Annotated in this window: 53 protein-coding genes and 1 pseudogene (1 of these 54 cut by a window edge); 30 read left to right on the plus strand and 24 right to left on the minus strand. The window is 73.1% G+C overall.

Annotated elements, in window-relative coordinates; all coding sequences use genetic code 11:
• Positions 1-204: 204 nt before the first annotated feature.
• The 14 genes from ABT360_RS18945 to ABT360_RS19010 all read right to left on the minus strand — a co-directional run bounded on the left by ABT360_RS18945 (position 205) and on the right by ABT360_RS19010 (position 13,826).
• Positions 205-990 (minus strand): sirohydrochlorin chelatase, encoded by a 786-nt coding sequence (locus ABT360_RS18945; RefSeq protein ID WP_351817316.1) that lies wholly within the window; start codon positions 988-990, stop codon positions 205-207.
• Positions 991-997: 7 nt separating this feature from the next.
• A complete protein-coding gene (locus ABT360_RS18950) occupies positions 998-1,888 on the minus strand; it encodes an ABC transporter permease (RefSeq protein WP_351817319.1) in 891 nt (296 codons plus the stop codon).
• A complete protein-coding gene (locus tag ABT360_RS18955; protein ID WP_351817321.1) occupies positions 1,875-2,666 on the minus strand; it encodes an ABC transporter ATP-binding protein in 792 nt (263 codons plus the stop codon). Before ABT360_RS18955 ends, ABT360_RS18950 begins: the two co-directional genes overlap by 14 nt.
• Before the next feature lie 35 nt (positions 2,667-2,701).
• Positions 2,702-3,811: an aliphatic sulfonate ABC transporter substrate-binding protein gene (locus tag ABT360_RS18960; protein ID WP_351817324.1), complete on the minus strand. Its 1,110-nt coding sequence runs from the start codon at positions 3,809-3,811 to the stop codon at positions 2,702-2,704.
• Positions 3,812-4,027: 216 nt separating this feature from the next.
• Positions 4,028-5,365, minus strand: coding sequence for a sulfate adenylyltransferase subunit 1 (locus tag ABT360_RS18965; protein ID WP_351817327.1), 1,338 nt, complete (start codon positions 5,363-5,365; stop codon positions 4,028-4,030).
• 2 nt (positions 5,366-5,367) lie between these two features.
• The gene (gene cysD / locus ABT360_RS18970; protein WP_351817330.1) at positions 5,368-6,303 is read right to left on the minus strand and encodes a sulfate adenylyltransferase subunit CysD; all 936 of its coding nucleotides are present in this window, start codon (positions 6,301-6,303) and stop codon (positions 5,368-5,370) included.
• Between the two features lie 91 nt (positions 6,304-6,394).
• Positions 6,395-6,952 (minus strand): adenylyl-sulfate kinase, encoded by a 558-nt coding sequence (gene cysC, locus ABT360_RS18975; RefSeq protein ID WP_351817333.1) that lies wholly within the window; start codon positions 6,950-6,952, stop codon positions 6,395-6,397.
• Complete coding sequence (locus ABT360_RS18980) at positions 6,952-7,653, minus strand: phosphoadenylyl-sulfate reductase (protein ID WP_351817336.1); 702 nt, start codon at positions 7,651-7,653, stop codon at positions 6,952-6,954. The genes cysC and ABT360_RS18980 overlap by 1 nt, the downstream gene beginning before the upstream one ends.
• Complete coding sequence (locus ABT360_RS18985) at positions 7,650-7,829, minus strand: hypothetical protein (protein ID WP_351817339.1); 180 nt, start codon at positions 7,827-7,829, stop codon at positions 7,650-7,652. Before ABT360_RS18985 ends, ABT360_RS18980 begins: the two co-directional genes overlap by 4 nt.
• Positions 7,830-7,917: 88 nt before the next feature.
• Positions 7,918-9,615: a nitrite/sulfite reductase gene (locus tag ABT360_RS18990; protein ID WP_351817341.1), complete on the minus strand. Its 1,698-nt coding sequence runs from the start codon at positions 9,613-9,615 to the stop codon at positions 7,918-7,920.
• A 125-nt stretch (positions 9,616-9,740) separates the two neighbouring features.
• On the minus strand, positions 9,741-9,917 hold the full coding sequence (locus ABT360_RS18995; RefSeq protein WP_351817344.1) for a putative leader peptide: 177 nt from the start codon (positions 9,915-9,917) through the stop codon (positions 9,741-9,743).
• 85 nt (positions 9,918-10,002) lie between these two features.
• Positions 10,003-10,572, minus strand: coding sequence for a GNAT family N-acetyltransferase (locus tag ABT360_RS19000; protein WP_351817347.1), 570 nt, complete (start codon positions 10,570-10,572; stop codon positions 10,003-10,005).
• A gap of 37 nt (positions 10,573-10,609) precedes the next feature.
• Positions 10,610-11,929 carry a helix-turn-helix domain-containing protein gene (locus ABT360_RS19005; RefSeq protein ID WP_351817350.1) on the minus strand — a complete coding sequence of 440 codons (1,320 nt, stop codon included), beginning with the start codon at positions 11,927-11,929 and terminating at the stop codon, positions 10,610-10,612.
• A gap of 259 nt (positions 11,930-12,188) precedes the next feature.
• On the minus strand, positions 12,189-13,826 hold the full coding sequence (locus ABT360_RS19010) for an acyl-CoA dehydrogenase family protein (protein WP_351817353.1): 1,638 nt from the start codon (positions 13,824-13,826) through the stop codon (positions 12,189-12,191).
• Between the two features lie 17 nt (positions 13,827-13,843).
• Here ABT360_RS19010 and ABT360_RS19015 point away from each other — a divergent pair, with 17 nt between their 5' ends.
• Both ABT360_RS19015 and ABT360_RS19020 read left to right on the plus strand, forming a co-directional pair.
• Entirely contained in the window at positions 13,844-15,076 is a 1,233-nt protein-coding gene (locus ABT360_RS19015) for a YihY/virulence factor BrkB family protein (protein WP_351817357.1), read from the plus strand.
• Positions 15,077-15,086: 10 nt separating this feature from the next.
• Positions 15,087-15,845, plus strand: a complete 759-nt coding sequence (locus ABT360_RS19020) for a DUF6597 domain-containing transcriptional factor (RefSeq protein WP_351817360.1) — start codon at positions 15,087-15,089, stop codon at positions 15,843-15,845.
• Here ABT360_RS19020 and ABT360_RS19025 read toward each other — a convergent pair.
• Complete coding sequence (locus tag ABT360_RS19025) at positions 15,755-16,195, minus strand: VOC family protein (RefSeq protein ID WP_351817363.1); 441 nt, start codon at positions 16,193-16,195, stop codon at positions 15,755-15,757. The two genes, ABT360_RS19020 and ABT360_RS19025, sit on opposite strands and share 91 nt — an antisense overlap.
• A 120-nt stretch (positions 16,196-16,315) precedes the next feature.
• On the opposite strand from ABT360_RS19025, the gene ABT360_RS19030 reads away from it, so the two are divergent.
• From ABT360_RS19030 to ABT360_RS19050, 5 genes are all read left to right on the plus strand, one after another.
• Positions 16,316-17,020 (plus strand): response regulator transcription factor, encoded by a 705-nt coding sequence (locus tag ABT360_RS19030; RefSeq protein ID WP_351817366.1) that lies wholly within the window; start codon positions 16,316-16,318, stop codon positions 17,018-17,020.
• Positions 17,013-18,128, plus strand: a complete 1,116-nt coding sequence (locus ABT360_RS19035; RefSeq protein WP_351817369.1) for a sensor histidine kinase — start codon at positions 17,013-17,015, stop codon at positions 18,126-18,128. Before ABT360_RS19030 ends, ABT360_RS19035 begins: the two co-directional genes overlap by 8 nt.
• A 122-nt stretch (positions 18,129-18,250) precedes the next feature.
• Positions 18,251-18,778 (plus strand): DM13 domain-containing protein, encoded by a 528-nt coding sequence (locus tag ABT360_RS19040; RefSeq protein ID WP_351817471.1) that lies wholly within the window; start codon positions 18,251-18,253, stop codon positions 18,776-18,778.
• Between the two features lie 213 nt (positions 18,779-18,991).
• Positions 18,992-20,095, plus strand: a complete 1,104-nt coding sequence (gene rsgA, locus ABT360_RS19045; RefSeq protein ID WP_351817372.1) for a ribosome small subunit-dependent GTPase A — start codon at positions 18,992-18,994, stop codon at positions 20,093-20,095.
• 264 nt (positions 20,096-20,359) lie between these two features.
• A complete protein-coding gene (locus ABT360_RS19050) occupies positions 20,360-21,742 on the plus strand; it encodes a bifunctional transcriptional activator/DNA repair enzyme AdaA (protein ID WP_444852273.1) in 1,383 nt (460 codons plus the stop codon).
• Here ABT360_RS19050 and ABT360_RS19055 read toward each other — a convergent pair.
• Positions 21,651-22,133, minus strand: a complete 483-nt coding sequence (locus ABT360_RS19055) for a DUF456 domain-containing protein (RefSeq protein WP_351817375.1) — start codon at positions 22,131-22,133, stop codon at positions 21,651-21,653. The two genes, ABT360_RS19050 and ABT360_RS19055, sit on opposite strands and share 92 nt — an antisense overlap.
• Before the next feature lie 36 nt (positions 22,134-22,169).
• On the minus strand, positions 22,170-23,123 hold the full coding sequence (locus ABT360_RS19060; protein WP_351817474.1) for a helix-turn-helix domain-containing protein: 954 nt from the start codon (positions 23,121-23,123) through the stop codon (positions 22,170-22,172).
• Positions 23,124-23,322: 199 nt separating this feature from the next.
• Here ABT360_RS19060 and ABT360_RS19065 point away from each other — a divergent pair, with 199 nt between their 5' ends.
• The 3 genes from ABT360_RS19065 to ABT360_RS19075 all read left to right on the plus strand — a co-directional run bounded on the left by ABT360_RS19065 (position 23,323) and on the right by ABT360_RS19075 (position 27,097).
• Positions 23,323-24,489 (plus strand): protein phosphatase 2C domain-containing protein, encoded by a 1,167-nt coding sequence (locus tag ABT360_RS19065; protein ID WP_351817378.1) that lies wholly within the window; start codon positions 23,323-23,325, stop codon positions 24,487-24,489.
• Positions 24,490-24,516: 27 nt separating this feature from the next.
• A complete protein-coding gene (locus ABT360_RS19070) occupies positions 24,517-26,259 on the plus strand; it encodes a pyruvate dehydrogenase (RefSeq protein ID WP_351817380.1) in 1,743 nt (580 codons plus the stop codon).
• Between the two features lie 367 nt (positions 26,260-26,626).
• The gene (locus ABT360_RS19075; protein WP_444852274.1) at positions 26,627-27,097 is read left to right on the plus strand and encodes an ATP-binding protein; all 471 of its coding nucleotides are present in this window, start codon (positions 26,627-26,629) and stop codon (positions 27,095-27,097) included.
• A gap of 46 nt (positions 27,098-27,143) precedes the next feature.
• Here the strand turns inward: ABT360_RS19075 and ABT360_RS19080 are convergent, their stop codons facing one another.
• The gene (locus ABT360_RS19080; protein ID WP_351817386.1) at positions 27,144-28,244 is read right to left on the minus strand and encodes a DUF2637 domain-containing protein; all 1,101 of its coding nucleotides are present in this window, start codon (positions 28,242-28,244) and stop codon (positions 27,144-27,146) included.
• 208 nt (positions 28,245-28,452) lie between these two features.
• Positions 28,453-29,316, minus strand: a complete 864-nt coding sequence (locus tag ABT360_RS19085; protein WP_351817388.1) for a (2Fe-2S)-binding protein — start codon at positions 29,314-29,316, stop codon at positions 28,453-28,455.
• Between the two features lie 152 nt (positions 29,317-29,468).
• Here ABT360_RS19085 and ABT360_RS19090 point away from each other — a divergent pair, with 152 nt between their 5' ends.
• Both ABT360_RS19090 and ABT360_RS19095 read left to right on the plus strand, forming a co-directional pair.
• Positions 29,469-30,284, plus strand: a complete 816-nt coding sequence (locus ABT360_RS19090) for a GntR family transcriptional regulator (protein ID WP_444852275.1) — start codon at positions 29,469-29,471, stop codon at positions 30,282-30,284.
• A 2-nt stretch (positions 30,285-30,286) separates the two neighbouring features.
• Positions 30,287-31,417, plus strand: a complete 1,131-nt coding sequence (locus ABT360_RS19095; RefSeq protein ID WP_351817480.1) for a WD40 repeat domain-containing protein — start codon at positions 30,287-30,289, stop codon at positions 31,415-31,417.
• A 34-nt stretch (positions 31,418-31,451) separates the two neighbouring features.
• Here ABT360_RS19095 and ABT360_RS19100 read toward each other — a convergent pair whose 3' ends face one another.
• Positions 31,452-32,894, minus strand: coding sequence for a hypothetical protein (locus tag ABT360_RS19100; RefSeq protein ID WP_351817391.1), 1,443 nt, complete (start codon positions 32,892-32,894; stop codon positions 31,452-31,454).
• 101 nt (positions 32,895-32,995) lie between these two features.
• Complete coding sequence (locus ABT360_RS19105; protein ID WP_351817393.1) at positions 32,996-33,757, minus strand: hypothetical protein; 762 nt, start codon at positions 33,755-33,757, stop codon at positions 32,996-32,998.
• Positions 33,758-34,344: 587 nt separating this feature from the next.
• Here ABT360_RS19105 and ABT360_RS19110 point away from each other — a divergent pair.
• The 4 genes and pseudogenes from ABT360_RS19110 (at position 34,345) to ABT360_RS19125 (ending at position 37,058) form a co-directional block, all read left to right on the plus strand.
• Entirely contained in the window at positions 34,345-34,455 is a 111-nt protein-coding gene (locus ABT360_RS19110; RefSeq protein ID WP_351817396.1) for a keywimysin-related RiPP, read from the plus strand.
• A 25-nt stretch (positions 34,456-34,480) separates the two neighbouring features.
• A pseudogene (locus ABT360_RS19115) lies at positions 34,481-36,301 on the plus strand (lasso peptide isopeptide bond-forming cyclase); the annotation flags it as partial.
• 35 nt (positions 36,302-36,336) lie between these two features.
• Entirely contained in the window at positions 36,337-36,591 is a 255-nt protein-coding gene (locus ABT360_RS19120; RefSeq protein ID WP_351817399.1) for a lasso peptide biosynthesis PqqD family chaperone, read from the plus strand.
• The gene (locus ABT360_RS19125; protein ID WP_351817402.1) at positions 36,588-37,058 is read left to right on the plus strand and encodes a lasso peptide biosynthesis B2 protein; all 471 of its coding nucleotides are present in this window, start codon (positions 36,588-36,590) and stop codon (positions 37,056-37,058) included. Before ABT360_RS19120 ends, ABT360_RS19125 begins: the two co-directional genes overlap by 4 nt.
• A 51-nt stretch (positions 37,059-37,109) precedes the next feature.
• On the opposite strand, the gene ABT360_RS19130 is transcribed toward ABT360_RS19125, so the two are convergent.
• A complete protein-coding gene (locus ABT360_RS19130) occupies positions 37,110-38,003 on the minus strand; it encodes a pentapeptide repeat-containing protein (RefSeq protein WP_351817405.1) in 894 nt (297 codons plus the stop codon).
• Between the two features lie 41 nt (positions 38,004-38,044).
• Positions 38,045-39,754 (minus strand): PucR family transcriptional regulator, encoded by a 1,710-nt coding sequence (locus ABT360_RS19135; RefSeq protein ID WP_351817408.1) that lies wholly within the window; start codon positions 39,752-39,754, stop codon positions 38,045-38,047.
• 356 nt (positions 39,755-40,110) lie between these two features.
• On the opposite strand from ABT360_RS19135, the gene ABT360_RS19140 reads away from it, so the two are divergent.
• From ABT360_RS19140 to ABT360_RS19200, 13 genes are all read left to right on the plus strand, one after another.
• Entirely contained in the window at positions 40,111-41,001 is an 891-nt protein-coding gene (locus tag ABT360_RS19140) for an FAD binding domain-containing protein (protein ID WP_351817411.1), read from the plus strand.
• A 2-nt stretch (positions 41,002-41,003) separates the two neighbouring features.
• A complete protein-coding gene (locus ABT360_RS19145; protein ID WP_351817414.1) occupies positions 41,004-41,609 on the plus strand; it encodes a (2Fe-2S)-binding protein in 606 nt (201 codons plus the stop codon).
• 2 nt (positions 41,610-41,611) lie between these two features.
• Entirely contained in the window at positions 41,612-44,020 is a 2,409-nt protein-coding gene (gene pucD, locus ABT360_RS19150) for a xanthine dehydrogenase subunit D (RefSeq protein ID WP_351817417.1), read from the plus strand.
• Between the two features lie 240 nt (positions 44,021-44,260).
• Positions 44,261-45,703 carry an NCS2 family permease gene (locus ABT360_RS19155; RefSeq protein WP_351817420.1) on the plus strand — a complete coding sequence of 481 codons (1,443 nt, stop codon included), beginning with the start codon at positions 44,261-44,263 and terminating at the stop codon, positions 45,701-45,703.
• Positions 45,704-45,744: 41 nt separating this feature from the next.
• The gene (locus tag ABT360_RS19160; RefSeq protein ID WP_351817423.1) at positions 45,745-46,884 is read left to right on the plus strand and encodes an XdhC/CoxI family protein; all 1,140 of its coding nucleotides are present in this window, start codon (positions 45,745-45,747) and stop codon (positions 46,882-46,884) included.
• Positions 46,885-46,971: 87 nt separating this feature from the next.
• Positions 46,972-48,195, plus strand: a complete 1,224-nt coding sequence (locus ABT360_RS19165) for a GNAT family N-acetyltransferase (RefSeq protein ID WP_351817426.1) — start codon at positions 46,972-46,974, stop codon at positions 48,193-48,195.
• A 161-nt stretch (positions 48,196-48,356) separates the two neighbouring features.
• A complete protein-coding gene (locus ABT360_RS19170) occupies positions 48,357-49,454 on the plus strand; it encodes a glutamate--cysteine ligase (protein ID WP_444852276.1) in 1,098 nt (365 codons plus the stop codon).
• A 109-nt stretch (positions 49,455-49,563) separates the two neighbouring features.
• Entirely contained in the window at positions 49,564-50,334 is a 771-nt protein-coding gene (locus tag ABT360_RS19175) for a phosphodiesterase (RefSeq protein ID WP_351817432.1), read from the plus strand.
• A gap of 23 nt (positions 50,335-50,357) precedes the next feature.
• On the plus strand, positions 50,358-50,531 hold the full coding sequence (locus ABT360_RS19180; protein ID WP_351817435.1) for a hypothetical protein: 174 nt from the start codon (positions 50,358-50,360) through the stop codon (positions 50,529-50,531).
• A 108-nt stretch (positions 50,532-50,639) separates the two neighbouring features.
• The gene (locus ABT360_RS19185; RefSeq protein ID WP_351817438.1) at positions 50,640-51,119 is read left to right on the plus strand and encodes a DUF5709 domain-containing protein; all 480 of its coding nucleotides are present in this window, start codon (positions 50,640-50,642) and stop codon (positions 51,117-51,119) included.
• A complete protein-coding gene (locus ABT360_RS19190; RefSeq protein WP_351817441.1) occupies positions 51,119-51,769 on the plus strand; it encodes a 2Fe-2S iron-sulfur cluster-binding protein in 651 nt (216 codons plus the stop codon). The genes ABT360_RS19185 and ABT360_RS19190 overlap by 1 nt, the downstream gene beginning before the upstream one ends.
• Positions 51,766-52,758, plus strand: a complete 993-nt coding sequence (locus ABT360_RS19195) for an FAD binding domain-containing protein (RefSeq protein ID WP_351817444.1) — start codon at positions 51,766-51,768, stop codon at positions 52,756-52,758. Before ABT360_RS19190 ends, ABT360_RS19195 begins: the two co-directional genes overlap by 4 nt.
• 14 nt (positions 52,759-52,772) lie before the next feature.
• The gene (locus ABT360_RS19200; protein WP_351817447.1) at positions 52,773-54,917 is read left to right on the plus strand and encodes a xanthine dehydrogenase family protein molybdopterin-binding subunit; all 2,145 of its coding nucleotides are present in this window, start codon (positions 52,773-52,775) and stop codon (positions 54,915-54,917) included.
• A 99-nt stretch (positions 54,918-55,016) separates the two neighbouring features.
• Here ABT360_RS19200 and ABT360_RS19205 read toward each other — a convergent pair whose 3' ends face one another.
• Complete coding sequence (locus ABT360_RS19205; protein WP_351817450.1) at positions 55,017-56,669, minus strand: IclR family transcriptional regulator domain-containing protein; 1,653 nt, start codon at positions 56,667-56,669, stop codon at positions 55,017-55,019.
• A gap of 111 nt (positions 56,670-56,780) precedes the next feature.
• Here ABT360_RS19205 and ABT360_RS19210 point away from each other — a divergent pair, with 111 nt between their 5' ends.
• Positions 56,781-57,097 carry the start of a 4-hydroxybenzoate 3-monooxygenase gene (locus ABT360_RS19210; protein ID WP_351817453.1) on the plus strand. It continues 874 nt past the right edge of the window, so only the first 317 of its 1,191 coding nucleotides appear in the window; it begins with the start codon at positions 56,781-56,783; the stop codon falls past the right edge of the window.

Here is a 57,097-nt window from a genome sequence, read left to right on the forward strand (position 1 = left end):
AGGCTGGATCAGGGAGTGGCGTCTGGTGCATGGGGTCTCCCCAGGCCCGTCAGGGCCGAGGGGACGCATCGCAAGGCGGAGGTGGGGGTCCCCCCCCGCCGAAGGCAGGGGGAGGAGCCACTGCGGAGTATTGGCGACCGGCGACAACGCCGCGAGGTGCGGTGTCCAGGCGTCACGAGCCCAGCAAGATCCGAACGAGAGGCCCTAGGCGGCGGCCACCTGCTGCTGCCCGGCGCGTGCCTCGTCGTACCGTGCCAGCAGCAGCCGCGCCAGCTCCGGTGACGGGCCCAGCACGTCCGCGAGTACGTCGGCACCGGCGGCGCCCTCGGCGATGCGGTCCGGCAGGCGGCCCGGTGCGATGACGTACGGGGCGACCGCCACCCGGTGTGCCCCGTCCTCCCGGAGGGCGCGCACCGCGTCCTCGGTCCGGGGAAGGGATGCGGAGGCGAACGCAGGTCGCACGGCGCACCAACCGGTGTGCCGCAGCTCCCGCGCCATTTCAGCGATCACTGCGATCGCCTCCGGGTCGGTGGAGCCCGCCGAGGCCAGGACGACCCCGGTCGAGCGCTTGTCGGCGGGCGTGAGCCCCGCCTCGTACAGCCGTCGCTCCAGCGCCGCGATCAGCAGCGGCGAGGGCCCCAGCACGGGTGCCTGCCGGATCCGCAGGGACGAAGGCGCCTCCCGCAGCACGGCCGGGATGTCGGCCTTGGCGTGGAAGGCGCGGGTCAGCAGCAGCGGCAGGGCGACCACGTCGCGTACGCCCTCGGACGCCAGCCGCTCCAGCACCCCCGCCACCGACGGCACGTTGAAGTCCAGGAACGCCGTCTCCACCCGTACGCCGGGGCGCAGGCGGCCCGCGCGCCGCACCAGGGCGTGCACGGTCGCCGCGTGCCGCGGGTCGCGGCTGCCGTGGGCGATGACAAGAAGGACGGGCGCGAAGCGCTTCCTTGCAAGCGTGGTGGTGGGCGACGGGAGGGCGGGACGGTTCATGTCGGGCTCAGCTCTTGACGAGGAGACCGCGGCGGCGCAGCACCGCCCGCTCCAGCGGGCTGAAGATCAGCAGGTCGATGGCGATGCCGACGACCAGGATCAGGATGATCGCCAGGAAGATGCCCGGCATGTCGATGTTGTTGCGGCCGTTCTCCAGCAACTGGCCGAGTCCCAGCCCGAGCTCCGGCGACGACGCGATGATCTCGGCGGCCATCAGCGAGCGCCACGAGAACGCCCACCCCTGCTTCAGGCCGGCGAGGTAGCCGGGCAGCGCGGCCGGCATCACGATGTGCCACGCGCCCCGCAGGCCGGTCGCGCCGAGCGTCCGCCCGGCCCGCAGGAACAGCGGCGGCACCTGGTCCACACCGGCCACCAGGCCGTTGGCGATCGACGGGACGGCGCCCAGCAGGATCACCGCGTACATCATCGAGTCGTTGAGCCCGATCCAGAGCACCGCGGGCGCCACCCAGGCCACCGACGGCAGCGACTGGAGGCCCGAGAGGATCGGCCCGATCGCCGCCCGTACGAACTTCACCCGCGCCACCAGCAGGCCCAGCGGCGTACCGATGGCCAGCGCCATCAGGAAGCCGAGCAGGGCCCGGGACACGCTCGTCCACAGCACGTCGAACAGCGTGCCCTGGAGCCACATGGTGGCCAGGCTGTCCCACACCGCGGACGGCGCCGGCAGCTTGAACTCGTCGGTGACCTTCCCCCACACCAGCAGCTGCCACACCACCAGCACCAGTGCGACGGCCACCACCGGCGGCAGGACCTTCTGGAGCAGGACGTCCCGCACGGGGGTCCGGGCCACCTGCACGGCGTCGAGCGCGTCGAGCCCCGCCTCCAGACCGGCGAGGTCGTCCGCCTTCTGGGCGGTCGTCGTTTCAGTGCTGGCCATGACGGCGGATCTCCCCACGCAGTTCTTCGGTGATCTCGACGGACAGCTCCGCCACCGCGGCGTCCTCGATACGGCGCGGCTGAGGGATGTCGATCTCCCACTGGCGGGCGATCCGCCCCGGCCGGGACGACAGCAGGACCACGCGCTCGGCCAGCCGCACGGCCTCGCGCACGTTGTGCGTGACGAACAGGACCGACAGCCGCGTCTCGCGCCAGATCCGGGTCAGCTCGTCGTGCAGGACGTCCCGCGTGATGGCGTCCAGCGCCGCGAACGGCTCGTCCATCAGCAGCAGGTCGCTGTCCTGGGCGAGCGCGCGGGCCAGCGCCACGCGCTGCCGCATACCGCCGGACAGCTCGTGCACCCGCTTGCCGTACGAGCCCTTCAGCCGCACCAGCTCCAGCAGCCGCTCCGCCTCGTCGCGCCGGTCGTTCTTGGCGACCCCGCGCAGCCGCAGCGCCAGCTCGATGTTCTTGCCGGCCGTCAGCCACGGGAACAGCGCGTGCTCCTGGAACATCAGGGCGGGCCGGCCGCCCGGGGTGTCGATCGACCCCGCGGACGGCCGGTCGAGCCCGGCGACCAGGTTGAGCAGCGTCGACTTGCCGCAGCCCGACGCGCCCAGGAGGGTGACGAACTCGCCCGGCGCGACATCGAGCGTGATGTCGTCCAGGACGAGCTGCCGCCCGGCCGGGGTGGCGAAGGACTTCGAGACGTGCTCGAGACGGGCGGCGTGCGTCGACACCGCCGCACGGTCCTCGGCCTTGGCGATCGTGGTGGCCATGGTCGTCACCTCCTGAGAGCGATGCGGATGGATGGTTACTCGGCGCCGAGACCGGCGTCGGCGACCGAGGGCCTGCCCTCGGCCTTGAGGACCTTGTTGAGCGGCTTCAGGTCGTAGATCCCGTCCAGGTCGGGCTTCTCCAGCAGCCCCGCCTTCACCGCGTGGTCGGCCTGCGCCTTGAGGGTGGCGGCGAGCGGGTCGTCGGTGAACCTGATGGACGGCCACGCCGGGTCGATCACCTTGTCGGCCAGCGGCTTGCCGGTGAGCGCCTTCAGCTTGGCGTTGGCGGACGCCTTCGCCTTGTCCGGGTTGGCGTTGATCCAGGCGTTGGTCCTCACCGAGCCGCGCAGCACCGCCTCCACCACGTCAGGGTGCTCCTCGAGGAACCTCTGCGACACGATGATGTTGGTGATCACGAACTTCTGGTCCGGCCACAGCGACGACTCGTCCAGCAGCACCTTCGCACCCTCGCTGACCAGCTTGGACGCGGTCGGCTCCGGCACCCACGCACCGTCGATGGACCCGGACTTGTAGGCGTCCGGGGCCACCTTGTTGTCCGTACGCACCACGGAGACGTCGCCCTTGCCGCTCTGCGGGTCGACCTTCCAGCCCTGCTCCGAGGCCCAGTTGAGGAACGCGACGTCCTGCGTGTTGCCGTGCTGCGGGGTGGCGATCCGCTTGCCCTTGACGTCCGCCACGGACTTGATCTTGTCCGGGTCGACGACCAGCTTCACCCCGCCCGAGGCGGCCCCGCCGACGATGCGGAGGTTCTTGCCCTTGGACTTGGTGTAGCCGTTGATCGCGGGGGAGGGGCCGATGAAGCCGATGTCGATCGAGTCGGCGTTGAGCGCCTCGATCGCGGACGGGCCGGCGTTGAAGGTGGACACCTGGAGCTGGGTACCGCCCAGTTCCTTCTGGAAGATGCCCTCCTGGTGACCCACCAGCGCCGTGGCGTGGGTCAGGTTCGGGAAGTACCCGAGCCGCACCTGGTCGGCCGAGAGCTTCTCGCCCTTGGCCGCCACCTGGGTCTCCTCGGGCGCCTGCGAGCCGTAGCCGCAGGAGGCGAGAGCGCCGATGAGCAGCGGCAGGGCTGCGGCGGCGGCGAGACCGCGGCGCAGGGCGGTGGTGCGGGACGTGGTGGGCACGGGAGGGTGTTCCTCTCGTCGGCCCGGCTCCCACGTCCCTCGGATCGTCAGGGACGCGGTGGCCGGGAGTCGGCGGATGGGGTTCTTCGGGCGGTACGGCGCGGGAGTGTGCGTGTCATCGGGCACATCGCGCGACACCTCCGGTCCCCGCGCCGAGGGCACCGCTGCCGACCCGGCCGCCCTCCTTCGCGAAGGTCGCGTAGGCGTCGGTCGCCATCAGAAGTCCCAGCCCTCGTCGTCCTGCGCCGCGAGGGCCTTGGCCGACGCGAACGACTCGCCCGCCATGCCCGCCGCCAGCGTGGTGCCGTCGGCCGGGTCGATGAGCAGGAACGATCCGGTGCGCCGGGAGTCCGCGTACGTGTCGAGCGCCAGCGGCTCGGCGGTGCGCACCACCACGCGGCCGATGTCGTTGGCGACGAGCTGCCCGGGCGCCGGGTGCTGGGACAGGTCGTCCAGCGTCAGCCGGGACGGGATGTCCTTGACGATCGCCTTGACCGTACGGGTGGTGTGCTTCAGCAGCACCCGCTGACCCACCGCCAGAGGCTGGTCCGCCACGTGGCACACCGTCGCCACGACGTCCTGCGTGGTCGCCGGGGCGTCACCGGCCGGGGCGATCAGGTCGCCGCGCGAGATGTCGATGTCGTCGGCCAGCCGGATCGTCACCGACTGCGGTGCCCAGGCGATGTCGACGCTCTCGCCGAGCGCGTCGATCGCGGTGATGGTGCTGGTACGGCCGGACGGCAGCACGGTGACGTGCTCGCCGACGCGGAAGGCACCGGCCGCGATCTGACCCGCGTACCCCCGGTAGTCGGGGTGCTCGGCGGTCTGCGGACGGATCACGTACTGCACCGGGAAGCGGGCGTGGCAGGCGGTCAGGTCATGGCTGACCGGAACGGTCTCCAGGTGCTCCAGGACCGTCGGGCCGCCGTACCAGTCCATGTTCGCGGACGGCTCCACCACGTTGTCACCGGCCAGCGCCGAGATGGGGATCGCGGTGATCTCCGGGACGCCCAGCTCCGAGGCGTAACGGGTGAACTCCTCGGCGATCGCCGCGAAGACCGGCTCCGCGTAGTCGACGAGGTCCATCTTGTTCACGGCCAGCACCACGTGCGGGACGCGCAGCAGCGCGGCGACCGCGGCGTGGCGGCGGGTCTGCTCGACGACACCGTTGCGGGCGTCGACCAGCACCACGGCCAGCTCGGCGGTGGAGGCGCCGGTGACCATGTTGCGGGTGTACTGCACATGGCCCGGCGTGTCGGCCAGGATGAACCGCCGCCGCGGCGTGGCGAAGTAGCGGTAGGCGACATCGATGGTGATGCCCTGCTCCCGCTCGGCCCGCAGGCCGTCCGTCAGCAGCGCGAGGTCCGGGGCGTCCTGGCCACGGCTCAGGGATGCGGCCTCCACGGCCTCCAGCTGGTCGGTCAGGACCGACTTGGAGTCGTGCAGCAGCCGGCCCACCAGCGTGGACTTGCCGTCGTCGACGGATCCGGCGGTCGCGAAACGCAGCAGGGTGGTGGCCGACGGGTCGGCGAGCTGCTCGCTCGTGGTGCTCATGTCTAGAAGTACCCTTCGCGCTTGCGGTCTTCCATCGCGGCCTCGGACAGCTTGTCGTCGGCGCGGGTGGCGCCCCGCTCGGTGAGCCGGGACGCGGCGATCTCGGCGATCACGGCCTGGAGCGTGGTGGCCTCGGAGTCGACGGCACCGGTGCAGGACATGTCGCCGACCGTGCGGTAGCGGATCAGCCGCTTCTCCACCGGCTCGGTGTCCTTCGGGCCGCCCCACTCGCCGGCCGTCAGCCACATGCCGTTGCGGGAGAACACCTCACGCTCGTGCGCGAAGTAGATCTGCGGCAGCTCGATGCCCTCGCGCTCGATGTACTGCCACACGTCCAGCTCGGTCCAGTTGGACAGCGGGAACACACGCACGTGCTCACCGGGCGCGTGGCGGCCGTTGTACAGCTGCCACAGCTCCGGGCGCTGGCGGCGCGGGTCCCACTGCGAGAACTCGTCCCGCAGCGAGAACACCCGCTCCTTCGCCCGGGCCTTCTCCTCGTCGCGCCGCCCGCCGCCGAACACGGCGTCGAAGCGGTGCTGCTGGATGGCCTCGGTCAGCGGCACGGTCTGCAACGGGTTGCGGGTGCCGTCCGGGCGCTCCTTGAGCACACCGCGGTCGATGTAGTCCTGCACGGACGCCACGTGCAGCCGCAGCCCGTGCTTCTCGACCGTACGGTCGCGGTACTCGATGACCTCGGGGAAGTTGTGCCCGGTGTCGACGTGCAGCAGCGTGAACGGCACCGGCGCGGGGGCGAACGCCTTCAGCGCCAGGTGCAGCATCACGATGGAGTCCTTGCCGCCGGAGAACAGGATCACCGGCCGCTCGAACTCACCCGCCACCTCGCGGAAGATGTGCACCGCCTCGGACTCCAGGGAGTCCAGGTGCGACAGCGCGAACGGGCTGTCGGTGTCGTGGATGTCGGTGACGGTGGTCGTCATGCTGCATCCCCTTCGTGAGCTTCTCCGCCTGCGCGGCGCAGAGGTGCGGGCATCGTTGTTGTCTGCGGACCGGCGGCCGCGCACGCGTCGCTCACAGAAGTCCCCTCTCGGTGAGCAGGGCGTGGACCGCCGCGGCGGACTCCTGCACGGTCTGGTTCTGGGACTCGATCCGCAGGTCCGGGGTCTCCGGCTCCTCGTACGGGTCGTCCACGCCGGTCAGCCCGCTGATCTCGCCCGCGGCCTGCTTGGCGTACAGCCCCTTCACATCCCGTACGGAGCACACCTCCACCGGAGTGGCGACGTGCACCTCGACGTACGGAGTGCCTTCCTGCTGGTGGCGCTTGCGCACGGCCTCGCGGCTGTCCGCGTACGGGGCGATCACCGGCACCAGGACGTGCACGCCGTTGGACGCCAGCAGCTCGGCGACGAAGCCGATCCGCTGCACGTTGGTGTGCCGGTCCTCGCGGCTGAACCCGAGGCCCGCCGAGAGGAACTCGCGGATCTCGTCGCCGTCGAGCACCTCGACCCGGCGGCCCTCGGCGCGCAGCCGGTCCGCCAGTTCGTAGGCGATCGTGGTCTTGCCGGCGCTCGGCAGCCCGGTGAGCCAGATGGTGGCCCCAGTCACGTTCTCTTCTCCCACAGTCGTCATCAGCCGTGCAGCCCGCACTCGGTCTTCGCCCGGCCCGCCCAGCGGCCGGCCCGTGCGTCCTCGCCCTCCAGCACGCGGCGCGTGCAGGGCGCGCAGCCGACGGAGGCGTACCCGTCCATCAGCAGCGGGTTGGTGAGAACGCCGTGCTCGGCGACGTACGCGTCCACGTCGTCCTGCGTCCAGCGGGCGATCGGCGAGATCTTGACCTTCCGGCGCTTCTCGTCCCAGCCGACGACCGGGGTGTTCGCCCGGGTCGGGGACTCGTCGCGGCGCAGCCCGGTCGCCCACGCGTCGTACGCGGTCAGACCCTCTTCGAGGGGCTTGACCTTGCGCAGCGCGCAGCACAGGTCCGGGTTGCGGTCGTGCAGCTTCGGGCCGTACTCGGCGTCCTGCTCGGCCACCGTCCGGCGCGGAGTCAGTGTGATGACGTTGACGTCCATCACCGCGTCGACCGCGTCACGGGTCCCGATGGTCTCGGGGAAGTGGTAGCCGGTGTCGAGGAAGACGACGTCCACGCCGGGCATGACCCGGGAGGCGAGGTGGGCGACGACCGCGTCCTCCATCGAGGAAGTGACGCAGAAGCGCGGGCCGAAGGTGTCGGCCGCCCACTTCAGGATCTCCAGGGGCGAGGCCTCCTCGAGGTCCCGGCCCGCCTGCTCGGCGAGCGCCTTGAGCTGTTCCTTGCTCTGAACCGCCGTCATATCGCTTCCCCTCCAGAGTCGTTGCGCTGAAGTCCCCGGGCCAGCAACCCGAGGAACTTCAACTGGAAGGCTCGATTGCATGCCGCGCATTCCCAGGCGCCGTGCCCCTGCTCGCTGGGACGCAGGTCCTCGTCGCCGCAGTAGGGGCAGTGGAACGGTGCCGCACGCTCGCTCACAGCGCCCCCTTGTTCGCTTCTCCGCCCGCGCGGCGCAGAGGTGCGGCCATCGTCGTCATCTGCGGCCCGGCGGCCGCGCGTGCGTCGCTCACGAAAGGGCCTCCTCCGACGCACGCGCCGCCCAGGTGGCGAAGCGCTCGCCGTCCTCGCGCTCCTCCTGGAAGCGCGTGAGGACCCGCTCGATGTAGTCCGGCAGCTCGGCGGAGGTGACCTTCAGGCCGCGCACCTTGCGGCCGAAGCCCGCCTCCAGGCCGAGGGCGCCGCCCAGGTGGACCTGGTAGCCCTCGACCTGGTTGCCCTCGTCGTCGAGGACCAGCTGGCCCTTGAGACCGATGTCCGCCACCTGGATACGCGCGCAGGCGTTGGGGCAGCCGTTGATGTTGATGGTGATCGGCTCGTCGAAGTCCGGGATGCGGCGCTCCAGCTCGTCGATCAGCGACGCGCCGCGCGCCTTGGTCTCGACGATCGCCAGCTTGCAGAACTCGATGCCGGTGCAGGCCATCGTGCCGCGCCGGAACGGCGACGGCTTGACCTGGAGGTCCAGCGCCTCCAGCCCCGCCACCAGCGACTCGACCTGTGCCTCCTCGACGTCGAGGACGAGCATCTTCTGCTCGGCGGTGGTCCGCAGCCGGCCGGAGCCGTGGGCCTGGGCCACCTCGGCGATCTTGGTGAGCGTGGCACCGTCGACGCGGCCGACGCGCGGCGCGAAGCCGACGTAGAAGCGGCCGTCCTTCTGCCGGTGCACGCCCACGTGGTCGCGCCACTGCTGTACGGGCTGCTCGGGCGCCGGGCCGTCGACCAGCTTGCGCTTCAGGTACTCGTCCTCCAGTACCTGGCGGAACTTCTCCGCACCCCAGTCGGCGACCAGGAACTTCAGGCGGGCGCGGTTGCGCAGCCGGCGGTAGCCGTAGTCGCGGAAGATCGAGATGACGCCCTCGTACACGTCCGGGACCTCGTCGAGCGGCACCCACGCGCCGAGCCGCACACCGATCTTGGGGTTGGTGGAGAGCCCGCCGCCGACCCACACGTCGAAGCCGGGGCCGTGCTCGGGGTGGTTCACGCCGACGAACGCGATGTCGTTGATCTCGTGCGCCACGTCGAGCAGCGGGGAGCCGGAGATCGCCGACTTGAACTTGCGGGGCAGGTTGGAGAAGTCCTTGTTGCCCACGATCCGGCGCTGGATCTCGTCGATGGCGGGCGTGCCGTCGATGATCTCGTCCTCGGCGATCCCGGCCACCGGGGAGCCGAGGATGACGCGCGGGGTGTCACCGCACGCCTCGGTCGTGGACAGGCCCACCGCTTCGAGGCGGTTCCAGATCTCGGGCACGTCCTCGATGCGGATCCAGTGGTACTGGACGTTCTGCCGGTCCGTGATGTCGGCGGTCCCGCGCGCGAACTCCTGCGAGATCTCCCCGATGACCCGGAGCTGCTCGGTGGTCAGGCGGCCGCCGTCGATGCGGACGCGCAGCATGAAGTACTCGTCGTCCAGCTCCTCCGGCTCCAGGATCGCCGTCTTGCCGCCGTCGATCCCGGGCTTGCGCTGGGTGTAGAGGCCCCACCAGCGCATCCGGCCCCGCAGGTCGTTGGGGTCGATCGAGTCGAAGCCGGCCTTGGAGTAGATCGTCTCAATACGTGTCCGTACGTTGAGACCGTCGTCGTCCTTCTTGAACTGCTCGTTGCCGTTGAGGGGCGTGAAGTGGCCCACAGCCCACTGGCCTTCGCCACGGTGACGCCCGGTCTTGCGACGGGCGGTGGCGGAGGCGGGCTTTTCAGGGGTGGCGGCCATGACGATACGTCCTTCGGGACTGCAGGAGGGCGGCTCTGACCTGCACACTCGCGCGCTGAGCAGGAGGTGGCGCGGCGGTGCGCTGGGGGTTCAGAAGTTCGGGGATCGCGGCGGTGCTGGTCTGATCAGCTCACCGGACAGATGGCGCTGGACATGCGGCCGAGGTCGACGTGCCGCCGACTCACCAAGGCAATTCCAGCTCGAGACATGACGGAAGCGTGCCATGGGACTTTGGACCCAGTCCAGGTTCGTCCGCGATATGGACATAGGTGTCCCGCATCATGGACATATGTGGTCTGCATCACGCGAGCACGAGCGGCGCCCTGGGGCCGCGGGGCGGCCCCGCCGCCGGGACGGCGACAGGGCCGGGGCGGGAAGCAAGGAGCCTCAGTGGGCGGCCGCGCCCGGCCACGGTCCGGGGGCGGCCGCCTCCGGCTCCTCGGTCACCTCGGTGCTGAAGAGCCTGAAGCCACGGCGCAGATAATTGTCCATCGCGTGCTCCCCGTCCAGGGAGCAGGTGTGCAGCCACACCCGCTTCGTCTCGGGCCGCCCCGGCCAGCGTTCGGCCAGGTCCCAGGCGCGCGCCACACCGTAGGACAGCAGGTGCCCACCGATCCGCCGCCCGCGGAACGCGGGTATCAGCCCGAAGTACACGATCTCCACGACCCCGTCGTCCTGCGGGTCCAGCTCCACGTACCCGGCCGGCGTCCCCTTCTCGTACGCCACCCAGATCTCCGCCCCGGGCCGCTCGACGATCTCCTGCCACTGCGCGTACGTCAGCCCCAGCCGGTCCGTCCAGCGGAGGTCCCCGCCCACCGCCGTATAGAGGAACCGGCTGAACTCGGGCGAGGGTACCTCGGCCCGTACGATCCGGACATCCCCGGCGGGCTCGGCGGCGGGCCGCAGATCGCCGGGGGAGGTCTGTTCGAGGGACCAGGTGGTCACGGTGATGCTCATACGCCCAAGCGAACCATGCGCCCGGCCGGCGGGGCGATCAGGTCCCGTCCGCGCCCACCGCGCCCGCCCCGCCCCGGGAGGCGCGTACCGCCGGGGCCGTGGAGTGGGGGAGCAGACCGGCCGGGTCCTCCGGGTGGACCACCTCCACCTCGACCTCCTCGCGGAAGCGGTACGGCCGGTGCTCCAGCACGCCCGCCAGGGTACGGCGTATCCGGGACATCTCCGCCCGGACCGTCACCGTACGCGTCCGGTCGCCGAACACGTCGTACGCCAGTTCCGCCGCCGTGCGGCCGTCCGGGTGCAGGGCCAGCACGTACAGCAGCTCCGTGTGGCGCGGGCTCAGCTCCTGCGTCCAGCTGCCCGCCGCCCCCGACACCTCCAGCGAGCAGCGGCGCGGCCGGCTCACGTCGAGCACCAGCCGGCTCGACGCGCCCGCCGCCCGCGCCTCCTCGTCCACCAGCCGGAGCAGCCACCCGCCCGGCAGCGGCTCCACCGCGCACATGCCCAGCGACGGCAGCCACACCCGGCCCGCCCGGAACGACGCCGGCAGCGACAGCCGGTCCACCGGCGGCATCCCCGTCACACCGGCCAGCCAGCCGTGCGCGTCCACCGCCAGCGCCTTGCCGCCCACCCGGCACAGAATCGGCGCGGCCACGGCGCGCAGCCGCGCCAGATCGGCGAAGTGCCGGTTGCGCAGCTCCGCCTCCGCCAGCCTGGCGACCGAACTCACCAGCATCAGCGTCGCCGGGTGCATCGTCGCCAGCGGCCCGCTCACATCCACCGCGCCGAGCAGCTTCCCGTCCCTCGGATCGGTGATCGGAGCGCCCGCGCACGTCCATGAGTGGTGCGTCGAGACGAAATGCTCCGCCGAGTGGACCTGCACCGGGCGGCGGGTCACCAGCGCGGTGCCCACCCCGTTCGTACCGACGGTCGTCTCCGTCCAGTCGGCACCCGGCTCGAACCCGTGCCCGTCCGCCTTCCGCAGGACGGCCGCACTGCCCTCGCGCCACAGCACCCGGCCCTCGGCGTCCGCCACGACCATGATGTGCTGCACCGCGTCGGACCCGGCCGAGCAGGACACCAGCCCCTCGCGCAGCACCGGCAGCAGCGCCGCCAGCGGCGAGGCGGCGCGCCGGCGCTCGATCTCCCCCGGAGGCAGCAGCCCCGCACGGTGGTCCTTGTCCGGATCCACCCCCTTGCGCAGCATCCGCTGCCACGACTCACGTATGTCGGCGCGGGGCGCCAGCGGCGACCGCCCGCCCTTCAGCGCCGCCTCCCGCACGCCCTTGAGCAGCAACGCCGCCTCGCGCGTGTCCATCGCGGCGAGCCGTGTCATGTCGACTGTGGCCTGACGCACCGGTCCTCCCCGCTGCCGCCCCACCTGGTGGCTGGTACGTGTCACCCCATCCTCCCCTGCCCGGCGGCGACGCGCTCCGATATCGCCCACCACGCTGCAACCCTTTGCAACTCTCGCGAACAGCCGTGGTCCCGTACGAAAGTGGTACGGCGACGGGATGGTGCCGTGTCGGCGCAGCACCATCCCAGCCGCTCTCCGGGCGCGGGCCGATCGGACACACGGCCCGCGCCCACCAGCGCGCCCGCCCGGGGACGGGCCGTCAGACGACCGCCCGCGCCCGCTCCACCAGCGCCGCCAGGTCCAGGGTGTGCGGCAGCGTCCCGAACGCCGCCCCCCAGTCCCCGCCCAGCCGTGAGGCGCAGAACGCGTCCGCCACCGCCGACGGTGCCCACCGCACCAGCAGCGACCCCTGGAGCACCAGCGCCATCCGCTCCACCAGCCGCCGCGCCCGCGCCTCGATACCGTCCAGGTCCGCCAGCTCGGCCAGCAGGTCCTTGATCGCCCCGTCCAGCCGGTGGTCCGCGCCCCGCGCCTTGCCGACCTCCTCCAGGAAGGCGTTCAGCGCGTGCGGCTCCCTCTGGATGGCCCGCAGCACATCCAGCGCCTGGACGTTGCCCGACCCCTCCCAGATGGAGTTCAGCGGCGACTCGCGCAGCAGCCGGGGCATCCCGGACTCCTCCACGTACCCGTTGCCGCCCAGGCACTCCAGCGCCTCCGCCGTCACCGGCGTACACCGCTTGGTCACCCAGTACTTGGCCGCGGGCACCGCCAGGCGCAGGAACGCCCGTTCGGCCTCGGAGTCGGTGTCGTAGGCGGCCGCGAGCCGCATCGCCAGCGTCGTCGCCGCCTCCGACTCCAGCGCCATATCGGCCAGTACGTTGCGCATCAGCGGCTTCTCGATCAGTACGCCGCCGAACGCGCTGCGGTACGCGGCATGGTGCACCGCCTGCGCCACCGCCTGCCGCATCAGCGCCGCCGAGCCGACCACGCAGTCCAGCCGGGTCGCCGCCACCATCTCGATGATGGTGCGCACCCCGCGCCCCTCCTCGCCGACCCGGCGCGCCCACGTCCCGTCGAACTCCACCTCGCTCGACGCGTTCGACCGGTTGCCGAGCTTGTCCTTCAGCCGCTGGATCCGGAACACGTTCCGGTCGCCGTCCTCCAGTACGCGCGGCACCAGGAAGCACGTCAAACCGTCCGGGGCCTGCGCCAGCACCAGGAAGGCGTCGCTCATCGGCGCCGAGCAGAACCACTTGTGCCCCGTCAGGACGTACTCGCCCGCCGCCTCCAGAGGCGTCGCGGTCGTCGTGTTCGCCCGTACGTCACTGCCTCCCTGCTTCTCCGTCATACCCATCCCGAAGAGCACTCCGGTCTTGTCGACGGCGGGCCGCAGCTCCTCGCCCTCGTAGATCTGCGAGGTCAGCTTCGGCTCCCACACGGCGGCGAGCGCGGGATCCGTGCGCAGCGCCGGAACGGCGGCATGGGTCATCGACAGCGGGCAGCCGTGCCCGGCCTCGGTCTGCGTCCACACCAGGAACCCGGCGGCGCGCCGCACATGACCGCCCGGCCGGCCCCAGGCGTTGGTGAGCCCGTTCGTCACCGCGTGACCGAGCAGCCGGTGCCAGGCGGGGTGGAAGTCGACGTGGTCGATCCGGTGGCCGTACCGGTCGTGGGTGCGCAGCTTGGGCGGGTTCTCGTTGGCGAGGAACCCCCACTCCTGCGCCTGGGCGGACCCGGCGGTGGTGCCGAGGGACGACAGCTCCTGGCGGGCCTCGTCGAGGAGTTCGAGCGGAAGGTGACGTTCCACGGCCTCGTTCAGGGCCCGGTCGGCGGTGAAGACGTCGTACCCGACCAGGGGCGGAGGCTGGTTGGTCACTGTGTGGGTGGTGGTCGCCATGCGGATACGGTAAGGAGGTGCAGGCAGCAAATGAAACACCCCCGGGGCCTGACCGGTCCCAGGGCAGACTCCACCGGGCCCGGGCCCTCTACCGCAACGTGTCGAAGCGGAGGATGGTCTGGCTGCTCCTGAAGGACACCGTCAATTCGTGCATCGAGTACCGGATCCTCGGTCTCGCCGCCGAGGCGGCGTTCTTCACCCTCCTGTCGCTGCCGCCCCTGATGCTCGGGCTCATCGGGCTCCTCGGCTACATCGACGAGTGGACCGACACCACCACCGTCGCCTCCATCGAGCGCAACATCCTCGGGGCGGTCGGCACGGTCCTGTCCGAGCGGGGCGTCAACGACATCGCCAAGCCGCTGCTGGCGGACGTCACCCACGGCGGCCGCCCCGACATCATCTCGATCGGTTTCGCCATCGCGCTGTGGTCGGGCTCGCGGGCGGTGAACGTCTTCATCGACACCATCACCGTGATGTACGGCCTGGACGGCCACCGCGGCATCGTGGCGACCCGGCTGCTCGCCTTCCTGCTCTACATCGTCGCCCTGCTCATCGGCGCGGTCGTCCTGCCGCTGGCGGTGGTCGGCCCGGACCGGGTGGTGGAACTCGTGCCCTGGGGGACCGAGGTCGTCTCCGTCCTGTACTGGCCGGTCATGATCCTGCTGTCCATCGCCTTCCTCACCACCCTGTACCACGTGTCCGTCCCGGTGCGGTCCCCGTGGATCGAGGACGTCCCCGGCGCGCTGGTGGCCCTCGCCATGTGGGTGCTCGGCAGCTTCCTGCTGCGCATCTACCTCACCAGTACGGTCGAGGGCCCGACGATCTACGGCTCGCTCGCCGCGCCCATCGCGGTCCTGCTCTGGATCGGCATCTCCGCCTTCGCGGTCCTGGTCGGCGCGGCGGTGAACGCCGCGATCGACCGCGTCTGGCCGTCGGTCGCCACGGCCGCGGCCCGCGCGGAGAACGAACGCGCCCGCACGGCCGAGGCCGCCGCCCTGGTCGCGCGCGCGAAGGCGGCTGTCGAGGGCCTGGACGACGACGACCCCGACATGCCGTCGGAGTTCCCGGAGCGCTGGTCGCGGTTCCTGCCGCCGGACGACGTGAAGTCCCGGCTCCACACGGCGAAGGACAAGGAACGCGAACGCGAGAAGGAGCGGGAGAAGGGCCGGGAGAAGGACCGGGAGCGGGAGCGGGACAAGGCGCGGGAGCGGGACCGGGACCGGGACCGGGATCAGGGCGGCTCCGTCTAGCCTTGGACGCGTGTACGAGGAACGGCCCTCGCGGCTCGACGGCGCCGTCGTCTGGACCCGTACCGGCGGGCCGGCGGTCTCCTTCTCCGTGCTGCCCGACGGCTGCATGGACCTGCTGTGGAGCGAGGGACGGCTGTACGTCGCCGGGCCCGACACCCGGGCGTACGTTCCCGACGACCCCGGCGCCCGGTACGCCGGCGTCCGCTTCGCGCCCGGGGACGCCCCCGCCCTGCTCGGTGTGCCCGCGCACGAACTGCGCGACCAGCGCGTGGAGCTCGCCGTCCTGTGGCCCGGCGACCGGGTGCGGCAGCTGGCCGAGCGGGTGGGGGAAGCCGCCGACCAGGCCGCCGCGCTGGAGGAGCTGGCGCTGCGCAGCGCCGCCGACGCACCGCGCCCCGACCCCCTGCTGCGGGCGGTCGTCGACGCGCTGAACGCCGGGCGGACGGTCGCGGCCACCGCCCGGGCCGTCGGGCTCGGCGCCCGGCAGCTGCACCGGCGGTCGCTGGACGCCTTCGGGTACGGGCCCAAGACCCTGGCCCGGGTGCTGCGCCTGCAACGCGCCCTCGCGCTCGTACGATCCGGAGTGCCGTACGCCCGCGCGGCCACCGAGGCGGGCTGCACCGACCAGGCGCACCTCGCACGCGAGATGCGCGCCCTCGGCGGCACCACGCTGGGCGCCTACGCCGCGTCCGTGTCGGCGTCGGTGTCGGTGTCGGTGTCGGCGAAGAGGGACACCCCGCAGCCGTCCGGGTCCAGCACCACCGCGTAGCGCTGGCCCCACACCGCGTCCCAGGGCTTCAGATGCCCCCGGTGACCGGCTGCGACCAGGGCGTCGTAGGTCGCGTCGACCTCGGCGGGGCTCGCGCAGCGGAAGGCGAGGCCGAGCCGGTCCCCTCCCCGGGGGCGGGTCCAGTCGGGATCGAAGGAACGGATCACCTCCTCGGTGTCCCACAGCACCCGCAGGCCACCGGGCAGGGTGACCTCGACATGCGGGGAGGAGTCGGCACCGGCCGGGATGTCCAGGCCGAGGCGGCGGTAGAAGGCGAGCGAGGCGGCCATGTCGGAGACGACGACGCCGATCGCGTCGAGTCGGGGTACGGGAGTCCGTTCACTGGTCATACGGGGACGGTAGGCGGGAGCGCGCGGCCCGGTCTTGTACGAATCGGACGTCGGCGGAGGCCACCGGACGTCATCGAATCGTCATGGGTCGATGTCAGTGCCCTGAGCGACACTGGCGACATGCGGAACATCCTCGTCGTGGACGACGACCCCACGGTCTCCGAAGTCGTCACGGGCTACCTGGAGCGGGCCGGGTTCGCCGTGGCACGGGCGGCCGACGGCCCCGAGGCGCTGCGGCTCGCCGCCGACCACCGCCCGGACCTCGTCGTGCTCGACCTGATGCTGCCCGGCATGGACGGTCTGGAGGTGTGCCGCACCCTGCGCGGCCAAGGGCCCGTGCCGGTCATCATGCTCACGGCCCGCGGTGACGAGGAGGACCGGATCCTGGGCCTGGAGGTCGGCGCCGACGACTATGTGACCAAGCCGTTCAGTCCGCGCGAGCTGGTGCTGCGCGTCGAGTCCGTGCTGCGCCGCGGCGCTGCCGCCCCGTCGGCCGAGGCCCCCGTCAGCGCCGGTGGCATCACCCTGGACCCCGCCGCGCGCCGGGCCACCAAGGACGGCAGGGAACTGCCGCTGACGCTGCGCGAGTTCGACCTGCTCGCCCACCTGGTGCGCCACCCCGGCCAGGCGCACAGCAGGGAGGCGCTGATGCGCGAGGTGTGGGGCTGGGAGTTCGGCGACCTGTCGACCGTCACCGTCCATGTGCGGCGGCTGCGCGGCAAGGTCGAGGACGACCCGGCCGACCCCCGGCTCATCCGGACCGTGTGGGGAGTCGGGTACCGCTTCGAGGCGCGCGATGCCGACCAGGGAGGCAGCCGTGCGTGACCTGCTGCTGATCGCGGGGTACGCCTTCGCGGGGGCGTCCGCCGCCGGGCTCGTCGGCGCCCTGGTACTGCGCGCGCTGCGCCACAAGTCGGTCGTGGTCTCGCTGACGGTCGTCGCGGCCGTCACGGTGACCGCGATGCTGGCGGGCACCCTCACCGTCTGCAAAGCGATGTTCCTCGAGCCGCACGACTTCTCCGTCGTCACCACCGTCGTCGCCATGGCCGCGGTCGTCTCACTGGTCACCGCGCTGGTACTCGGCCGCTGGGTCGTCGCCCGCAGCCGGGAACTGGCCCTCGCCGCCCGCACGTTCGGCGAGGGTGGCAGCTTCGCCGCACCCGACGGCGCGGCGACCGCGGAGCTGGCCGACCTCAGCCGCGAACTGGCCGCCACCAGCGCCAGACTGGCCGCGTCGCGCGAGCGTGAACAGGCCTTGGAGGCTTCCCGGCGCGACCTCGTCACCTGGATATCGCACGACCTGCGCACCCCTCTGGCCGGAGTGCGCGCCATGTCCGAAGCCCTGGAGGACGGTGTCGCGCCGGACCCGCAGCGCTACTTCCGGCAGATCCGCACCGAGGTGGACCGGCTCAACGCCATGGTCGGTGACCTCTTCGACCTGTCCCGCATCCACGCCGGCACACTGGCGCTCACCCCGTCCCGGATATCCGTGTACGACCTGGTCGGCGAGGCCATGGCGGGTGCCGACCCGCTCGCCCGCGAGCTGGGCGTCCAACTCGTCGGCGAGCGGGTCGACGCGGTTCCCGTCGAGGTGGACGGCCGGGAGATGACCCGGGTCCTGGCCAACCTCCTCGTCAACGCCATCCGCCGGACCCCGCCCGACGGCACGGTCGCCGTCGCGGCCGAGCGCCGCGCCGACGAGGTGGTCCTGTCCGTCACCGACGGCTGCGGCGGTATACCGGAGGACGACCTTCCCCGGGTGTTCGACACCGGCTGGCGCGGCACCGCCGCCCGCACCCCGCCCGCAGGCGCGGGCCTGGGCCTCGCCATCGTGCGCGGCATCGTCGAGGCGCACCAGGGCCACACGGGCGTGCACAACGTCCAGGGCGGCTGCCGCTTCGAGGTGACGCTGCCCGCGGCGACCGGGACGTAAGACTTTCGTCATCGGATCACCGGCCTCAACTGGGCCTTTCCCGCGTTGAATGGGGACCAGGACATGCGGAATCCCAGGAGGCAGTCGTGACACGCGTAAGACGTCTGATGACCGGCAAGGTGATGATCGGCGCCCTGGTTCTCGTGCTGGCGGCGGTGGGCTTCGGGCTCTACTGGTTCCAGCCGTGGAAGCTGTGGGCGGACCGGACGGTGAGCGAGGCGGTGCCGCCGACGGCACCGTCCACGGCGCCCGCCGACCCCTCGGCGGTGCCCTCCGCGCCGGCGAAGCCCGCCGGGCCACAGACGCTCGCCACCGGCACCCTGATCAGCCACGAGCACAGCACCACCGGCACCGTACGCGTGGTGAAGCTGGCCGACGGATCGCGGATCCTCCGGATCGAGAACCTCGACACCAGCAACGGCCCCGACCTGAAGGTGTGGGTCACCGACGCCCCCGTGCGCGAGGGCAAGGCCGGCTGGCACGTCTTCGACGACGGCGCCCACCTCAGCCTCGGCGACCTCAAGGGCAACAAGGGAGACCAGAACTACGCGCTGCCCGACGAGTTCGACCCGGGCAAGTACACCAGCGTCAGCATCTGGTGCGACCGTTTCGACGTCTCCTTCGGTGCCGCGACGCTCGAGGCCGCCTAGGAGAAAAACCCTTGGCGTGCCGTTGGGGCGGCTGGTTAGGGTGAGGGAGTTCCGCAGAACCGCGAGTACATGACCGGGAGGTGTGACCGATGGCTGTCGCTGCGACGGGCGCTGCCCACATCCAGACGTTCCTTCACTCCACCTCCGTGGTCACCGGCTGACACGTCGCCCGCAGCGGGCGCCGCCCGGGGCCACCCTTCGAAGGGTTCCCCCTTGTCCCTCGCTTCTGCTTCGTCTTCCTCGCACGCCCTCTCGCCGTACGGCTGGGACGCCCACTGGGAGACCGAGTTCGCCCCGTACGCCGGCCAAGGGCTGGTTCCCGGGCGTGTCGTACGGGTCGACCGCGGCCAGTGCGACATCGTCACCGCGGGCGGCGTCGTCCGCGCGGACACCGCGTTCGTCACCCCGCACGACCCCCTGCGGGTCATCTGCACCGGTGACTGGGCCGCCGTCGAAAGCCACGGCAACCCCCGTTACGTGCGGGCGTATCTGCCGCGCCGCACCGCCTTCGTACGCTCCACCTCCTCCACCCGGTCCGAGGGGCAGATCCTCGCCGCCAACGTGGACCACGCGATCATCGCCGTCCCGCTCTCCGTCGAGCTGGACCTCGGCCGGATCGAACGGTTCCTCGCCCTCGCCTGGGAATCGGGCGCGCAGCCGCTTGTCGCTCTGACGAAGGCGGACGTGGTGCCCGACCCGGTCGGTCTGTCGTACCTGGTGCAGGACGTCGAAACGGCCGCGCCGGGTGTGCAGGTGCTGCCGGTGAGCGCCGTCGGAGGTGAGGGCGTCGACGTCCTCGCCGCCGTCGTCGCGGGCGGCACCAGTGTGCTGCTCGGCACGTCCGGCGCGGGCAAGTCGACCCTCGCCAACGCCCTGCTCGGCGAGGACGTCATGGCCGTCCAGGCCACCCGGGAGGTCGACGGGAAGGGCCGCCACACCACGACCACCCGCAACCTCCTCGCCCTCCCGGGCGGGGGCGTCCTGATCGACACACCGGGCCTGCGGGGCGTCGGCCTGTACGACGCCGAGTCCGGCGTCGGCCAGGTCTTCTCGGAGATCGAGGAACTGGCGGAGGAGTGCCGCTTCCACGACTGCGCGCACCTGACGGAGCCGGGCTGCGCGGTCCTCGCCGCCATCGAGGACGGCTCGCTGCCCGAGCGCCGGCTCGACAGCTACCGCAAGCTGCTGCGCGAGAACCAGAGGATCGTCGCCAAGACCGACGCCCGCCTGCGGTCCGAGATCCTCAAGGACTGGAAGCGCAAGTCCGCGGTCGGCCGCGCGGCCCTCGAAGCCAAACGCGGCGGCCGCGACCGCTGACGCCCGCCACCTCGCGGGCCGGCTCCCCCCGGTCGGGGCGGTTGCCCCGGCTGGGGGGGGCTTGCCCCGTGGGGCGGTTGCCGTTCCGATGCGGCTCGTCCAGTCGGGGCGGTTGCCTCTGCGGGGCGGTTCCCCCCGGTGGGGGCGGTTGCCCCCGGGCGTACCGGCTCCAAGTGGCCCGGGCGCGACGGCGGAAGCCGGGGGCGGATCACCGTGTCCGAAAACCGCCAGTGCGTGAGCCGGGCGGCGGCGGAGACTGGTGCCGTGGACGACGACAGCAGGTACGAGGCCGTCAGCAGCCGTGACGCGCGCTTCGACGGGGAGTTCTTCTTCGCCGTCGAGACGACCGGCATCTACTGCCGCCCCAGTTGCCCCGCGGTCACGCCCGCACGGCGCAACGTGAGGTTCTTCCCGACCGCCGCCGCGGCGCAGCGGCACGGGTTCCGGGCCTGCCGGCGGTGCAGGCCGGACGCCGTGCCCGGGTCCGCCGCCTGGAACGTACGCGCCGACGTCGTCGGCCGCGCGATGCGCATGATCGGCGACGGCGTGGTGGACCGGGAGGGCGTCCCCGGGCTCGCCGGGCGGCTGGGGTACAGCGCGCGGCAATTGCAGCGGCAGCTCAACGCCGAGCTCGGCGCCGGGCCCGTCGCGCTGGCCCGTGCGCAGCGCGCCCACGCCGCGCGGGTGCTGCTCCAGACGACCCGGCTGCCCGTGACGGAGATCGCCTTCGCGGCGGGGTTCGCGAGCGTGCGGCAGTTCAACGACACGATCCGGCAGATCTACGCCCGTACGCCCAGTGCGCTGCGCGCGGAGGCGCGGGGCAGGGCGGGGGAGGGGAGCGGGGGGATTCCGCTGCGGCTCGCCCACCGCGGGCCCTACGCGCGGCGCGAGGTGTTCGATCTGCTGGAGGGTGAGGCCGTCGCGCGGATCGAGGAGGTCGTGGGCGTGGTGGGTGCCCGGACGTACCGGCGCACGCTGCGGCTGCCGTACGGGCACGGAATCGTGGCCGTCGACGAGCGGTCGGACGGACCGTGGCTGGACGCGCGGATTCACCTCGGCGATCTGCGGGACCTCACCACCGCCGTACAGCGGCTACGACGCCTGTTCGACCTGGACGCCGACCCGTACGCGGTGGCCGAGCGGCTCGGCATCGACCCCGCGCTCGGACCGCGGTCGCCCGGCGCGGCGGAGCCCGAGGAGTTCGCGGTGCGGGCACTCGTGGGCCGGGCGGAGGCGGCGCGGCTGGTCGAGGAGCACGGAACGGTGCTGGAGGTGCCGTGCGGCGGACTCACGCACCTTTTCCCCGAACCGGGGGCGCTGACCGGGCACACGACGGCGGGGCACCTCGCGGCGGCGTTGGCGGGCGGGGAGCTGCGGCTCGACACGGGGGCCGACCGTGACGAGGCCGAGCGGGCGCTGCGCGCGGTGCCCGGGGTCACCGCCGAGGCCGCCGCGCTCATCCGGATGCGGGCGCTCGGGGACCCGGACGTGGCGCTCTCCGCGGACGCGGACCGCGAGGAGTGGCGCCCCTGGCGCTCGTACGCCACGCGCCTCGTCAGCCGGCGAACACCGCGCCCATCCACGCGCCGACGATCAGCAGACACGCGAACAGCTCCACCAGCACGCTCGCCCCGATCGCCCGCATGACCGTCCGGGTGGATGTCATGGCCCGGCCGTGCCCGCCGAGCCGGAGCCGCTCACACAGGTAGATCCCGCCGATGTACCCGGGCACGGCCCCCACGACCGGCAGCAGGATGAACCCGAGCAGCGCGCCGACACCGGCGTACGCCACCATCCGCCGTGTCAGCCCGACGCCGCGCAGCCGACGCGCCGGGAGCTGCCAGACGACGACCTGTGTCACCAGCAGCAGCGTGGTGGAGCCGACGAGCAGCCACCAGGCCAGACCGGTCTTCACCTGGAGCGACCACCACATCACCGCGGCCCACACCAGCCACGCGCCCGGCACGCCCGGTACGAGCACGCCGAACAGCCCGAGCAGCATCACCAGCCCGGCCAGGAGCACCTGCCACGCACCCATGTGGCCAGCGTGCCGGACCCTTCCCGCTCCCGCAGTTCAGGCGCGTGTCACCCAGCCGCGCTCGTGCGCGTACCAGCCCAGTTGGAGGCGCGTCGTGACACCCGCCAGTTCCATCAGCCCTTTCACCCGGCGCTGGACCGTTCGGAGGCCCAGGTCGAGCTGTTTGGCGACGCTCGCGTCCGTCAGGCCGGCCAGCAGGAGCGACAGGATCTCCAGGTCGGTCGCGTCCGGACCCGGCGGCTGCTCCTCGGTGACCTCGCCGCCCGCCCCCAGGCGCAGCGGCAGCGCGTCCCGCCACACCGCTTCGAACAGGGCCGTCAACGCCTCCAGCAGCCCGCTCGCGTGCACCACCAGCGCCACCGGCTCGGTGCCCCGGCCCGTCAGGGGCACCATCGCCGGCGACCGGTCGACGAGAACCAGCCGCGTCGGCACCCGGTCGGCCACCCGGACCCGTACGTCCGGGCCGAGCGCCGACGACACCCCGGCGACCCCGCCCGGCAGCGACAGCACCTCACGCTCCACCACCACCCGGTACGCCACCCCGCGCTCCGGCACCCCGACGACCGGACCGCCCGTGACCAGGGCGCACACCTCCTCCGCCGCACCCGCCACCAGCTGACGCAACCGGTGCTCCACCGCGCTCGCGCCGGTCACCACCTCCACCAGGTCGTGGGCGGCGGGCTCCGCCGCCTCCGCCCGGAACTCCTCCGCCAGCCGTGCCGCCGCCTGCTCCGCCTGCTCCAGCTGATGCCGCTGCCGCGTCAGCAGTGCGCCCAGCGCGACCGCGGGCGGTGCCGCCACCCACCGACCGCTGCGCGCCGACGACCGGGCGGCCAGCCCGTGCGACTCCAGCCGCCGCAGTGCCCGTTCGGTCTCCGGCTCCGGCAGGTCCAGCCGGTGCGCGAGATCCGCGATGTCCGCCGCGCCCACCGCGACCAGCGCCCGGTACGCCGATTCCTGCCGTTCGTCCAGTCCTATCGCCGCCAGCACCCCTGAAACCCCCTCGTCGCCACAGCGCCCCATCATCCCCGACCAGTCCGTGGACAGGTGGTTCACGATTCGACCAAAGCGGCTACTCTCCGATCCGGTTCCGCCGGGCGTCCTTCCCGTGGGGGGTGGGGCCGCCCGGCGGGCCACTTTTTCCCGGATGGCCGTTTTCGTACGCCGTGCGCGGTCGACAATTAAGGGCATGAGCCCACAGGGGGATACGCCCACCACCGGCGAGGACGACTGGTGGGACAAGCTGTACGACCGCTCCGCACCGGACACGGCGTCCGGCACCGCCGCCGGGCCGCCGGGCCGGGGCCGCGCCCCCTGGGAGCCGAAGGGCCCGGCGGACGACCCGCCGGGCGCCCCGCGCACGTTCCGCCTGCCGCGCCCCCGCGTGGAGTACGTCGGCGACGGTCCGCCCACCTACGAGCCCGAGCCGACCGCCCTGCCGGCGGCCCGGGCGGACGAACTGGACCAGCTCGTCGCCGACACCGTGCTGGACGGCGCCCGGTACGGGACGTACACCCTGCGGGCCGCGTCCGTACGGGGCGACTCCGCCCGCTACCGCGGCGAGCCGCGCCGCGACGCGCTGCTCACCGCCCGGTTCGGCACCGGCGAGGCCGCGCTCGTGCTGGTCGCCGTCGCCACCGGCGCGCGCGGCACCGAGCGCGCGCACCTCGCCGCCGCCGACGCCTGCCACTGGATCGGCGAAGCCGTCGGCCGCAGTCACGCGCGGCTCGCCGACGACATCCGGGCCGGCCGCCGCGGCGACCTCAAGTCGGGGCTGCACCGGCTCACCGACCGCTCCTACGGCAGGCTCCGCGCCCGCGCCGCCGACCTGGGCGTGGCGCCCGGGGAGTACACCGCCGGGCTGCGCTGCCTGCTGCTGACCGCGGACCCCGGCTGCCGCACCCGGGTGTTCTTCGGCGTCGGCGAGGGCGGGCTGTTCCGCCTCCGTGACGGTGTCTGGCAGGACATCGAACCGCCGGTTCCGGATGCGGCCGCCATGACCGGCGAGCCCGTCGTCGGCTACGGCTCCCCGCCCGCCGAGACCCGGGACGGCGACCGGCTGACCATGGACCTCGGCATCACGACGCCCCCGTCCCCGTACGCCGAGGACCCCGTCCCGCCACCGGTCGAACCGTTCCGCTTCCGTGCCTCCGTCGCCCGCCCCGGCGACACCCTGCTGCTGGTCGGCCCGGGGCTGGCCGAGCCGCTGCGCGGCGAACCCACCCTCGCCGAGGAGCTCGCCCGGCGCTGGGGTACGGGCGAACCGCCCGGCCTCGCGCAGTTCCTGGCGGACACCCAGCTGAGGGTGAAGGGGTACGCCGATGACCGTACGGGCGCGGCGATCTGGGAGGCGTAACGGCGCCCGTCGTGCATGGATGGATCCATGGGCAAACAGAGTGTGGCAGAACAGTTCGTCGACATCCTCGTCCGCGCAGGGGTGCGGCGGCTGTACGGGGTCGTCGGGGACAGTCTGAACCCGGTCGTCGACGCGATCCGCCGAACCCGCGGAATCGACTGGATCCAGGTCCGGCACGAGGAGACCGCCGCGTTCGCGGCCGGCGCCGAGGCCCAGATCACGGGCAGCCTCGCGGCCTGTGCGGGTTCCTGCGGCCCCGGCAACCTCCACCTCATCAACGGCCTCTACGACGCCCACCGCTCGATGGCCCCCGTCCTGGCGCTCGCCTCCCACATCCCCTCCGGCGAGATCGGGCTCGGCTACTTCCAGGAGACCCACCCCGACCGGCTGTTCCAGGAGTGCAGCCACTACAGCGAACTGATCTCCAGCCCGAAGCAGATGCCCAGGCTGCTCCAGACGGCCATCCAGCACGCCGTCGGCCGCAGCGGCGTCAGCGTGGTCTCCCTGCCCGGTGACATCGCCTCCGAGCAGGCGCCGGAGAAGGCGGTGGAGCACGCACTCGTCACCTCCCGCCCGACGGTGCGCCCCGGCGAGGCCGAGATCGACGCCCTGGTCCGGCTCATCGACGACGCCGACAAGGTCACGCTGTTCTGCGGCAGCGGCACCAAGGGCGCACATCCGGAGGTCATGCAGTTCGCTGAACGGATCAAGTCGCCGGTCGGGCACGCCCTGCGCGGCAAGGAGTGGATCCAGTACGACAACCCCTACGACGTGGGGATGAGCGGGCTCCTCGGGTACGGCGCCGCCTACGAGGCCACGCACGAGTGCGACCTGCTGATCCTGCTGGGCACCGACTTCCCGTACAACGCCTTCCTGCCCGACGACGTGAAGATCGTCCAGGTGGACGTCCGGCCCGAGCACCTCGGGCGCCGTTCCAAGCTCGACCTGGCCGTGTGGGGCGATGTCCGAGAGACGCTGCGCTGCCTCACCCCGCGCGTACGGGCCAAGACGGACCGCAGGTTCCTCGACAAGATGCTGAAGAAGCACGCCGACGCCCTGGAAGGCGTCGTCAAGGCGTACACGCGGAAGGTGGAGAAGCACAGGCCGATCCATCCCGAGTACGTGGCGTCGGTCCTGGACGAGATCGCCGACGACGATGCGATCTTCACCATTGACACGGGTATGTGCAACGTGTGGGCGGCGCGCTACCTCACCCCCAACGGGCGGCGCCGGATCATCGGTTCGTTCAGCCACGGCTCGATGGCCAACGCCCTGCCGCAGGCGATCGGCGCACAGTTCACCGACCGCAAGCGGCAGGTCGTCTCCATGTCGGGCGACGGCGGATTCTCCATGCTGATGGGCGACTTCCTGAGCCTGGTCCAGCACGACCTGCCGGTGAAGGTGGTGCTGTTCGACAACTCCTCGCTGGGCATGGTCGAGTTGGAGATGCTGGTGGCCGGCCTGCCCTCGTACGGCACCACCAACCACAACCCCGACTTCGCGGCGATCGCCCGTGCCGCAGGGGCGTACGGCGTGCGGGTGGAGAAGCCCAAGGAGCTCGCGGGCGCGCTCAAGGACGCCTTCAGGCACAAGGGCCCGGCGCTCGTCGACGTGGTGACCGATCCCAACGCGCTGTCCATCCCGCCGAAGATCAAGGCGGAGATGGTGACCGGCTTCGCCCTCTCGGCCAGCAAGATCGTGCTGGACGGGGGAGTGGGCCGGATGCTCCAGATGGCCCGCTCCAACCTCCGTAACGTCCCCAGGCCCTGACGAGCCGCGGGGCGACGATCCGGGACGGACGCGGCACGAGGTCCTCGGCGGAGAACCGCCTGCCGTGCACCAGCCGTGGGACGGTCGGCGCGAGCGGGAGGCGGGCCGCGTACGCGCGGGGCGCACATACTGGCGCATGGCCGTTCGAGGCCCTTCCACCAGGTGGCGGTCGCCGTGCAGCACGGCTCCTCCTCCGGTCGGTCACCGCCCGGACTCCGCTCCGCGCGGCCTGCCGGGGACTTACCCCGGTGCGCCCCCCGGGCGCCCCCCGCACCGGCGAATCCACAGGCGTGACGGCGCGTAGGCGGGGGCATGCATCCCGTGAACCTGTTCGAGGAGAAGGGCCGACGACGTGCGGGTGGGGGAAATGATGGGACGTCAGGGAGGGGCTGGACCCGTAACCGACGGGCGGGTTCCCGGAGCGGAACGGCACGGGAGGCTCGTGCGGTGGCGCCGGCACGTGGGGGGCACGGACCTGGCGGCGGTGCCGGAGGTGAGGCATGCGCTGCGCGAGCTGCTGCGGCACTGGGGCGAACCGGGTGCGGCGGGCGTCGCGGAGCTGCTGGCCAGCGAGCTGGTGACCAACGCGCTGATACACACCGAGCACGGCGCGGTGGTCACGGCCACTATGACCCCCTCGACGCTGCGGGTGGAGGTACGGGACTTCGCCACCGACCTGCCCGCCCCGTGCAGCCCCGCCGACGACGACGGTACGCACGGCAGAGGCCTGGTCCTGGTGCAGGGGCTCGCCGACGCCTGGGGCGTACTCACCCACGGCGTGGGGAAGATCGTCTGGTTCGAGCTGTCCGCGGGTGCCATCGCACCCGCCAGGACGTAACAGGGCGGGGCCCGCTCGACCGGCGGGGCCCCGCCCTGTGGACCGGTCAGCCGAACTGCTGCTCCAGGTCCTTGAGTTTCTGCTCCAGCGAGTCGAGCCGGGGCAGCGTCTGTGTGTCGTCCTCGGCGGTGAGGTCGACCGTACGGGGCGGATCAGTGCCCTTCACGGCCTGGAGGGAGGGCCGGGACGGGGATGGCAGGTGTCCCCGGTCGGATATGGCGGGCTCCGCGACGGACGCCCCGACGGCGGCCGGGGCGGAGCCCCCCAGGGAGTTCGCGGGGTTCACGGCCTGGACGTCGACCTGGGTGGCGTTCATCGTCGGGACGTCGACCTGGCGGCCGCCGCGCCCGAGCCCCCAGGCCCGGTGCTGGCGGTTGAACGCCTTCAGACGCGCCCGTTCCAGCTTCTGGTGCTCGCGCCGACGCTGCCGGTCCTGCTCCTTCTGCCGCCGGTCCTCGCGGACCTCGTCGACCGCCTCGTCCAGGGTGCGTACGCCTTCCAGGAGCATCAACGACCAGGCGCCGAACGTCTCGCGGGGTGCCCTCAGCCACCGCACGATCCGGATCTGTGGCAGCGGCCGGGGCACCAGGCCCTGCTCGCGCAGCGCGGACCGGCGGGTCTGCTTCAGCGCCCGGTCGAACAGCACGGCCGCCGACAGCGACATGCCCGCGAAGAAGTGCGGGGCGCCCGCGTGGCCGATGCCGCGCGGGGCGTGCACCCAGTTGAACCAGGCGGCCGCGCCCGCGAACGTCCACACCAGCAAGCGGGAGCCGAGCGCCGCGTCACCGTGGCTGGCCTCGCGCACCGCGAGGACCGAGCAGAACATGGCGGCGCCGTCGAGACCGAAGGGGACCAGGTACTCCCAGCCTCCGGACAGGCTCAGGTTCTGCCGGCCGAAGCCGACCAGGCCGTGGAAGGAGAGCGCGGCGGCGACCGCCGCACAGCAGAAGAGCAGCAGGTAGGAGGCGGTGCCGTAGACCGCTTCCTTGCGGCGGCGGCGCTCTTCGCTGCGTTCCCAGGAGTCGTCGGCCGCGGCCTTCTCGCCGACGCGCTTGCCGCGCGTGAGCACTGCCACCGCCACCAGGACTCCCACCAGCATCACGCCACCCGGAAGCAGCCAGTCCAGCGCTATGTCGGTCAGTCTCATGCGGTGTCCCTTGCATCGCTCGCGGTAGGGCGTTTCGGCGCCATAGTGGCCGAAGGCCGCCGAGCCCCACGGGGTTTCGGAGCAAGAGAACGCCATCGTGGCCGCAGGGCATACGAATAGGTGCGATCTGCTCGAACGGCCGTATGCAGCAGGGGAGTTGCGTTCGATTTATGACACCCGGTCGGGTGGCATGGATGTCAGCCGGAGGTCACGCCGATGCGCTCAACCTGGCGACGCGGTCGGCGTCGCAAGTGCGCGGACAGGTGACACAGGTGTCCTCGGGGCGCAGGGTGTAGAAGAGGCAGCAGCTCGCCCGGTCCCGGGTCGGCAGCGGCGTGCCGTCCGGGCCGGCCAGCTCGCGGAAGCCGGCCGTGCCGACGTACGGCTTCGCCGTGCCCGACCCCGGCAGCAGCAGTCCCAGCTCCGCCATGGCCCGGGGCTCCTCGCCCAGCAGGTGCCCGATGTACCACAGGCCCTCGACGATCTCGTCGGTCGCCATGCCCCACAGGGCCCGCTTGCCGCGCCGCATCCGCGGCCCGAAGCCCTCCAGCACCGGCCCCAGGTGCTCGGCGACAGCCGCCCGCACCTCGCCGCGCAGCGCCTCCTCGTCCGGCACGACCCGGGCCCCCGGCAGCGCGGCGGCGGGGTCACCGGGCAGGCAGGCGAACTCCCGCACCCGTACCGTCATCCGGCCCAGCGCCCGCTGGAACGCCACGTCCCCGACCGGCAGGCGCGGCACCCGGCGGTGCAGGAACCACGGCACGGTCATCAGCAGGCAGGCGGGCCAGGCATACCGGTGCAGACCGAAACTGGCCACGACGTCCGGGCGGGCCTGCTGTCCGTAGTCCCGCAGCACCTGGGCGTTGTCCCAGGCGAGGAACGCGTCCAGGGCGGCACCGCCCGCCGCCAGCTCGTCCGCGCCCACCCAGCCGGCGCCCCGGGGGGCCGGTTCTCCGTCCGCCAGCTCCTGCACGCGCAGCCCTGGGAAGACCTCCGCCAGACGGGCGTACGCGCTCGAGACGGGCGACGTCGTAGCGGCGGGAGCAGCGGGGAGAAGCGCGGGAGCGGACATGTGGGGGACCACCGAATCGCGATCGTTAGCAGGTAAGCCTTACCTTACCCGATCTGATCGATGTGTGAACGGTGTCCTTGTGCGCCTATGGTGCACAGGGGTCCCTCATGCCGCGAGCCGGGCCCCTCGTACGCATCGCCAGGAGGACCCGAGTGGAGCAGGGCAGAACGCGCGACACCGCGCCGTCACACCCGGTGCCGCCGCGCCCGGCGACGCCGCATCCCACCCCGTCGCATCCGGTGCCGCACCGGGCGCCGTCGCACCCGGCACCGGAGCCGCACACCGACGTCCGGGTGCCCGAGCAGACCCGCGGCGAACACACCCACAGCGAGCCCCCGGCCCCCCGCCTCGTGCAGCGCCACTCCGTACGCGGCCAGATCCTCGAAGCCCTCCGCACCGCCCTGGTCGGCGGCGAGCTGGTCCCCGGCGAGGTCTACTCCGCCCCCGCCCTGGGCGCCCGCTTCGGCGTCTCCGCCACCCCCGTACGCGAGGCCATGCAGCAACTCGCGGTCGAGGGCGCGGTCGAGGTCGTACCGAACCGGGGCTTCCGCGTCACCGAACGCACCCCGCGCGAACTGGCCGAGCTCGCCGAGGTCCGCGCCCTGCTCGAAGTCCCCGTCATGCTGCGGCTGGCCCGTACCGTCCCGGCCGAGCGCTGGAGCGAGCTGCGGCCCCTCGCCGAGGCCACGTCCGCCGCCGCCGCCCGTGGCGACCGCGCCCACTACGCCGAGTCCGACCGTGCCTTCCACCGCGCCGTCCTCGCCCTGGCCGGCAACGAACAGCTCGTCGCCGTCGCCGAGGACCTGCACCGCCGGTCCCAGTGGCCCCTGGTGGCCGGCCCGGCGATCCGGCGGGCGGACCTGGTAGCCGACGCGGCCGAGCACTCGGCGCTGCTCGACGCGCTGATCGCCCAGGACCTCCCGGTCGTCCAGTCGCTGGCGCGCGAACACTTCACCAGCGCGAAGTGAGCATGCGCGTTGCCGTGTGGGAGGTGGCGAACCGGCTGGGCGTCGTCGCCGGGACGCCCGGCGAGCTGCTCTCGGCGCTGCTGGCCGGCCCGCGCCGGACGGTACGGGTGCCCCTGCCGCCGGACCACGAGCTCGTACGGACCCTGCTGCCCCTCGGCCACGTCGACGTCGTCCTCGACGAGCCGCCCGCGCCCGGACCCGCGGCGCCCGTCGACCTCGACGACCCGGCCGCCGTCTGCCGGGCCGACCCCGTCCGCGTCACCGAGGCGTACGAAGCCGACCCCGACCCCCACGGCGGCCTGCGCCCCGCCTGGCTGCGCGCCGGCCAGGCGCTGGTCCGCGACCAGCCCTCCGCCGACCGCGCCCTGGTCCTGCTCGCCGCTCTGGACGACGCCGCGGACCCGCGCCTGGGCGCGGCCCTCACCGAGCAGGCCACCGGGGCGCCGTGGAGCCTGGCATGGTCGTCCCGCAGGCCGTGCACCGCGCTGACGACCACGCCCGACGGGCTGCTGGTGGTGCGGGAGGACCGTGTCCTGGCGCTCGCGTGCCTCCCGGACGGCACGCAGGCGGTCCTGGACGAACGGGGCCGCCTGCACCACCGGGGCGGACCGGCCACCCGGCTGACGGACGCGGTGGCGGCCACCCTCGCGAGCCACCCCGCCACCGCGCTGGCGGCCGTGGACGACACGGTGCTGACCGGCGACCGGATGGGCACCGTCCACGCGTTCCGCCTGGACGGGGTGGAGCAGGCGGCGCTGCACCCCGGCCGCGTCACCGCCCTGACGGCGACGGCGGCGACCACCACGGTGTACAGCGGCGGAACGGACGGCACGGTACGCGCCTGGCAGCCCGGCCGAGCGCCCGCCCGGGCCGCGGTGGCGCGCCGCCCGTATCCGGTCGTCGCCCTGCACGCCAGAGGCCGGCTCCTCGCGATCGCCTGGGCGGACGGTCTGGTCCAGCTCCATCGCCTCGCCACGGGCGAGACCGTGCCTTTCCGCCCCGGTCCTCGTATCCGCGCGGTGGCCGTGACCGCCGACGGCTCCCTGGCGGTGGGACTGGACGACGCGGTGCTCTGCCTGAGCCCGCCCGGCGACTCGCGCGGCCGGCGGCACCGTCCGTACCGCATGCCGTAAGGGGCCTCGCCCCACCTGCCCTTCGCCGGGATCGTCACCCGCCCGTCTTCGGGATCGCCGCCACCAGTCGGCCGGCCGCCGTGAAGTGGAGGCGGTCCAGGGCATCCCTGCCGTAGGGCCACTTCCATGATCGGTGGAAGGACAGGTCGGTGGGTATGGGGGAGTCCCGCAGGTCCGCCACGTGCGTACCGGGCGGCAGCGCGGTCAGCGCGGCGCGCAGGGGGTCGGGGGTGCCGGACCACTCCTCGACCGGGACGGGACGTGTCCACGGCTCGCCGGTGTTGGGCATGAACCAGTCGGTCGCGGACCGGGCCCTGGAGGCGAAGGAATCGGTGCCGGCGGCTTCACGGGCGATGCGGGCGAGCGTCAGCAGGAGATGCGGCAACGACTCGGCGAGCAGGGACAGTTCGGGCTCCTCCGAGAGCCTGTCCAGGTCCGCGGGGACGGAGACTGCGTACCCCCACGCGCCGGTGTCCGGGTCGATACGAATCTGGGCCAGTGCCGAGGAGTGGGGGTACCGGACGCGGGCGACCGGCCAGTACGTACCGTCGCCACCCATCATGCGGTGCACCTCGGGATCCACCACGTGCTCCGGAGCGCCCGGCAGCAGCCGCAGGGCCGGAAGGCCCGCCATCCGCACCCCGCCGATCTCACGCAGCACGGTGCGGATGTCGTCCGGGACGGGCACCGGCCAGGCGTCCATCTCGGCGTCGGTGCAGCCCTCATCGAGGGTGACCAGCTCGGGGTGCGAGGCGGCCAGGGCGCGCAGCTCGGTCACGGCCAGACGCGCGGCGTCCGCCGGTACGCGATGGCGCCGCACCGGGCGGCCCAGGAAGTCCCCGCTGGGCAGGCTGCGCAGCAACAGTGCCCGGCCACCGCCGACCAGTTCCCACTCGAATTCGCTGCTGCCGGTGTCGGCGGTGTCGTAGTCCAGGGAGTGGTACGGCTCCCACACCAGCCGGCACGGGTAGTCCGGCAGCGCCCGCAGGTCGACCACGTCGGTCAGCTGGTCGCCACCGGCGACCAGCTCCGCGAGCTCCGCGTCCGGGCCCTCGGCGGCCTCGACCGACGGGACGGCCGCGACGGAGGCCTTCGGGGCGGACCGCTCGGTCCCCAGGCCGAGCAGCCAGGCGGTGAACGACGGGGCCTCGACCACGAACTCCGTCTCCTCGCCCCACCCCTCGGCCCGCAGCACCGGACCCCACTCAGCCCCGCGCACCCCCACGACCAGGGCCGTCCCGTCGTCGGGGAAGTCCCCGACGGCCCACTGCTCGTCCGCGAAACGCGGTCCGAACGTGTACCGGACGGCACCCTCCCGCACGCCGCCGATCTCGCGCAGGACGGCACGGACGGGCTCGGGGACGGCGACCGGCCACCCGTCGAGCTCGCTGTCGGGAATGCCGTCGAGGAGTTCGAGTCCTCGTGCGCGGAGGGCCGCTATCGCCGCGAATGCCTGGTCAACGCTGGTGTCGCTCATGGCACCCGATGATGGCAGAGCCCTCTGACAACGCCCTCTGACGGCACCTTCCGACAGTGCCTTCCGACAGTGCCTTGCGACAGCGCCTGACGACAACGCCCTCAGGCTGCCGCCGTGGGTGCCAACCGCGCCGCCAGCCACGTCGGTACGCCGCCGAGCAGATGGAACAGCCGCCGCGCCTCCGCACGCAGCCGCGTCGCCTCCGGTTCCGGTTCGGCGTCCGCGAGGGACGCCAGCGCCGGAGCCGTACCGACCAGGTAGCCGAGCTCCTCGCGCAGCCTCAGCGACTCGGCGAAGCCGTGCCGCGCTTCCGCCAACTCGCCCTCTCGGAGGGCGAGTCCGGCCAGATGCCGCCAGGTGGCGGAGAGCAGCAGCGCGTCGCCCTGGGTGGAGGCGCCCGCGTGGGCGCGGAGGTAGGCGGCGCGGGCGGCCTGTGGGGAGTCGCCGAGGTTCTGGGCGATCAGACCGCGCCGGAAGTCCAGCAGTGGGCGGCCGGGTGCGGACGGGCCGATGAGCGCGGCCGCCCGGCCGAGCGCGGCCCGTGCCTCGTCGGCCCGGTCCCGTACGCCCAGCAGGGTCGACGCGTAGGCGAGGTAGCCGCGTTCGCACGCAGCCGCGCCGCGCTCGTCGTCGGCCCGGGCGATCGCCTCCGCCACCCGCAGGGCGTCCTCCGCCTCGGCCCAGCCCTGCTCGGTGTACAGGCACCGCTCGATCAGCAGGGCCGCGCGCTGGAGGGCGACGGCGGGGTCCGCCGCGCCGGGCGCGAGGAGGGCGGCCGCATCGGTCCAACAGCCGCGCGAGCGCAGCCGCCATACCGCGGTCTGGAGGGGATCGTCGCTTGCGGTCGTTCCGGAACCAGACATGGCGGTATGCGCCACGTTGCCCTCCCCGAGCACGCCATCGAGCTGTTGAGTCCGAAGAATCTCAGCATGGAACGGACGCTCGGCCAAGGGGGCCAGGTGAATTGATTCACAATCACCGGGTGCGTGCGGCCCGCCGTGCGGCGCCCGGGGCGGCCTCCGGCCGGTGCCGGGGTTCCACACGAACGAGTGAAACGGGATCCGGGAGGAACCGGTGGGTGGTGACGGGCGGTTCACGCGGGCGCTCGCCGTCCCGGGATGAGGGACGGGGAGGGCGTGCGGAGAGCGGCTACCGCGCTGGGCGGCGACCTGCCGGAGAACGCACGTCCGCGAGTGCGGTCCGGTCGCGGGGGCCGCGAACGGTGCAGATGGAAACGTTTTGCCCCGGCCGCGCACGACGGCGTCGTCGGCAACCGCCCTCTCCGGTCGCGGAGGAGCCGGCTCCGTATCCGGTGGGAATGACCGGGAAACTCATACGATATGAGCAACGGATCAACGGTTGCGGTGTCCCCCCGAGCCGCGTCTACCTTCCGAGGCACGGCCACCCGCCATTTGCGAGGCGGGTGGTGAACCGAGCAGAAGGAGACGTCATGAAGAAGGCCTACGAGGCACCGACGCTCGTCCGACTGGGGTCGTTCCGCCGGAAGACCGGACTCCTGAAGTTCAGCGGAAACGACCGTCTCGTCCTGAGCAAGAACTGACGGCCGACGGCGATCAACCGGCCTCATGACTGAAGCGCACGAAAGTGCGGGCCCGGGCCCCGGCGCCGCGCAGTTCGCGGTCTTTCCCGACCACGACGACGCGGCCGCCGTGGCCCGGCTCTTCGCCCGCCCCGGTACGCGCACCCTGCCGCACCCCTCGGGGCGCCCCTGGCTCGTCGGACACTGGCACGACGAGGAGGTGGTGACCGCCCGGGCGGGTTCCGCCGCACTCGCCCTCGTCGGCCGCACCACCCTCGACCCGGACGCGCTGCGCCACCACGCCGCGCGGCTGCGGGACCTCGCCCAGCTCGACGCGCCCGCCCGTACGCTCCCCGGCAGCTTCCACCTGATGGCCACGCTCGACGGGCGGCTGCGGGCCCAGGGCACCGCGTCCGGCCTCCGGCTGGTCTTCCACACGCGGATCGACGGCGTGGCCGTCGCCGCCACCCGCGCGGATGTGCTCGCCGCCGCGCTGGACCTCGCCCCGGACGAGGAGCAGCTCGCCGCACGGCTGCTGTGGCCCGTCCCCCACCCGCTCGGCGAGGCCTCCATGTGGCGTGGCGTCACCGCCGTACCGCCGGGCGACGCGCTCGTCGTCGCGGCGGACGGGCACACCGTGCGCCACTCGCGCTGGTGGACGCCCCCGGAGCCGGTCCGGACGCTCGCCGCCGGCGCCCCACGGGTCCGCGAAGTCCTCATCGAGGCCGTCGACGCCTGTACCCGTGAGGGCGGTGTGGTCAGCTGCGACCTGTCCGGCGGGCTGGACTCCACGACCATCTGCTTCCTCGCCGACCGGTCGCCCGCCCGGGTGGTGGCCAGCACCTGGCCCGGACGCGACCCCGCCGACACCGACCTCCAATGGGCCGAACGGGCGGCCCGGTTCCTGCCGGACACCGAACACGTGGTCTGGGACGCCGATGCCTCCCCGCTCGTCTACACCGGCCTGCTGTCCATCGACGACCTGCTGGACGAACCGACGATCGGCGTCATGGACCGCTCACGGGTCCTGCACCACCTGCCCGCCATGGCCGAGCGGGGGAGCAGGCTGCACCTGACCGGTATCGGGGGCGACCACGTGGCCTGGTGTTCCGAGGCCTACTACCACCGACTCGCCCGCAGGCGGCCGCTGTTCGCCCTCCGGCAGCTGCGCGGGTTCCGGGCGCTGTGGCAATGGCCGCTCGGCGGTACCCTCCGGGCCCTGGCCGACTCCCGGCCCTACCGGACCTGGCTCGCGGACGCCGGCCACCACCTGTACGACCCGCTCCCCGACTCGGTCACCTCCGGCCTCGGCTGGGGCGTACCCCCACGTCTCTTCGACTGGGTGACGCCCGACGCGGCCCGGACGGCGCGGCGGATGCTGCGGGAGGCCGCCGACTCCGCGACGCCGCTGCACCCGGACCGGGGCCTGCACGCCGACCTGGAACAGATCCGCTCCTGCACGCGCGTCATCCGGCAGTGGGACCGGATGGCCGCCCGCGCCGGGGTGCCGATGGCCTCGCCGTTCCTCGACGACCGGGTGATCGAGGCGTGCCTCGCCGTCCGTCCCGAGGAACGCGTCACCCCCTGGGCGTACAAGCCGCTGCTCACCGCCGCCATGCGCGGCATCGTGCCGGACGTGTGCCTGCGCCGCACCAACAAGGCCGCCGCCTCCATGGACGCCGCCGACGGGCTGCGACGGCACCGCGCCGACCTGATGGCGCTCTGGGAGGACTCGCACCTCGAACGGCTCGGCCTGGTGGACGGCGAGGCGCTGCGCCGGCTCGCCCAGCGGCCGTCCGCACCGGGGCTGCGCGACGCCATCCTCTACTCGACGATCGCCTGCGAAGTCTGGCTGCGCGCGCTCGCGCTCCGGACGGCGCCCTCGACGGAAGGGAAGTCACCATGGCACTGCGCTTCGGCGCCGACGTCTCCACCACGGAAACGCGGTACGGCACCGTCCTCCTGGACCAACGCAGCGGGCACTACTGGGAGCTGAACCCCACCGGAACGCTGATCGTCCGCGTGCTGATGGAGGGCGGCGACGAAGCGGCCGCCGCCGACGCGCTCGTCGACGCGTACGACATCGACCGGCCGAGGGCCGAGCAGGACGTCGCCCTACTGGTGGCCGAACTGCGCAGCTCGGGGCTGGCCGCATGACCACGCCGAGCGCCCTGGAGATCCCCGTCGGCGTGCCCTTCTCCCGTCGGCTGGCCGCCCGGCTGGTCCTGGTCCCCGCCGTCCTGCTCTCCCTGCTGCCGCCGCGCCGCATCCGCGCGGTGCTGGAGGTGGTCCGGCGCGGGGCGCGGCCCGCCACCGCCGCCCGGGCGCGGGCCGCCCGCGACGCCGTCTGCGCGGTGAGCCTGCGGTGCGCCGGACCGCGCGGATGCCTGCCCCGCTCGCTGGGCGCCGCGCTGCTGTGCCGGCTGTCGGGCACCTGGCCCACGTGGTGCACGGGGGTGAGCGTGGTGCCTCCCTTCACCGCGCACGCCTGGATCGAGGCGGAAGGGCGCCCCGTCGGTGAGCCGATGCCCGACGACTACTTCGCGCGCCTGCTCGCCGTGGGCCCCGCGACGGTGACCGGCGGGCGGAGGCCGCCACCGGGCGGTGACGGACCAGGGCGGTGACGGACCGCCACGCCCGGTGACCGGCCCCGGTGGCGGGCCGTGGCGGCGGGGCTAGGACGCCCAGTGGGCCGGGCGGGTGAGCCGCGCGGGCGGCACCGTGCGGGCATCGCCCTTCGCGGCGTTCAGCTGCGGCTGGGTGACGAAGAACGCGCCGGTGAGGTCGGCCCCCGCGAGCCGCGCGTCGCGGAGGTCGGCGCCGAGGAGGTCGGCCCCGCGCAGGTCGGCGCCGCTGAGGTCGGCGGCGATGAGGCAGGCGCCGCGCAGGCTCGCGCCGCGCAGGTCCGCCCCGGTGAGGCGGGCGCCCATGAGGTCGGCGCCGCGGCGGTTCTTCTTCCGGCCGCGGGCGCCGGGGACGCCCGACCGGGCGAGTTCGCTGGTGCGCGACAGCAGGTCGCCCACGACGGCACGGTGGGCCGCGACGTCCAGCTCGGCCAGCTCCTCCGGGGAGAGGAGCGTGAGCCGCTCGGTCTCGCCGAGGACGCGGCGTACCTCGCCGTGCAGGGAACGCGCGGGCTCCAGCGTCAGCGCCTCGGTCAGGTACGCGAGCAGTTCGTGCAGGTGGCGTACGGCGGGGAAGGCGGCGAACATCCGCCGTGCCGTGTCCGGGTCCTGCCGCCAGTCCCGGCCGCCGAAGGTGACCTGGGAGACCTTCTGGCCGGCGCCGAAGCAGTCGTACACCGTGCAGCCGGAGAAGCCCCGGTCGCGCAGCCGTTCGTGGATGCCGCACCGGAAGTCGGTGGCCAGGTTGGCGCACGGGGTGCCGGCGGGCTTGTCGACGGCGAAGTCCGCCGAGGCGGCGAAGGGCAGCGCGACGCAGCACAGGCCGAAGCAGTTCGCGCAGTCGCCGCGGAGCGCGTCCGCCGGCGAGGCGGCCTGGGATGTGGTCTGCGAGGTGGCCTGCGGCTCCGTCCGGGAGGCCGCCTGGGTGTCCGCTCGTCCGGACATCACGGGGTGTACCGCTCTCTCTTGATGGTGATGACGTCGCGTCAGGACATGCGCAGGGCCAGGAAGAAGTCCAGCTTGTCCTCCAGCCGTGACAGGTCACGTCCCGTCAGCTGCTCGATCCTGCCCACCCGGTACCGGAGCGTGTTCACATGCAGGTGCAGCCGGCTGGCGCATCGGGTCCAGGAGCCGTCGCAGTCCAGGAACGCCTCCAGCGTAGGGATCAGCTCCGCGCGGTGTCGCCGGTCGTAGTCGCGCAGCGGGTCCAGCAGCCGGGCGGTGAAGGCGCGCCGCACGTCGTCCGGCACGAACGGCAGGAGCAGCACGTGCGAGGCCAGCTCGTGGTGCCCCGCCGCGCAGACCCGCCCCGGCCGCGCCGCCGCCACGCGCCGGGCGTGCCGCGCCTCCTCCAGGGCGCCGCGCAGTCCCTCGGCCGAGTGCACGGCGGCGCTGACGCCCAGGGTCAGGCGCCCGTCGTCCGCGAGGCCCGCCGACAGGGGGCCGCGCACGGAGGAGAGCAGGGCGTCCGCGTGCAGTCCGCCGCCGTCGACGGCGGGGCCCGCCTCGTCCTCCTCCGACTCCGGCGGACCGGGCACCGCGGGCAGCGGTACCAGGGCGATCGCCTCGTCGCCGGTGTGGGCGACCGCGATCCGGTCGGCCGAGTCCGGGCCGGAGGTGGCGGGGTCGACCAGGATCTCCTCCAGCAGCGACTGGGCGACCGGCCCGGCCTCGATGCCCGGCGCGCCCGTACCGCCCTCGCCCCACTCGACCCGCGCCACCACGACCTGCCAGTGCGGCGCCGTGCCGAGTCCGGGCAGCAGCACCGGCGCGGCCACCCGCAGACGTGCGGCGATCTCGGCGGGGGCGGCGCCCGTCTGCACCAGCTCCAGGACCTCCTGGGCCAGCCGTCGCCGTACCGTACGTGCCGCGTCCCGCCGGTCCCGTTCCACGGCGATCAGCTGGGTGACGCCCTGGAGCAGGTCCAGCCGGGCGGCCGGCCAGTCACCGGCGTCCGCCTCGACGGCCAGCAGCCAGTCGGACAGCACCGTCTCCCGCACGTCCCGTGCGGCGGGGGCGGCACCGCGCCCGGTGTTCCGGATCGGGAAGAGCGAGTACGTGGCTCCGCGCACGACCGCCCGGTGCGGACCGCGCCGCCCGGTGCGGGTGGCGGACAGGTGCTCACCGGCCAGGACGGCGCCGATCTCGGCGGGCAACGGCGCGCCCGCGCCGGCGATCTGACGCCCGGTCGGTGACAGCACCCAGGCGTGAAGGTCCAGGTCGGAGCCGAGCAGGTCGAGCACCACCTCCGGTCCGCCGCCCGCCGGCCCGGAGGTCATCAGCCTCCTGTGGCGATCCACGACAGCCGCGAGATCACCGGCCCGTTCGCCCGACACCTGTCGAACAACGTGCTCCGTGATCGTTGCGAACGCAACGGACTCGTTTACTGCGAACAGGGGGAGCCGGTGGCGCAAACACGCCTGCACCAGATCATCCGGGATCGCCCCCAGTTCGGCCTCGCCGGCCGCCAGGCCCGCCACCCCGGCGCTCGCCAGGATCCGGGCGAAGGGCTCGGAGTCCGCCGCGTCTCGCCGCCAGGCGAGGCCGGTCAGCACCAGTTCGCCGCCGGAGAGGTACCTGCTGGGGTCCCGCAGGTCCGTCGTCATCACGCCGCGGACCGTGCGGTCCAGCTCGTCCTCGCCGCCGAGCAGCCGCAGCCCCAGCGCATCGGTTTCCAGCAGTGCGCGCAGCCGCATGTGATCGCCGCCGATCTGTCTCGTGGGTGTCTCGTTGTTGCCGGTGACCTGTGGCCACCGTTTCCGGGGGGAAACGGAGAGGCTACTGCTCCTCGCCTTTCGTTCGAATCTACAAGACGGAGAGGGCGACCAGCCAACTGCTTCATGGTTTCGGTGACTGCACCGGGCGGAGCACCGCTGGGTGTACTTGGGCCACAACGCGTTAACAGCACATGAACATGAACACGAAGACGTGGGCCGGCCGTCCCCCGAGCCCCAGCGAACCAACTGATCACGCGGAACCCGGAACCAGTCGATCACCAGGATCACGGACCGCCGGACCACTGATCACCGGATCACGTAGAAGAGAGCCACTCATGGACTTCCTTCGCCCCGCTAGCTGGGAGGAGGCGCTCGCCGCGAAGGCCGAGCACCCCACGGCTGTGCCCATCGCGGGTGGCACCGATGTCATGGTCGAGATCAATTTCGACCACCGGCGGCCCGAGTACCTGCTGGACCTGAACCGCATCGAGCTGCTCCGCGAGTGGGAGGTCGGCGAGGAGAACGTCCGGCTGGGCGCCTCCGTCCCGTACACCCACATCATGGAGAACCTGCGGGCCGAGCTGCCGGGCCTGGCGCTCGCCTCGCACACCGTGGCCTCGCCGCAGATCCGCAACCGCGGTGGTGTCGGTGGCAACCTGGGTACGGCCTCCCCGGCCGGCGACGCGCACCCCGCCCTGCTGGCGGCCGGTGCCGAGGTGGAGGTGGAGTCGGTGCGCGGCTCCCGCTTCATCCCGATCGACGAGTTCTACACGGGTGTGAAGCGCAATGCGCTGGCGCCGGACGAGCTCATCAAGACCGTGCACATCAAAAAGGCCGACGGCCCGCAGCAGTACTCCAAGGTGGGTACCCGCAACGCGATGGTGATCGCGGTGTGTGCGTTCGGTCTGGCGCTGCACCCGGAGACCCGGACCGTGCGGACCGGTATCGGCTCGGCCGCCCCCACGCCCGTGCGGGCGAAGGAGGCCGAGGAGTTCCTGAACGCCGCACTCGAAGAGGGCGGGTTCTGGGAGAGCGGCAAGATCATTACTCCCTCGATCGCGAAGCAGTTCGCGGAGCTCGCCTCCGGTGCCTGCAACCCGATCGACGACGTGCGGGGCACGGCCAAGTACCGCCGCCACGCGGTCGGCATCATGGCCCGCCGCACGCTCGGCTGGACCTGGGAGCAGTACCGCGGCACCGGCCGCACCCTTGAAGGAGCTGCATAAGCATGCGCGTGAATTTCACGGTCAACGGACGTCCGCAGGAAGCCGACGACGTCTGGGAGGGCGAGTCCCTGCTCTACGTTCTGCGTGAGCGCCTGGGCCTGCCCGGTTCGAAGAACGCCTGTGAGCAGGGCGAGTGCGGCTCCTGTACGGTCCGCCTGGACGGCGTCCCGGTCTGCTCCTGCCTCGTGGCCGCCGGTCAGGTCGAGGGCCGCGAGGTCGTCACCGTCGAGGGCCTCGCCGACTACGCCAAGCAGCGTGCCGAGCACAGCGGCGCGTGTGGCACGGGCGCGTGCGGCTCGTCCGGTACGTCCCTCCAGGAAGCCCAGGGCTGGTCCGCCAAGGGCACCGACTCGCAGACCGGTGAGGGCGCCGAGCTCTCCCCGATCCAGCAGGCCTTCATCGACGCGGGCGCCGTGCAGTGCGGTTTCTGCACCCCGGGCCTGCTGGTCGCGGCCGACGAGATGCTGGAGCGCAACCCCTCCCCGTCCGACGAGGACATCCGCGAGGCGCTCTCCGGCAACCTCTGCCGCTGCACCGGTTACGAGAAGATCCTGGACGCCGTCCGCCTCGCGGCCGCCCGTCAGGAACGTCAGGGAGAGGCGGTCTGACCATGTCGCAGAACACCCGAGTCGCCGCCGCCCCGGCCGGCACTCCCACCAAGGTCACCCAGGGTTCCCAGACCAAGGGCGGCATCGGCGAGTCCACGCTCCGCCCGGACGGCACCCTGAAGGTCACCGGCGAGTTCGCCTACTCCTCGGACATGTGGCACGAGGACATGCTGTGGGGCCAGATCCTGCGCTCCACGGTCGCGCACGCCGAGATCGTCTCCATCGACACCTCCGAGGCCCTCGCCCAGGCCGGTGTGTACGCCGTCCTCACCTACGAGGACCTGCCCACCGAGGTGAAGAACTACGGCCTGGAGATCCAGGACACCCCGGTCCTCGCCAACGGCCGGGTACGCCACCACGGCGAGCCGGTGGCCCTGGTCGCCGCCGACCACCCGGAGACCGCGCGCCGCGCGGCCGCCAAGATCAAGGTCGAGTACAAGGAGCTGCCCGTCGTCACCGACGAGGCCTCCGCGACCGCCCCCGACGCGCCGCTGCTGCACCCGGGCCGCGACGACCACCACGCCGGTCACGTCCCGCACCCGAACATCGTGCACCGGCAGCCGATCATCCGCGGCAACGCCGACGAGGCGGCCAAGAAGGCGGACGTGATCGTCTCCGGCGAGTACGTCTTCGGCATGCAGGACCAGGCCTTCCTCGGCCCCGAGTCCGGCCTGGCCGTGCCCTCGGAGGACGGCGGTGTCGACCTGTACGTCGCCACCCAGTGGCTCCACTCGGACCTCAAGCAGATCGCCCCGGTCCTCGGCCTGCCCGAGGAGAAGGTCCGTATGACGCTCTCCGGCGTCGGTGGTGCGTTCGGTGGCCGCGAGGACCTGTCGATGCAGATCCACGCCTGCCTCCTCGCGCTGCGCACGGGCAAGCCTGTGAAGATCGTCTACAACCGGTTCGAGTCCTTCTTCGGCCATGTGCACCGTCACCCGGCGAAGCTCTGGTACGAGCACGGCGCCACCAAGGACGGCAAGATCACGCACATGAAGTGCCGGATCGTGCTCGACGGCGGCGCCTACGCCTCGGCCTCCCCGGCCGTGGTCGGCAACGCCTCCTCGCTCGCCGTCGGCCCGTACGTGATCGACGACGTCGACATCGAGGCCGTCGCGCTCTACACGAACAACCCGCCGTGCGGTGCCATGCGCGGCTTCGGCGCGGTCCAGGCGTGCTTCGCGTACGAGGCCCAGATGGACAAGCTCGCGAAGAAGCTGGGCATGGACCCGGTGGAGTTCCGCCAGCTCAACGCCATGGAGCAGGGCACCCTGATGCCGACCGGGCAGCCGGTCGACTCGCCCGCCCCGGTCGCCGAGCTGCTGCGCCGGATCAAGGCCCGTCCGCTGCCGCCGGAGCGCCAGTGGGAGTCCACCGAGGGCGCCGACGTCCGCGCGCTGCCGGGCGGTCTGTCCAACACCACGCACGGCGAGGGCGTCGTCCGCGGCGTCGGCTACGCGGTCGGCATCAAGAACGTCGGCTTCTCCGAGGGCTTCGACGACTACTCCACCGCCAAGGTGCGCATGGAGGTCATCAACGGTGAGGCGGTCGCGACCGTCCACACCGCGATGGCGGAGGTCGGCCAGGGCGGTATCACCGTCCACGCGCAGATCGCCCGCACCGAGCTGGGTGTCACCCAGGTGACGATCAACCCGGCCGACACGCAGGTCGGCTCGGCCGGCTCCACCTCGGCCTCCCGCCAGACCTACGTCACCGGCGGCGCGGTCAAGAACTCCTGCGAGCTCGTCCGCGAGAAGGTGCTGGAGATCGGCCGGCGCAAGCTCGGCACGTACCACCCCGCCTGGGCCACCGCAGAGCTGCTGCTCGAGGGCGGCAAGGTGGTCACCGACGGCGGCGAGGTCCTCGCCGACCTGGTGGACGTCCTGGAGGACGAGGTCGTCGAGATCGAGGCCGAGTGGCGGCACCGCCCCACCGAGGCCTTCGACCTGCGCACCGGCCAGGGCAACGGCCACGTCCAGTACTCCTTCGCCGCGCACCGCGCGGTCGTCGAGGTGGACACCGAGCTCGGCCTGGTCAAGGTCATCGAGCTCGCCTGCGCCCAGGACGTCGGCAAGGCCCTCAACCCGCTGTCCGTCGTCGGCCAGATCCAGGGTGGCACCACCCAGGGCCTGGGCGTGGCGGTCATGGAGGAGATCATCGTCGACCCCAAGACCGCGAAGGTGAAGAACCCCTCCTTCACGGACTACCTCATCCCCACGATCCTCGACACCCCGACCATCCCGGTCGACGTGCTCGAACTCGCCGATGATCACGCGCCCTACGGTCTGCGTGGCATAGGAGAGGCCCCGACCCTGTCGTCCACCCCGGCCGTCCTCGCGGCGATCCGGAACGCGACGGGCCTGGAGCTCAACAAGACGCCGGTACGCCCCGAGCACCTCACCGGCACCCTGTAAGCCCTCCGGGCGGTGCGTGCCTCCCGGGAACGTCACACTTCCACCGCCCGCACCGCCCGGAGCATCCCCCCACTCGTCCCCACAACCCCCCATCCCCCCACCGCAGTACCGCTCCACACGCATCACCCCGTTCGTCTCGGGCCGTCCCCCGGGTCGTGCAGCCCACGCACCATCCCAAATCCCGCAGTCTTTAGCCCCCCGGGCATGCGGGTGCCCCTTTGAACCTTGGGAGTAGGCACCATGACCCAGTCGTCAGTGGAGCCGAAGACCGTCGCCGAAGACGCGGGACCCGGTTCCCGCGTCCCCGCCGGACGGTCTTGGCTCGACCGGTACTTTCACATAACCCACAGAGGATCCTCGGTCGCGCAGGAAGTGCGCGGCGGCGTCACGACCTTCATGGCCATGGCGTACATCCTCCTCCTCAACCCGCTGCTGCTCGGCGGTCCCGACGCGGACGGCAACAAGCTCAGCCAGCCCGCCCTCATCACCGCCACCGCTCTCGCCGCAGCGGTCACCACTCTGGCGATGGGTTTCATCGGCAAGGTCCCGCTCGCCCTCGCGGCGGGCCTGAGTGTCGCGGGCGTCATCTCCACGCAGGTCGCCCCGGACATGACCTGGCCGCAGGCCATGGGCATGTGTGTCATCTACGGCGCCGTGATCTGCCTCCTGGTGGTCACCGGTGTCCGCGAGATCATCATGAACGCCATCCCACTGGCGCTCAAGCACGGCATCACGATGGGCATCGGCCTCTTCATCGCGATCATCGGCTTCGTCAAGGCCGGCTTCGTCGGCCCGAGCGAGGTCGGCGGCCCCGTCACCCTCGGTGTCGGCGGCTCGCTCTCCGGCTGGCCGGTGGCGCTGTTCTGCTTCACCCTGTTGCTGATCTTCATGCTCCAGGCACGCAAGATCCCCGGCGCCATCCTGATCGGTATCGTCGCCGGCACCGTCATCTCCGTCACCGCCACCGCCACCGGCCTGATCAAGGAATCGGCGTGGGGCGGCACGGCGCCGATCCTGCACGGCAGCCCCGTCTCCATGCCGGACTTCTCGCTCTTCGGCCTGGTCGAGTTCGGCGGCTGGGAGGACCTCGGCTACACCACGGTCTCGATGATCGTCTTCACCCTGGTGCTGGCCGGCTTCTTCGACGCGATGGCGACGATCATCGCCGTCGGCCAGGAAGCCAAGCTCGCCGACGCCCAGGGCCGCATGCCGGGCCTGAGCAAGGCCCTCTTCATCGACGGCGCGGGCGGCGCGATCGGCGGTGTCTCCGGAGCCTCCGGCCAGACCGTCTTCATCGAGTCCGCCACGGGCGTCGGCGAGGGCGCGCGTACGGGCCTGTCGGCCACGGTCACCGGCCTGTTCTTCGCCGCGTGCCTGTTCTTCACCCCGGTCACCCAGCTCGTACCGGGCCAGGTCGCGTCCGCCGCCCTGGTCGTCATCGGCGCGATGATGCTGCAGAACGCCCGGCACGTGGACTGGACCGACTGGTCCGTCGCCGTCCCGGTCTTCCTGACGGTCGTGCTCATGCCGTTCACCTACACCATCACCACCGGTGTCGGCGCGGGTGTCATCGCGTACTGCGCCATCAAGGCGGCGCAGGGCAAGTGGCGGGAGCCGAGCGTCCTGATGTGGGTGCTCTCCGCGGTGTTCATCTTCTACTTCGCCACGGGTACCGCGCACTGACGGGACCCCCTCACACATCTGCCATCTGTAAGGAGGCCGACATGCTGGACATCGCCGAGGATCTTCTCCGGTGGGTCGAGCAGGGACGTGACTTCGCCGTCGCCACCGTGGTGGCGGTCGGTGGCAGCGCACCCCGGCAACCGGGCGCCGCACTCGCCGTCGACAGCGAGGGCACGGCGATCGGGTCGGTCTCCGGCGGATGTGTCGAGGGGGCCGTGTACGACCTGTGCCAACAGGCGCTGGAGGACGGGCGGACCGTCCTGGAGCGCTTCGGCTACAGCGACGAGGACGCCTTCGCGGTCGGCCTGACCTGCGGCGGCATCATCGACATCCTCGTCACCCCGGTCCGCGGCGGGGTCTACTCCGCCGCGCTCGGAGCCGCCGCCGGAGGGGAGGCGGCGGCTCTGGCCAGGATTACGGAAGGACCGGCAGACCTGTTGGGGCAGGCTCTGCTGGTCCGCCCCGACGGCTCCTTCGAGGGCGGCCTCGGCGGCCACCCCGAGCTGGACCGCACGGCGGCGGGCGAGGCCCGCGCCATGCTCGACGCGGGCCGCACGGGCACGGTGACCATCGGCGAGGACGGCTCGCGCTGCGGGCAGCCGCTCACCCTGCTGGTCGAGTCCAGCGTGCCGGCCCCCCGCATGATCGTCTTCGGGGCGATCGACTTCGCGGCGGCACTGGTACGGGTCGGCAAGTTCCTCGGCTACCACGTCACCGTCTGCGACGCCCGTCCGGTCTTCGCCACGCCCGCCCGGTTCCCCGAGGCGGACGAGGTCGTCGTCGAATGGCCGCACGAATACCTGGCACGCACCGAGGTGGACGGCCGCACCGTCCTGTGCGTGCTCACCCACGACGCCAAGTTCGACGTCCCCCTGCTCGAACTGGCCCTCAAGCTTCCCGTCGCGTACATCGGCGCGATGGGCTCCCGCCGCACCCACGAGGACCGCAACAAGCGCCTCCGCGAGGTCGGCGTGACGGAACTCGAACTCGCCCGGCTGCGCTCCCCGATCGGCCTCGACCTCGGCGCCCGTACGCCCGAGGAGACCGCCCTGTCGATCGGCGCGGAGATCGTGGCGGGCCGCCGCGGCGGGAGCGGGGTGTCCCTGACCGGCGCCCACACCCCCATCCACCACGACGGCCCGGACTCTTCCCCGGCGGGCCGCATCGGCTCGGTCGCCTGAGCCCCCTCACCGCGGGGGGAAGCCCCCGATCAAGGCGGCGGAAAACCCCCGTGACCTGCCCGTTGTCCGACGGTTAGAGTCCGGGACATGGACATCCGCGATGTGCCCGAGGCCCATGTGGACCGGGCCATGGAGCTCGTGTACCTGGTCTTCCACGACAACCCGGAGGAGGAGCAGCGCAAGCACCACCGGGAGCTGGTGCTCCAGTGCGAGCGCATCGGCGCGTACGACGGCGACACCCTGGTCGGGTTCCTCGCCGCCCATCGCTTCACCCTCTCCGTACCCGGCGGTGAACTGCCCTGCCCCGGGCTGACCTTCGTTTCCGTCGCGCCCACCCACCGCCGGCGCGGCGTGCTCTCGGCGATGATCGCCGAGCTGTTCCGGCGCGGGACGCGCCAGGGCCGGCCGCTGGCCGCGCTCTGGGCGTCCGAGGACGCGATCTACGGCCGCTTCGGCTTCGGTCCCGCCATGGAATGCCTCAGCGTCGAGATCGACTCGCGCCGCCCGCTCGCCCTGCGCATCGCGCCCGACGAGCGGCCGCTGCGGCTGATCGACCCGGCGGACGCCCCCTCGGTGGTCGGCCCGTACTTCGACGCCACGCGCGCCGCCCGGGCGGGCCGGATCGCCCGCGACGCGGAGCGCTGGCGCGGCGAATGGCTGGCCGAGGAGGCCGAGGAGGACGACGAGCTGTCCCCGCCCCGGATCGTCGCCCTCGGCGACACGGACGAGGAGATCGCCGGGTACGCCGTCTACCGCACCAAATCCGGCAACGACGACACCGGCACGCCCGGCCTGGTCCGGGTCGACGAGCTGGAGGCGGACGACGCCGCCGCGGCCGCCGCCCTGTGGCGGTACGTCGCCTCCATCGACCTCACCGGCACGGTCCGCGCCTGGGGCCGTCCGCTGGACGACCCCCTGCTGCTGTTCGCCGCCGACCGCGACCAGGTACGGGTCACGGGCGGGTTCCCCGGCCTGTGGGTCCGGCTGGTCGACGTCCGGGCGGCGCTCACCGGCCGGGCGTGGGCCGCGCCCGTCGACCTCGTCCTGGACGTCCGGGACCAGCACATCCCGGCCAACACCGGCCGCCACCGCCTCACGGCGACCCAGGAGGCCGGCTCGTACGAGCCGACCGGCGACGCCCCCGACCTCACCCTGGACGTCCGGGACCTGGCGGCCTGCTACCTGGGCGGCACGGAGGTGCGGCGCCTGGTGCGCGCGGGCCTGGTGGCGGAACACACCCGAGGCGCCGCGGCCCGGCTGGACGCGGCCCTGCGTACGGAGCTTCTGCCGAACTCGGGTGACGAGTTCTGACTCTCCGAGGAGTGCCCGCGGAGCGGTTCAAGCCGCACGCGTCGGGAACTCGCCACATCCCCGGCACAGGCCCGGCGGACCGGTGCGCGGAGCCCGCCCAGCCGGGATGATGGTGCGTCCCGCGCAGTCCCCGCTGGATGCGATCGGAAAGGTGGTTTCCGTTGCGCACTGTCGGAGTGGAAGAGGAACTCCTCCTGGTGGACCCGCGGACCGGTGAGCCGCGTGCCCTGTCCACCGCCGTGCTGGCCATCGCCGCCAAGGAGAGCCGGGGCAGGGCCCACGCCTTCACCAAGGAGCTCCAGGGCCAGCAGCTGGAGTTCGCCACGCACCCGCAGACCGGGATGAAGGAGCTGGGCGCCGAGATCGAACGCTGGCGCGCCGAGGCCGCGCGGCACGCGGCCGGGGCCGGGGCGGCGGTGGTGGCCCTGGCCACCTCGCCGCTGCCCGCCGGCCCGGCCCTCACCGAGGGAAAGCGGTACCGCTGGATACAGGAGCACTTCGGCCTCACCGCCCTGGAGCAGCTCACCTGCGGCTGCCACGTCCATGTGTCGGTCGAGTCCGACGAGGAGGGCGTCGGCGTCCTGGACCGGATCCGGCCCTGGCTGTCCGTCCTGCTCGCGCTCAGCACCAACTCCCCGTTCTGGCAAGGACACGACAGCGGATACAACAGCTACCGCAGCCGGGTGTGGGGCCGCTGGCCGTCGGCCGGCCCCGTGGAGATCTTCGGCTCGGCACACCGCTACCACCAGCAGGTGCGCGACCTGATCGGCACCGGAGTCCTCCACGACGAGGGCATGATCTACTTCGACGCCCGGCTCTCCCGCCACTACCCGACCGTCGAGGTCCGCGCCGCCGACGTCTGCCTCGACGCGTCCACCACCACCCTCCTCGCCACCCTGACCCGCGGTCTGGTGGACACCGCCGCCCGCGAGTGGCGTGAGGGCGAGCCCCCCGGCCGTCACGGCGTCGGTCTGCTGCGCGCCGCGGCCTGGCGGGCCGGCCGCTCCGGCCTGGACGACGAGCTGATCCACCCGCTCACCATGCGCCCCGCCCCCGCCGACCGGGTCGTGTACGCGCTGCTCGGCCACATCGAGCAGGCCCTCGACGAGAACGGAGATCTGGCCTACGCCCGCCAGGGCCTCGCCGAACTGCTCAGCGGTGGCAACGGTGCCAGCGTCCAACGCCGGCTGCTGCGCCGCACCGGCAGCCTGCGCGAGGTCGTCACCGCCTGTGTGCGCCGCACCCAGGAGGGACGGTAGGCCCCATGACGAACACCGCTCCCGATGCCGGGGACGTGCTGGTCGTCCGGCACGCCTGAGAACGCCGGCGCCGTGGTACCCGGTGTCTCCCGACACGGAAGGAGCCGGCGTGGCGATCGAGAAGCAGGTCTTCGGCATAGCGCGCCGCATCGCCCGGCGGCGCTCCGCACCGGCCCTCCACCCGCAGGGCCTGACCTGTACGGGCGTGCTGGACGTGCCCGGCACCGAAGGCGGCGCCGCACCATGGGGGGTGCCCCTGCTCGACCGGCCTGGCCGGTACGAGGCGACCGTGCGGTGGTCGCGGGCGGCCGGGCTGCCGCCGCGGTGGCCGGACGGCCTGGGCCTGGCGCTCTGCGTCGAGGACGCGGGCGGGCGGGGCGTCCCGTTCGACCTGCTGCTGACGTCCAGTGGCGCCGGCCGCCTGGGCCGCCATGTGCCCCGCCCCAGGCGCGACGCCCTGGCCGGGCCGTACTCCACCCTCCTGGCGTACCGGGTGGGTGACCGGGACCGGGTGATCGTGGCCGTTCCCGTACGCGCCGGCCGCCGCCGGGTGCGCGGTGACCTGGCCGCGCTGCGCCAGGCGCTGGACCGCGGCCCCGTCCGCGTCGAGCTGCGCGCGGCGGCCCCGGAGGAACCCTGGCGGACCTTCGCGACCCTGACCGTCGAGACCCCGCAGCCGTACCCCGAAGACGCGACACCCACCTACGACCCGTACCTCCACAGCCTCCCCGGGCTGCGCCCCACGCACCGGCTGCACGGCCTGCGTGCCGCCGCCTACAGCGGATCGCGCCACGGCCGCCGAGCGGTACCCGCGGTCCCGCATGATTCGCCGGTCCGTGGGCAGAAGCCGGGGCGCCGGGACCGCCCCGGTGCGCCCTAGCCCCCGTGCCCGAGGAGAAACACGTGTTCCCGCGCCACACCCCGCCCGGATCGCCGATATACGACCAGCTCGTCGAGGAGCACGGAGACGTGCTCGGCGAGGCGAGAAAGCTCGCCGAGCGCACCCACCGGGAAGCCGAGCGGGTGCTGGCCTGGGACCTGTCCGCCTTCGGGACGGACCAGCCGGAACAGCCCTGACCGCCGCCCCGTGCCGCACCGCCCGGAATGCCGGGATGTGTGACCTGATCCAGGCTGGATACGCGATCAGGCATACGAGATCAGGAGCAGCACAACGGGAGCCACGCCATGGAAACCGAAGACGCGATGGGCGACAACGTCTACCAGCCGGACGACGCCGAGGGCCGCGAGGACGACGGCATCCTCGACCCGGAGGACACCCTGTCGGACCGGGAGGCCGACCCCTACGACGAAGGGTGGTCCCCACCCGAACGGCCGCTCGCCGTCAACCACGTCGGCACCACGGCTCGCGAGCAGCGCGAGGGCGAGACCCTCGACCAGCGGCTCGCCGAGGAGGTGCCCGACCCGGCCCTGGCGGAGCCCGACGACTCCAACGGCATCGGTGACCTCCCGGGTGGCGACGGCGAACCCATCGACGACCAGGTCGGCCGCGAACGCTCCGGCCGGCTCGTCGCCCCGGACGAAGGCGTGCGGACGGACGACGAGAAGGACGTCGTCGCCCGGGACGTCGGCATCGCCGGTGCCGCGGCGTCCGCGGAGGAGGCCGCCATGCACACGGTGCCCGACGAGGCCGACGAGACCCTCTGATGAGCGCCGCACACCAGCCCCCGGACCCGGCCCGCGCCCCGGACCCGTCCGGCACCCCGGCGTGGCGCCCCGGCCGGCCGGCGGGGCCGCCCGAAACCCCGGCCCGCGCCCCGGACCCGGCCCCCGAGGACGCGACACGGTCGCGCATCACCCTCGAGGTGAACGGCGAGCCCCGGAGCCTCACCGTCGACCACCGGGCCACGCTGCTGGACGTCCTGCGGGAGCGCCTCGGGCTGACCGGGGCCAAGAAGGGGTGCGACCACGGGCAGTGCGGGGCGTGCACCGTGCTCGTCGACGGGCGGCGCGCCAACAGCTGCCTGCTCCTCGCGGTCGCCCAGGACGGCGCGGAGGTCATCACGGTGGAGGGCCTGGCCGCCGGCGGTGAGCTGCACCCGGTCCAGCAGGCGTTCCTCGACCGGGACGCCTTCCAGTGCGGCTATTGCACCCCCGGCCAGCTCTGCTCGGCCGTCGGCGTGTTCGCCGAGGCCGCCGCCGGACACCCCTCCCACGTCACGGACCCCGCCCGGCCGTCCGGCCAGGGCCCCGTGGAGCTCACGCCCGCGGAGATCCGCGAGCGGCTGAGCGGCAACCTGTGCCGCTGCGGTGCCTACCCCAACATCGTCGCCGCCGTGGAGGACGTGACCCGGTGAAGCCCTATGCATACGTTCGCGCCGGAAGCGTCGAGGAGGCCGCCGCCGCCCACGCCGCCCGCCCCGGCGCCCGCTACCTCGCAGGCGGCACCAACCTCGTCGACCTGATGAAGCACGGGGTCGAGGCCCCCGACACCCTCGTCGACGTCAGCCGCCTCCCGCTCGACACCGTCGATGAGCTGCCCGACGGCACCTTGCGCATCGGCGCGACCGTACGCAACAGCGACCTCGCCGCCCACCCCCTCGTACGGGACCGCCACCCCGTCCTGTCACAGGCGCTGCTCGCCGGGGCGTCCGGCCAGCTGCGCAACATCGCCACCACCGGCGGCAACCTGCTCCAGCGGACCCGGTGCCCCTACTTCCAGGACACCGCCAAGCCCTGCAACAAGCGCGAGCCCGGCACCGGCTGCGGCGCCCGGGACGGCATCCACCGCGACCACGCCGTCCTCGGCCACTCCCCGTACTGCATCGCCACCCACCCGTCCGACATGGCCGTCGCCCTCGCCGCCCTCGACGCCACCGTCGAGCTGCACGGCCCGGACGGCGAGCGGACCGTGCCGGTGACCGAGTTCCACCGGCTGCCCGGCGACCACCCGGAGCGCGACACCGTCATCCGGCCCGGCGAGCTGATCACCGCCGTCGTGGTGCCGCCCACCACGGCGGGGCTGCCCTCCGCGTACCGCAAGGCCCGCGACCGCGCCTCGTACGCCTTCGCGCTCGCCTCCGTGGCCGCCGTCCTCGACGTGGCCGAGGACGGCACCGTACGCCATGTGGGCCTGGCGTTCGGCGGCCTCGCACACCGCCCGTGGCGGGCCCGGCTCGCCGAGACCGCGCTGCTCGGCGCCGCACCCACCGAGCACAACATCACCCACGCGGTGGACGCCGAACTCGGGCTGGCGCAGCCGCTGCGGGACAACGCCTTCAAGGTGCCGCTCGCCCACAACATGGCCTGCCGCGTCCTGACCGAACTGGCCGCCGCCCGCCCCTGAACCGAGAGACCGCGATGCACTCCACCCGGACCCGGACCCGTATCCCGCCCGCGCCCGCCCCCGCCCTGGGCGCCGCCGCCGAGCGCGTCGAAGGGCGCGACAAGGTGACCGGAGCCGCCCACTACGCCACCGAGCAGGCCCACACACCGCCCGACTGCGCCTACGCCTGGCCCGTCCCCGCGACCGTCGCCCGCGGCCGGGTCACCGCCGTCGACACGGCCGCCGCCCTCGCCCTGCCCGGCACCCTCGCCGTCCTCACCCCCGACACGGCACCCCGCCTCGGCGAGACGGACGACCCCACGCTCGCCGTGCTCCAGAACGACACGGTGCCGCACCGCGGCTGGTACGTCGCCCTCGCCGTGGCGGAGACGCTGGAGGACGCCCGGGCCGCGGCCGAGGCCGTCCGCGTCACGTACGCCACGGAACCCCACGACGTCACCCTCATCGAGGACGCACCGGGCGCCTACCGACCCGACACGGCCAACGGCGGCCAGCCCGCCCGCCGCGAGCGCGGCGACGCCGAGGCGGCCTTCGCCGCCGCGCCGGTACGGGTGGACGCCACCTACCGGATCCCGCCGCTGCACAACCACCCGATGGAGCCGCACGCCGCCTACGCCCGCTGGGACGGCGAGGGCGCCGGGACCCACCTGACGGTGTACGACTCCAGCCAGGGCGCGAACCCCGTGCGCGCGGTCCTCGCCGCCCTCTTCCGCCTCCCCAAGGACCGGGTCACGGTGGTCTCCGAGCACGTGGGCGGCGGGTTCGGCTCCAAGGGCACGCCCCGGCCGCACGTGGTGCTCGCCGCGATGGCCGCCCGCCACACCGGCCGCCCGGTGAAACTCGCCCTGCCCCGGGGCCACCTCGCGGCCGTCGTCGGACACCGCGCGCCGACCATCCAGCGCGTCCGGCTCGGCGCCGAGCGTGACGGCACCCTCATCAGCGTCGGCCACGAGGTCACCACCCACACCTCCCGCATCAAGGAGTTCGTCGAGCAGGGCGCCGTCCCGGCACGCGTCATGTACGCCTCGCCGCACAGCCTCACCGACCACCGCGTCGTCCCCCTCGACGTCCCGAGCCCCTCCTGGATGCGCGCCCCCGGCGAGGCGCCCGGCATGTACGCGCTGGAGTCGGCCATGGACGAGCTCGCCGGCGCCCTCGGCCTCGACCCCGTCGAGCTGCGCGTACGCAACGAGCCCGCCACCGAACCGGACAGCGGCCTGCCCTTCAGCAGCCGCAACCTCGTCGCGTGCCTCCGCGAGGGCGCCCGCCGGTTCGGCTGGTCCGACCGCGACCCGCGCCCCGGCGTGCGCCGCGAGGGCAACCTCCTCACCGGCACGGGAGTCGCCGCCGCCACCTACCCCGTGCTCGTCTCCCCGTCCACCGCCACCGTCACCGCGCTCCACGACGGCGGCTACGACGTCCGCGTCAACGCCACCGACATCGGCACCGGCGCCCGGACCGTCCTCGCCCAGATCGCCGCCGACACGCTGGGTGTCGCCCTCGACTCCGTGACGATCGGCATCGGCAGCACCCGCCTGCCGCGCGCCCCCCTCGCCGGCGGTTCGTCCGGCACCGCGTCCTGGGGCTGGGCCGTGCACCGGGCCTGCACCGCTCTCACCGAGCGGCTGGCCCGGCACGTGGGACCGCTGCCCGCCGAGGGCCTGGCCGTCACCGCCGACACCACCGAGGAGACCGAGGAGACCCCGCCGTTCGCCCGGCACGCCTTCGGCGCCCACTTCGCCGAGGTCCAGGTCGACACGGGCACCGGGGAGGTGCGGGTGCGGCGACTGCTCGGCGTGTACGCCGCCGGGCGGATCCTCAACCCGCGCACGGCCCGCTCCCAGTTCATCGGCGGCATGACCATGGGGCTGGGCATGGCCCTCACCGAGCACAGCACCCTGGACCCCGCCTTCGGTGACTTCGCCGAGCGGGACTTCGCCTCCTACCACGTACCGAGCCATGCCGACGTGCCGGACATCGACGCCCACTGGGTCGACGAGGACGACCCCCACCTCAACCCGATGGGCAGCAAGGGCATCGGCGAGATCGGCATCGTCGGCACCCCGGCCGCCATCGGCAATGCCCTTCACCACGCCACCGGCGTCCGTTTCCGCGAGCTGCCGCTGACCCCCGACCGGGTGCTGCCGGCCCTGTCGTAGCCGTGGACGCCCCGACCTGGCGGGCGCGGCCGCGCCGGACCGCCTTACGGCGCTGAGGGGGCCGTCTTCACGGCGCTCACGGGGCTGTCCGTCTTCTGATCACCCCGTCGCGACGCGGGCGAAGCGGCCCGCGACCGCCAGGTCCGCCTCGATGCGGTCCGCCGTCGACCGCAGCTCCGGCAGCAGCTCGTCCAGGCACTGCGCGACGGTGCGGCGGACGCTGTGCATGGCCACGTTGACCGCCGCGACGACCGTCCCGGCGCGGTCGCGGACCGGTACGGCGAGGGAGCGCAGCCCCTCCTCCAGTTCCTCGTCGACCAGGGCGTACCCGGTGCGGGCGACCGAGTCCAGGATCTCGGCGAGCCGGGTGGGCTCGGTGACGGTGTGCGGGGTGAGCGGGCGCAGGTCGGCGTGGGCCAGCCGCCCGGCGCGCTCGGCCGGGGGGAGCGCCGCCAGCATCACCCGGCCCATGGAGGTGGCGTACGCGGGGAAGCGCGTGCCGACGGTGATGTTGACGCTCATGATGCGGCTGGTCGCGACCCGGGCGGTGTACTGGATGTCGTCGCCCGCGAGCACGGCCAGCGACGCCGAGTCGAGCACCCGGGTGGCGAGCGCCGCCAGGTGGGGCGCCGCGATGGCGGACAGGGTGACACGGGACAGCGGGGGATACCCGAGGTCCAGGACGCGCGGGGTCAGCCGGAAGGTCCGGTCGTGCGCGCTGAGGTATCCGAGGTGCTCCAGCGTGATCAGGGCGCGCCGCGCGGTGGCGCGGGCCAGGCCCGTCGCCTCGGCGACCGCGGTGAGCGTCAGGGCGTCCCGCCCCTCGCCGAACGCGGTCAGCACGGTCAGCCCGCGGGCCAGCGACTCGATGAAGTCCCGGCCAAGTTCCTGCTTGGACGCCCCGGTCCAGGCGGCGAGCCCGGCGGGCGTGGGCGCCGGGGCGGGCGGCCGCGCCTTACTCAGCTCCCGCTCCATCTCCCGCACGGCCGCGCGCAGCCGGGGGAGCGCCGCTTCCCGCAGCGACGTGGCGGTGTGCCGGCTGGTGTGGCTCACCACGCTCACCGCGCACGCCACCCGCCCGTCGGGCGCGTGGACCGGTACGGCGAGGGCGACCAGGCCCGGCTCGATGCGCTGGTCGTCGAGCGCCCAGCCGCGCGTTCGCGCCTCGCCCGCCCGCTGCTCGAAGTCGTCCTCGTGGGGCCGGGCACGCGGGGGTACGGCGGGGAAGCGGCGCTCGTCGGGGTCGGCGGCGCGCCACTCACGCCACCGCGTCCACTCCTCGTCCGTCCAGCCGGCGGCGAAGAGCGGCCCGGGGCCGGTGCGTTCGGCGGGCAGCAGGTCGCCGATGCGGAAGCTCAGCGACATGGCGCGGCGCCGGGTCGCCTGGTGGATGAAACGGATGCCGTCCCGGTCGGCGACCGCGAGGGACACCGACTCGTCCAGCTCGTCGGCGAGGGCGTCGGCGCGGGCGCCGAGCAGGTCGGGGAGGCGGATCGCGGCCAGGTAGGCGTTGCCGAGTTCCATCAGGCGCGGGGCGAGGGTGGCGTCACGGCCGTCGAGGCGGACGTACCCCATGCGGGCGAGGGTGGCGGTGACCCGGTCGACGGTGGCGCGGGCGAGGCCGGTGGCCCGTTCCAGTTCGCTCAGGCTCAGCGTCCCGGCGGCGTCGGTGAGCGCGCGCAGGACGGTGATGCCCCGCATGAGGGGGGCGACGGCCTCGGGCGGTGTGTCCACGGGGTGGATGGCAGGCATGGGATCTCCGTCGCTCGGGCCGGGGCGGGCGTTGACAGGGTCGGGCACCGGGCGCACACTCACCCCACCCAGTTGTGTGAAGTTTACTTCACTGGACGAACAGGAGAGCGCATGCACACCACCGTCGGGATCATCGGCGGCGGCCCGGCCGGACTGCTGCTCGCCCGGCTGCTCCACCGCGCGGGCGTCGACAGTGTCGTCCTGGAGAGCCGTGACCGCTCCTACGTCGAGCGGCGCCAGCGTGCGGGCATCCTGGAGCAAGCCACCGTCGACATCCTGCGCGACGTCGGCGCCGGCGCCCGGCTCGACCGCGAGGGCCTGGTCCACGACGGCATCGAACTGCGCTTCGACGGGCGCGCCCACCGTCTCGACTTCCCGTCCCGCACGGGGGGCCGGAAGGTGACGGTGTACGCCCAGACGGAAGTCGT

Source organism: Streptomyces sp. NPDC000229 (genome assembly GCF_040300825.1).
Lineage (GTDB): Bacteria > Actinomycetota > Actinomycetes > Streptomycetales > Streptomycetaceae > Streptomyces.

Coding starts and splice junctions, on each gene's coding strand:
- ABT360_RS18945 (WP_351817316.1), bottom strand. CDS start 990: ATGAACCGTCCCGCCCTCCCGTCGCCCACCACCACGCTTGCAAGGAAG.
- ABT360_RS18950 (WP_351817319.1), bottom strand. CDS start 1,888: ATGGCCAGCACTGAAACGACGACCGCCCAGAAGGCGGACGACCTCGCC.
- ABT360_RS18955 (WP_351817321.1), bottom strand. CDS start 2,666: ATGGCCACCACGATCGCCAAGGCCGAGGACCGTGCGGCGGTGTCGACG.
- ABT360_RS18965 (WP_351817327.1), bottom strand. CDS start 5,365: ATGAGCACCACGAGCGAGCAGCTCGCCGACCCGTCGGCCACCACCCTG.
- cysD (WP_351817330.1), bottom strand. CDS start 6,303: ATGACGACCACCGTCACCGACATCCACGACACCGACAGCCCGTTCGCG.
- cysC (WP_351817333.1), bottom strand. CDS start 6,952: ATGACGACTGTGGGAGAAGAGAACGTGACTGGGGCCACCATCTGGCTC.
- ABT360_RS18980 (WP_351817336.1), bottom strand. CDS start 7,653: ATGACGGCGGTTCAGAGCAAGGAACAGCTCAAGGCGCTCGCCGAGCAG.
- ABT360_RS18990 (WP_351817341.1), bottom strand. CDS start 9,615: ATGGCCGCCACCCCTGAAAAGCCCGCCTCCGCCACCGCCCGTCGCAAG.
- ABT360_RS18995 (WP_351817344.1), bottom strand. CDS start 9,917: ATGCAGACCACATATGTCCATGATGCGGGACACCTATGTCCATATCGC.
- ABT360_RS19000 (WP_351817347.1), bottom strand. CDS start 10,572: ATGAGCATCACCGTGACCACCTGGTCCCTCGAACAGACCTCCCCCGGC.
- ABT360_RS19010 (WP_351817353.1), bottom strand. CDS start 13,826: ATGGCGACCACCACCCACACAGTGACCAACCAGCCTCCGCCCCTGGTC.
- ABT360_RS19025 (WP_351817363.1), bottom strand. CDS start 16,195: ATGACCAGTGAACGGACTCCCGTACCCCGACTCGACGCGATCGGCGTC.
- ABT360_RS19030 (WP_351817366.1), top strand. CDS start 16,316: ATGCGGAACATCCTCGTCGTGGACGACGACCCCACGGTCTCCGAAGTC.
- ABT360_RS19040 (WP_351817471.1), top strand. CDS start 18,251: ATGATCGGCGCCCTGGTTCTCGTGCTGGCGGCGGTGGGCTTCGGGCTC.
- ABT360_RS19055 (WP_351817375.1), bottom strand. CDS start 22,133: ATGGGTGCGTGGCAGGTGCTCCTGGCCGGGCTGGTGATGCTGCTCGGG.
- ABT360_RS19065 (WP_351817378.1), top strand. CDS start 23,323: ATGAGCCCACAGGGGGATACGCCCACCACCGGCGAGGACGACTGGTGG.
- ABT360_RS19070 (WP_351817380.1), top strand. CDS start 24,517: ATGGGCAAACAGAGTGTGGCAGAACAGTTCGTCGACATCCTCGTCCGC.
- ABT360_RS19075 (WP_444852274.1), top strand. CDS start 26,627: ATGATGGGACGTCAGGGAGGGGCTGGACCCGTAACCGACGGGCGGGTT.
- ABT360_RS19080 (WP_351817386.1), bottom strand. CDS start 28,244: ATGAGACTGACCGACATAGCGCTGGACTGGCTGCTTCCGGGTGGCGTG.
- ABT360_RS19085 (WP_351817388.1), bottom strand. CDS start 29,316: ATGTCCGCTCCCGCGCTTCTCCCCGCTGCTCCCGCCGCTACGACGTCG.
- ABT360_RS19095 (WP_351817480.1), top strand. CDS start 30,287: ATGCGCGTTGCCGTGTGGGAGGTGGCGAACCGGCTGGGCGTCGTCGCC.
- ABT360_RS19100 (WP_351817391.1), bottom strand. CDS start 32,894: ATGAGCGACACCAGCGTTGACCAGGCATTCGCGGCGATAGCGGCCCTC.
- ABT360_RS19105 (WP_351817393.1), bottom strand. CDS start 33,757: ATGTCTGGTTCCGGAACGACCGCAAGCGACGATCCCCTCCAGACCGCG.
- ABT360_RS19110 (WP_351817396.1), top strand. CDS start 34,345: ATGAAGAAGGCCTACGAGGCACCGACGCTCGTCCGACTGGGGTCGTTC.
- ABT360_RS19120 (WP_351817399.1), top strand. CDS start 36,337: ATGGCACTGCGCTTCGGCGCCGACGTCTCCACCACGGAAACGCGGTAC.
- ABT360_RS19125 (WP_351817402.1), top strand. CDS start 36,588: ATGACCACGCCGAGCGCCCTGGAGATCCCCGTCGGCGTGCCCTTCTCC.
- ABT360_RS19130 (WP_351817405.1), bottom strand. CDS start 38,003: ATGTCCGGACGAGCGGACACCCAGGCGGCCTCCCGGACGGAGCCGCAG.
- ABT360_RS19135 (WP_351817408.1), bottom strand. CDS start 39,754: ATGCGGCTGCGCGCACTGCTGGAAACCGATGCGCTGGGGCTGCGGCTG.
- ABT360_RS19140 (WP_351817411.1), top strand. CDS start 40,111: ATGGACTTCCTTCGCCCCGCTAGCTGGGAGGAGGCGCTCGCCGCGAAG.
- ABT360_RS19145 (WP_351817414.1), top strand. CDS start 41,004: ATGCGCGTGAATTTCACGGTCAACGGACGTCCGCAGGAAGCCGACGAC.
- pucD (WP_351817417.1), top strand. CDS start 41,612: ATGTCGCAGAACACCCGAGTCGCCGCCGCCCCGGCCGGCACTCCCACC.
- ABT360_RS19155 (WP_351817420.1), top strand. CDS start 44,261: ATGACCCAGTCGTCAGTGGAGCCGAAGACCGTCGCCGAAGACGCGGGA.
- ABT360_RS19160 (WP_351817423.1), top strand. CDS start 45,745: ATGCTGGACATCGCCGAGGATCTTCTCCGGTGGGTCGAGCAGGGACGT.
- ABT360_RS19165 (WP_351817426.1), top strand. CDS start 46,972: ATGGACATCCGCGATGTGCCCGAGGCCCATGTGGACCGGGCCATGGAG.
- ABT360_RS19185 (WP_351817438.1), top strand. CDS start 50,640: ATGGAAACCGAAGACGCGATGGGCGACAACGTCTACCAGCCGGACGAC.
- ABT360_RS19190 (WP_351817441.1), top strand. CDS start 51,119: ATGAGCGCCGCACACCAGCCCCCGGACCCGGCCCGCGCCCCGGACCCG.
- ABT360_RS19200 (WP_351817447.1), top strand. CDS start 52,773: ATGCACTCCACCCGGACCCGGACCCGTATCCCGCCCGCGCCCGCCCCC.
- ABT360_RS19205 (WP_351817450.1), bottom strand. CDS start 56,669: ATGCCTGCCATCCACCCCGTGGACACACCGCCCGAGGCCGTCGCCCCC.